Origin of the sequence: Thiomicrospira sp., from assembly GCF_036568485.1 — a bacterium.
In the GTDB taxonomy this organism is placed as follows: Bacteria; Pseudomonadota; Gammaproteobacteria; order Thiomicrospirales; family Thiomicrospiraceae; genus Thiomicrospira.
The window spans coordinates 1-57,671 of the sequence record NZ_DATCSL010000058.1; the positions used below are offsets into that span (position 1 = coordinate 1).

Annotated in this window: 59 protein-coding genes (1 of these 59 running past the window's edge); 33 read left to right on the top strand and 26 right to left on the bottom strand. The window is 45.6% G+C overall.

Annotation, left to right across the window (positions count from 1 at the left end; genetic code table 11):
* Both VIM91_RS05920 and VIM91_RS05925 read left to right on the top strand, forming a co-directional pair.
* On the top strand, window positions 1-1,681 hold a 1,681-nt coding region (locus tag VIM91_RS05920; RefSeq protein WP_331863895.1), incomplete at its 5' end, for a phospholipase D family protein.
* An 81-nt stretch (window positions 1,682-1,762) separates the two neighbouring features.
* A complete protein-coding gene (locus tag VIM91_RS05925) occupies window positions 1,763-2,797 on the top strand; it encodes a GGDEF domain-containing protein (RefSeq protein ID WP_331863896.1) in 1,035 nt (344 codons plus the stop codon).
* Here the strand turns inward: VIM91_RS05925 and VIM91_RS05930 are convergent.
* The 6 genes from VIM91_RS05930 to dprA form a co-directional block, all read right to left on the bottom strand.
* Window positions 2,794-3,459, bottom strand: coding sequence for an SPOR domain-containing protein (locus VIM91_RS05930; protein ID WP_331863897.1), 666 nt, complete (start codon window positions 3,457-3,459; stop codon window positions 2,794-2,796). The genes VIM91_RS05925 and VIM91_RS05930 overlap by 4 nt on opposite strands.
* Entirely contained in the window at window positions 3,459-5,222 is a 1,764-nt protein-coding gene (gene argS, locus VIM91_RS05935; protein WP_331863898.1) for an arginine--tRNA ligase, read from the bottom strand. Before argS ends, VIM91_RS05930 begins: the two co-directional genes overlap by 1 nt.
* An 87-nt stretch (window positions 5,223-5,309) precedes the next feature.
* Window positions 5,310-7,766 (bottom strand): type I DNA topoisomerase, encoded by a 2,457-nt coding sequence (topA, locus tag VIM91_RS05940; protein WP_331863899.1) that lies wholly within the window; start codon window positions 7,764-7,766, stop codon window positions 5,310-5,312.
* A 231-nt stretch (window positions 7,767-7,997) separates the two neighbouring features.
* Window positions 7,998-8,951, bottom strand: coding sequence for a PA2778 family cysteine peptidase (locus VIM91_RS05945; RefSeq protein ID WP_331863900.1), 954 nt, complete (start codon window positions 8,949-8,951; stop codon window positions 7,998-8,000).
* A 53-nt stretch (window positions 8,952-9,004) separates the two neighbouring features.
* Window positions 9,005-9,385 (bottom strand): DUF6627 family protein, encoded by a 381-nt coding sequence (locus tag VIM91_RS05950; RefSeq protein ID WP_331863901.1) that lies wholly within the window; start codon window positions 9,383-9,385, stop codon window positions 9,005-9,007.
* A 73-nt stretch (window positions 9,386-9,458) separates the two neighbouring features.
* A complete protein-coding gene (dprA, locus tag VIM91_RS05955) occupies window positions 9,459-10,574 on the bottom strand; it encodes a DNA-processing protein DprA (RefSeq protein WP_331863902.1) in 1,116 nt (371 codons plus the stop codon).
* A gap of 62 nt (window positions 10,575-10,636) precedes the next feature.
* Between dprA and def the strand changes: the two genes are divergently transcribed.
* Genes def through VIM91_RS06000 form a run of 9 tightly spaced genes read left to right on the top strand, consistent with a single transcriptional unit; the run spans window position 10,637 to window position 21,014 of the window.
* A complete protein-coding gene (gene def, locus VIM91_RS05960) occupies window positions 10,637-11,149 on the top strand; it encodes a peptide deformylase (RefSeq protein WP_331863903.1) in 513 nt (170 codons plus the stop codon).
* Window positions 11,150-11,176: 27 nt separating this feature from the next.
* Window positions 11,177-12,103, top strand: a complete 927-nt coding sequence (gene fmt, locus VIM91_RS05965; protein WP_331863904.1) for a methionyl-tRNA formyltransferase — start codon at window positions 11,177-11,179, stop codon at window positions 12,101-12,103.
* A gap of 13 nt (window positions 12,104-12,116) precedes the next feature.
* A complete protein-coding gene (rsmB, locus tag VIM91_RS05970; protein ID WP_331863905.1) occupies window positions 12,117-13,424 on the top strand; it encodes a 16S rRNA (cytosine(967)-C(5))-methyltransferase RsmB in 1,308 nt (435 codons plus the stop codon).
* 32 nt (window positions 13,425-13,456) lie between these two features.
* Window positions 13,457-13,990 (top strand): DUF4390 domain-containing protein, encoded by a 534-nt coding sequence (locus tag VIM91_RS05975; RefSeq protein ID WP_331863906.1) that lies wholly within the window; start codon window positions 13,457-13,459, stop codon window positions 13,988-13,990.
* Entirely contained in the window at window positions 13,987-16,185 is a 2,199-nt protein-coding gene (locus VIM91_RS05980) for a sensor histidine kinase (protein WP_331863907.1), read from the top strand. Before VIM91_RS05975 ends, VIM91_RS05980 begins: the two co-directional genes overlap by 4 nt.
* Window positions 16,185-17,567, top strand: coding sequence for a sigma-54 dependent transcriptional regulator (locus tag VIM91_RS05985; protein ID WP_331863908.1), 1,383 nt, complete (start codon window positions 16,185-16,187; stop codon window positions 17,565-17,567). Before VIM91_RS05980 ends, VIM91_RS05985 begins: the two co-directional genes overlap by 1 nt.
* A gap of 10 nt (window positions 17,568-17,577) precedes the next feature.
* A complete protein-coding gene (trkA, locus tag VIM91_RS05990) occupies window positions 17,578-18,978 on the top strand; it encodes a Trk system potassium transporter TrkA (protein WP_331863909.1) in 1,401 nt (466 codons plus the stop codon).
* 4 nt (window positions 18,979-18,982) lie between these two features.
* Complete coding sequence (locus tag VIM91_RS05995; RefSeq protein WP_331863910.1) at window positions 18,983-20,434, top strand: TrkH family potassium uptake protein; 1,452 nt, start codon at window positions 18,983-18,985, stop codon at window positions 20,432-20,434.
* Between the two features lies 1 nt (window position 20,435).
* Window positions 20,436-21,014: a class I SAM-dependent methyltransferase gene (locus tag VIM91_RS06000; protein ID WP_331863911.1), complete on the top strand. Its 579-nt coding sequence runs from the start codon at window positions 20,436-20,438 to the stop codon at window positions 21,012-21,014.
* Here VIM91_RS06000 and ccoS read toward each other — a convergent pair.
* From ccoS to ccoN, 9 genes are all read right to left on the bottom strand, one after another.
* The gene (gene ccoS, locus VIM91_RS06005) at window positions 21,011-21,232 is read right to left on the bottom strand and encodes a cbb3-type cytochrome oxidase assembly protein CcoS (RefSeq protein ID WP_331863912.1); all 222 of its coding nucleotides are present in this window, start codon (window positions 21,230-21,232) and stop codon (window positions 21,011-21,013) included. The two genes, VIM91_RS06000 and ccoS, sit on opposite strands and share 4 nt — an antisense overlap.
* 26 nt (window positions 21,233-21,258) lie before the next feature.
* Window positions 21,259-23,709: a heavy metal translocating P-type ATPase gene (locus VIM91_RS06010; RefSeq protein ID WP_331863913.1), complete on the bottom strand. Its 2,451-nt coding sequence runs from the start codon at window positions 23,707-23,709 to the stop codon at window positions 21,259-21,261.
* Window positions 23,710-23,712: 3 nt separating this feature from the next.
* Window positions 23,713-24,234 (bottom strand): FixH family protein, encoded by a 522-nt coding sequence (locus tag VIM91_RS06015; protein WP_331863914.1) that lies wholly within the window; start codon window positions 24,232-24,234, stop codon window positions 23,713-23,715.
* Window positions 24,235-24,307: 73 nt separating this feature from the next.
* A complete protein-coding gene (gene ccoG, locus VIM91_RS06020) occupies window positions 24,308-25,780 on the bottom strand; it encodes a cytochrome c oxidase accessory protein CcoG (RefSeq protein ID WP_331863915.1) in 1,473 nt (490 codons plus the stop codon).
* Window positions 25,781-25,955: 175 nt separating this feature from the next.
* Window positions 25,956-26,087 carry a hypothetical protein gene (locus tag VIM91_RS06025; protein ID WP_331863916.1) on the bottom strand — a complete coding sequence of 44 codons (132 nt, stop codon included), beginning with the start codon at window positions 26,085-26,087 and terminating at the stop codon, window positions 25,956-25,958.
* A gap of 103 nt (window positions 26,088-26,190) precedes the next feature.
* The gene (gene ccoP, locus VIM91_RS06030) at window positions 26,191-27,117 is read right to left on the bottom strand and encodes a cytochrome-c oxidase, cbb3-type subunit III (protein ID WP_331863917.1); all 927 of its coding nucleotides are present in this window, start codon (window positions 27,115-27,117) and stop codon (window positions 26,191-26,193) included.
* 20 nt (window positions 27,118-27,137) lie between these two features.
* Window positions 27,138-27,320 carry a cbb3-type cytochrome c oxidase subunit 3 gene (locus tag VIM91_RS06035; RefSeq protein ID WP_331863918.1) on the bottom strand — a complete coding sequence of 61 codons (183 nt, stop codon included), beginning with the start codon at window positions 27,318-27,320 and terminating at the stop codon, window positions 27,138-27,140.
* Window positions 27,313-28,134 carry a cytochrome-c oxidase, cbb3-type subunit II gene (gene ccoO, locus VIM91_RS06040; RefSeq protein WP_331863919.1) on the bottom strand — a complete coding sequence of 274 codons (822 nt, stop codon included), beginning with the start codon at window positions 28,132-28,134 and terminating at the stop codon, window positions 27,313-27,315. The genes VIM91_RS06035 and ccoO overlap by 8 nt, the downstream gene beginning before the upstream one ends.
* Before the next feature lie 67 nt (window positions 28,135-28,201).
* Entirely contained in the window at window positions 28,202-29,623 is a 1,422-nt protein-coding gene (gene ccoN / locus VIM91_RS06045) for a cytochrome-c oxidase, cbb3-type subunit I (RefSeq protein WP_331863920.1), read from the bottom strand.
* A 446-nt stretch (window positions 29,624-30,069) separates the two neighbouring features.
* Between ccoN and hisB the strand changes: the two genes are divergently transcribed.
* The 11 genes from hisB (at window position 30,070) to VIM91_RS06100 (ending at window position 37,782) form a co-directional block, all read left to right on the top strand.
* Window positions 30,070-30,657, top strand: coding sequence for an imidazoleglycerol-phosphate dehydratase HisB (gene hisB, locus VIM91_RS06050; RefSeq protein ID WP_331863921.1), 588 nt, complete (start codon window positions 30,070-30,072; stop codon window positions 30,655-30,657).
* Window positions 30,658-31,296: an imidazole glycerol phosphate synthase subunit HisH gene (hisH, locus tag VIM91_RS06055; RefSeq protein WP_331863922.1), complete on the top strand. Its 639-nt coding sequence runs from the start codon at window positions 30,658-30,660 to the stop codon at window positions 31,294-31,296.
* 31 nt (window positions 31,297-31,327) lie between these two features.
* Window positions 31,328-32,083, top strand: coding sequence for a 1-(5-phosphoribosyl)-5-[(5-phosphoribosylamino)methylideneamino]imidazole-4-carboxamide isomerase (gene hisA, locus VIM91_RS06060; protein WP_331863923.1), 756 nt, complete (start codon window positions 31,328-31,330; stop codon window positions 32,081-32,083).
* Entirely contained in the window at window positions 32,083-32,856 is a 774-nt protein-coding gene (gene hisF / locus VIM91_RS06065) for an imidazole glycerol phosphate synthase subunit HisF (protein WP_331863924.1), read from the top strand. Before hisA ends, hisF begins: the two co-directional genes overlap by 1 nt.
* On the top strand, window positions 32,853-33,170 hold the full coding sequence (locus tag VIM91_RS06070) for a phosphoribosyl-ATP diphosphatase (protein WP_331863925.1): 318 nt from the start codon (window positions 32,853-32,855) through the stop codon (window positions 33,168-33,170). Before hisF ends, VIM91_RS06070 begins: the two co-directional genes overlap by 4 nt.
* 24 nt (window positions 33,171-33,194) lie before the next feature.
* Window positions 33,195-33,515, top strand: a complete 321-nt coding sequence (locus tag VIM91_RS06075) for a histidine triad nucleotide-binding protein (protein WP_029933307.1) — start codon at window positions 33,195-33,197, stop codon at window positions 33,513-33,515.
* A gap of 71 nt (window positions 33,516-33,586) precedes the next feature.
* A complete protein-coding gene (locus VIM91_RS06080) occupies window positions 33,587-33,853 on the top strand; it encodes a Sec-independent protein translocase subunit TatA (RefSeq protein ID WP_349257057.1) in 267 nt (88 codons plus the stop codon).
* Window positions 33,854-33,880: 27 nt separating this feature from the next.
* Window positions 33,881-34,354 carry a Sec-independent protein translocase protein TatB gene (gene tatB, locus VIM91_RS06085; protein WP_331863926.1) on the top strand — a complete coding sequence of 158 codons (474 nt, stop codon included), beginning with the start codon at window positions 33,881-33,883 and terminating at the stop codon, window positions 34,352-34,354.
* 15 nt (window positions 34,355-34,369) lie between these two features.
* A complete protein-coding gene (gene tatC, locus VIM91_RS06090) occupies window positions 34,370-35,368 on the top strand; it encodes a twin-arginine translocase subunit TatC (RefSeq protein WP_331863927.1) in 999 nt (332 codons plus the stop codon).
* Window positions 35,322-37,076 (top strand): thioredoxin domain-containing protein, encoded by a 1,755-nt coding sequence (locus tag VIM91_RS06095; RefSeq protein WP_331863928.1) that lies wholly within the window; start codon window positions 35,322-35,324, stop codon window positions 37,074-37,076. The genes tatC and VIM91_RS06095 overlap by 47 nt, the downstream gene beginning before the upstream one ends.
* 7 nt (window positions 37,077-37,083) lie before the next feature.
* The gene (locus tag VIM91_RS06100; RefSeq protein ID WP_331863929.1) at window positions 37,084-37,782 is read left to right on the top strand and encodes a zinc metallopeptidase; all 699 of its coding nucleotides are present in this window, start codon (window positions 37,084-37,086) and stop codon (window positions 37,780-37,782) included.
* A 14-nt stretch (window positions 37,783-37,796) separates the two neighbouring features.
* Here VIM91_RS06100 and VIM91_RS06105 read toward each other — a convergent pair whose 3' ends face one another.
* Window positions 37,797-38,822: an iron ABC transporter permease gene (locus tag VIM91_RS06105; RefSeq protein WP_331863930.1), complete on the bottom strand. Its 1,026-nt coding sequence runs from the start codon at window positions 38,820-38,822 to the stop codon at window positions 37,797-37,799.
* A 191-nt stretch (window positions 38,823-39,013) separates the two neighbouring features.
* A complete protein-coding gene (locus tag VIM91_RS06110) occupies window positions 39,014-39,184 on the bottom strand; it encodes a hypothetical protein (RefSeq protein ID WP_331863931.1) in 171 nt (56 codons plus the stop codon).
* 5 nt (window positions 39,185-39,189) lie between these two features.
* Here VIM91_RS06110 and VIM91_RS06115 point away from each other — a divergent pair, with 5 nt between their 5' ends.
* From VIM91_RS06115 to VIM91_RS06130, 4 genes are all read left to right on the top strand, one after another.
* Window positions 39,190-41,094 carry a heavy metal translocating P-type ATPase gene (locus VIM91_RS06115; protein ID WP_331863932.1) on the top strand — a complete coding sequence of 635 codons (1,905 nt, stop codon included), beginning with the start codon at window positions 39,190-39,192 and terminating at the stop codon, window positions 41,092-41,094.
* Between the two features lie 8 nt (window positions 41,095-41,102).
* Window positions 41,103-41,609: a HugZ family protein gene (locus VIM91_RS06120; RefSeq protein WP_331863933.1), complete on the top strand. Its 507-nt coding sequence runs from the start codon at window positions 41,103-41,105 to the stop codon at window positions 41,607-41,609.
* 176 nt (window positions 41,610-41,785) lie between these two features.
* On the top strand, window positions 41,786-42,652 hold the full coding sequence (rpoH, locus tag VIM91_RS06125; RefSeq protein ID WP_331863934.1) for an RNA polymerase sigma factor RpoH: 867 nt from the start codon (window positions 41,786-41,788) through the stop codon (window positions 42,650-42,652).
* A 76-nt stretch (window positions 42,653-42,728) separates the two neighbouring features.
* A complete protein-coding gene (locus tag VIM91_RS06130; RefSeq protein WP_331863935.1) occupies window positions 42,729-43,403 on the top strand; it encodes a YoaK family protein in 675 nt (224 codons plus the stop codon).
* Between the two features lie 11 nt (window positions 43,404-43,414).
* On the opposite strand, the gene VIM91_RS06135 is transcribed toward VIM91_RS06130, so the two are convergent.
* Genes VIM91_RS06135 through bioH form a run of 3 tightly spaced genes read right to left on the bottom strand, consistent with a single transcriptional unit; the run spans window position 43,415 to window position 45,521 of the window.
* Complete coding sequence (locus VIM91_RS06135) at window positions 43,415-43,786, bottom strand: SirB2 family protein (RefSeq protein ID WP_331863936.1); 372 nt, start codon at window positions 43,784-43,786, stop codon at window positions 43,415-43,417.
* A gap of 3 nt (window positions 43,787-43,789) precedes the next feature.
* Complete coding sequence (bioC, locus tag VIM91_RS06140; RefSeq protein WP_331863937.1) at window positions 43,790-44,725, bottom strand: malonyl-ACP O-methyltransferase BioC; 936 nt, start codon at window positions 44,723-44,725, stop codon at window positions 43,790-43,792.
* The gene (gene bioH, locus VIM91_RS06145; protein WP_331863938.1) at window positions 44,718-45,521 is read right to left on the bottom strand and encodes a pimeloyl-ACP methyl ester esterase BioH; all 804 of its coding nucleotides are present in this window, start codon (window positions 45,519-45,521) and stop codon (window positions 44,718-44,720) included. Before bioH ends, bioC begins: the two co-directional genes overlap by 8 nt.
* A 210-nt stretch (window positions 45,522-45,731) precedes the next feature.
* On the opposite strand from bioH, the gene VIM91_RS06150 reads away from it, so the two are divergent.
* Together VIM91_RS06150 and VIM91_RS06155 are read left to right on the top strand one after the other, a co-directional pair.
* Window positions 45,732-45,941: a cold-shock protein gene (locus VIM91_RS06150; RefSeq protein WP_029933322.1), complete on the top strand. Its 210-nt coding sequence runs from the start codon at window positions 45,732-45,734 to the stop codon at window positions 45,939-45,941.
* Window positions 45,942-46,157: 216 nt separating this feature from the next.
* Complete coding sequence (locus VIM91_RS06155; protein WP_331863939.1) at window positions 46,158-46,655, top strand: DsrE family protein; 498 nt, start codon at window positions 46,158-46,160, stop codon at window positions 46,653-46,655.
* A 51-nt stretch (window positions 46,656-46,706) separates the two neighbouring features.
* On the opposite strand, the gene bioF is transcribed toward VIM91_RS06155, so the two are convergent.
* Together bioF and bioB are read right to left on the bottom strand one after the other, a co-directional pair.
* Window positions 46,707-47,876 (bottom strand): 8-amino-7-oxononanoate synthase, encoded by a 1,170-nt coding sequence (gene bioF, locus VIM91_RS06160; protein WP_331863940.1) that lies wholly within the window; start codon window positions 47,874-47,876, stop codon window positions 46,707-46,709.
* An 8-nt stretch (window positions 47,877-47,884) separates the two neighbouring features.
* The gene (gene bioB / locus VIM91_RS06165; protein WP_331863942.1) at window positions 47,885-48,877 is read right to left on the bottom strand and encodes a biotin synthase BioB; all 993 of its coding nucleotides are present in this window, start codon (window positions 48,875-48,877) and stop codon (window positions 47,885-47,887) included.
* Between the two features lie 61 nt (window positions 48,878-48,938).
* Here bioB and VIM91_RS06170 point away from each other — a divergent pair, with 61 nt between their 5' ends.
* Genes VIM91_RS06170 through VIM91_RS06185 form a run of 4 tightly spaced genes read left to right on the top strand, consistent with a single transcriptional unit; the run spans window position 48,939 to window position 52,309 of the window.
* On the top strand, window positions 48,939-49,613 hold the full coding sequence (locus VIM91_RS06170; protein ID WP_331863943.1) for a ComF family protein: 675 nt from the start codon (window positions 48,939-48,941) through the stop codon (window positions 49,611-49,613).
* 47 nt (window positions 49,614-49,660) lie between these two features.
* On the top strand, window positions 49,661-50,257 hold the full coding sequence (locus tag VIM91_RS06175) for a flavin reductase family protein (RefSeq protein ID WP_331863944.1): 597 nt from the start codon (window positions 49,661-49,663) through the stop codon (window positions 50,255-50,257).
* Between the two features lie 33 nt (window positions 50,258-50,290).
* Window positions 50,291-51,175 carry a cation diffusion facilitator family transporter gene (locus VIM91_RS06180; RefSeq protein ID WP_331863945.1) on the top strand — a complete coding sequence of 295 codons (885 nt, stop codon included), beginning with the start codon at window positions 50,291-50,293 and terminating at the stop codon, window positions 51,173-51,175.
* Window positions 51,176-51,187: 12 nt separating this feature from the next.
* A complete protein-coding gene (locus VIM91_RS06185; RefSeq protein WP_331863946.1) occupies window positions 51,188-52,309 on the top strand; it encodes a glycerate kinase in 1,122 nt (373 codons plus the stop codon).
* 27 nt (window positions 52,310-52,336) lie between these two features.
* Here VIM91_RS06185 and VIM91_RS06190 read toward each other — a convergent pair whose 3' ends face one another.
* From VIM91_RS06190 to VIM91_RS06200, 3 genes are read right to left on the bottom strand one after another with little or no spacing between them, the layout of a single operon-like run.
* Window positions 52,337-54,112 (bottom strand): sugar phosphorylase, encoded by a 1,776-nt coding sequence (locus VIM91_RS06190; protein WP_331863947.1) that lies wholly within the window; start codon window positions 54,110-54,112, stop codon window positions 52,337-52,339.
* Window positions 54,113-54,121: 9 nt separating this feature from the next.
* The gene (locus VIM91_RS06195) at window positions 54,122-55,333 is read right to left on the bottom strand and encodes a glycosyl transferase (RefSeq protein WP_331863948.1); all 1,212 of its coding nucleotides are present in this window, start codon (window positions 55,331-55,333) and stop codon (window positions 54,122-54,124) included.
* Window positions 55,330-56,115: an HAD-IIB family hydrolase gene (locus VIM91_RS06200; protein WP_331863949.1), complete on the bottom strand. Its 786-nt coding sequence runs from the start codon at window positions 56,113-56,115 to the stop codon at window positions 55,330-55,332. The genes VIM91_RS06195 and VIM91_RS06200 overlap by 4 nt, the downstream gene beginning before the upstream one ends.
* Before the next feature lie 120 nt (window positions 56,116-56,235).
* On the opposite strand from VIM91_RS06200, the gene VIM91_RS06205 reads away from it, so the two are divergent.
* A complete protein-coding gene (locus tag VIM91_RS06205) occupies window positions 56,236-57,246 on the top strand; it encodes a hypothetical protein (RefSeq protein ID WP_331863950.1) in 1,011 nt (336 codons plus the stop codon).
* A 19-nt stretch (window positions 57,247-57,265) separates the two neighbouring features.
* Here VIM91_RS06205 and uvrD read toward each other — a convergent pair whose 3' ends face one another.
* On the bottom strand, window positions 57,266-57,671 hold the end of the coding sequence (uvrD, locus tag VIM91_RS06210; protein ID WP_331863951.1) for a DNA helicase II. The gene runs 1,793 nt beyond the window's last position; the window shows 406 of its 2,199 coding nt (coding positions 1,794-2,199); the start codon falls outside the window, past its right edge; its stop codon occupies window positions 57,266-57,268.

The following is a 57,671-nucleotide window of genomic DNA, read 5'->3' on the forward strand; positions in this document are numbered from 1 at the left end:
CTTAAATGTATTGAATGATTATACGATTTTTACTTGCTTTCTAGGACAAAGCTGGCAAAACTATCGACAACCAAAGGTTTTATACATGATATTGATCACACTTTTAAGTCGGTTAGCAAGGCATCTGAGGTTGATTTTGCCAAAGCTCGTTCGTTTAATCAGTATATTCGTATTTATCAGTGTTGTTACGGGGTGCGCCTTGCCAAAACTAGACCAGTCCAATCCTTCGTATGCTTTAAGTGCTGACGAGGCGCATCAGACCTTGCTCGGCGAAACCCTTCAACCTCAAGCGCAGATCCACCCCAATTTAAGCGGCATCCGTGCACTCTCCAACCCCCACGATGCATTTGCTGCGCGCGCGCTGCTCACCCAAGTAGCCGAAAAAACCCTCGATATTCAATATTATATTTGGCGCAAAGACATCACCGGTATGCTATTGCTTGAAGCCTTACACGAAGCCGCTGACCGAGGGGTACGTGTGCGTTTATTACTCGATGATAATGGCACGCAAAAACTTGACCAAGAGCTGAGTGCGCTCGCCAATCATCCGCTGATTGAGGTGCGCTTATTTAACCCATTTATGGTTCGCACCCCAAAATGGTTAGGATTTGTTAGTGACTTTCCACGTGCGAATCGACGCATGCATAACAAAGCCTTTATTGCTGATAACCAGGTCGCCATAGTGGGTGGACGCAATATTGGCGATGAGTATTTTGGCGCAGATGCGCGTTTATTGTTTGCGGACTTAGACGTGGTAGCCGTCGGCGAGGTTGTGCCGCATGTATCGGCCGACTTTGATCGCTATTGGTCTAGTCAATCTGCCTTTCCTATTGAAAGCATTGTACCAAGTGTTAAACAGGACTTAGACCACCTCAGTGAGGCCGCGTCGAATCTGGAAGCCAATCCAGCGGCTGAAACCTATTTCAATGCGATCAGCGAGTCTGACTTAATTCAAGAACTGGTCGAGGGCGCCCTTGAGTTTGATTGGAGCCCAACCAGCATGTTGAGTGACGACCCAGCAAAAGGCTTAGGTTTAGCCAAACCCGATAGCTTGATTGGCCAGCAACTCGAACAAATTATTGGCCAGCCTAACCAACAAGTCACATTAATTTCGCCCTATTTTGTTCCGACCAAAACCGGAACTCAAGTTTTTATCGATTTAGTCAAACGTGGCATTCAAGTGCGCATTCTCACCAACTCATTAGCCGCAACCGATGTGGTCGCGGTACATGCTGGGTATGCAAAGCAACGTCGCAACCTAATCGCCGGCGGCGTTGAGCTATTTGAAATGCGCCGAGGTCAGCAGTCCAAAACCCACCTAAAAAAACTCGGCCCCTTTGCCAGTTCAGCCACCAGTTTACATGCTAAAACCTTTGCGGTGGATAGCCAAAGAGTGTTTGTCGGCTCTTTTAATTTTGATCCACGTTCCACCCATCTTAATACCGAGCTGGGGTTTGTGATTGACAGCCCCGACCTTGCGAAAACAATTGAACAATCCTTCAAGCAAGATATTCCGACCCATGCCTATCAGGTCAAACTCAATGATCAAAACCAACTGATTTGGATTGAGCACCAAACCGATCAAGCGCCGATGATTCATCAGCGTGAACCTTCCGCCAGTGTTTGGCGTCGCATGCGTTCAAAACTCTGGTCGGTTTTGCCGATCGAATGGTTACTGTAATCTTACAGGCGATCAACATTTAAGACTTAATTCGAATTTAAGTGATAATATTTACCCAACGACTTATATGGAGTACGGAAAGTGTCTGACGATCAAGAAAGCTTAATCAAAGCGCGGAAAATTTTTGAGCGTATCAGCCAAGTTTTCAAGGAACAAGAGATTACCCCCAGTCCGCTTAACTACCAGGTCTGGTATGAATACTTTAAAGGCGATAAACCCAAGTTTCGCCAAGAAATGGATGCCATCTTAAATGACCCATTTGGTTATAACGACCGTACCGGACGGCGTTTATTTGATGAGCACTTAAAAGACGAGCCGCCCAGTCATCATCTAGACCGCGTGTTTAAGCGTTTATTAGATGCCATGGTAAAAAAATTAAGCAGCTGGACAGATAAACTTGCGAGCCAAAATCAGCAACTCGATGATTATGCATTACGCTTATCCGAACCAAATATCGATCCAGAAAAACTCAAAATTTTAACCGACTCGATTTTGCATACCACACAAGATTTACGTCATAACAGTGAAGGTGTTCAGCAAGACCTGGTGCAGGCCAGCATTGAAATTCAAAGTTTACGCGAACAATTAATCGAAGCGCGCGCCGAGAGTTTAAAAGATGAATTGACTGAATTAGGCAACCGCAAAGCGTTTAATTTACGTTTGGAAGAGCTCACCGAAGACTTTGCTGACCAACCCGACCAGTTGCATTTGATTCTGATTGATATTGATCATTTCAAAAGCTTTAATGATCGATACGGCCATTTAGTCGGCGACAGTGTTTTGCGTTATTTTGCAAACCTGTTGCGTAAAAAGCAAAGACCGCAAAATACCCTCTGTCGATATGGCGGTGAAGAGTTTGCGATTATTATGAACGACACCAATTTAGAGCAAGCTAAAGATTGCGCGGAAAAGTTACGCACCGCTCTAAAAAAGGCTAAATTAAAGCGCCGTGGCACAAATGAAGCTTTACCTGAAATTACCGCTTCTTTTGGGATCGCGCAATACCGCGCAACTGAACCCTTAGACGACTTTGTAGCGCGCGCGGATGAAATGCTCTACAACGCCAAACAAACCGGGCGCGACCAAGTTGTCACTGAGTTTGACAACCCAATCTAATCAGGCTGGATTCGCACCACCCGAGTATCCGCGCCTAAACGGCGTAATTCATTACGCTGTTGATTCATCACTAAACGATCAGTAAACGGCCCTAACATAATGCGGTAATATCGCCCTCGCTGGGTATCAATCGGTGCGATATCAACTTCACGATGACCTTGTGACAAACGTACTTGTTCGCGCTGAGCTTGTTCGAGTTCGGCAAACGAACCGGCTTGAATCCACATGGGTTCCGGCAGTTCTATAGGTAAAGGTTCCGCCTCAACTACGACCTCTGTATTAGGCAGATCTTCGTAAAAAGTGTATTGCGTTTTCACCACCGGCTCAGCCAGGTCTTCTGATGCCGATGCGACCGGCGACTCAATCGGCTCTTCCAACTCAATGGTTTGAGTTTCTGTTTCCACTGACTCAACCGATTGTGCCTGGTAAATTTGGCTAGTCCGTGCGTCCGAAGCTTTGACACCCTGCGAAGCAAAATGTTTGACCACAAAAAACGCCATTACCAACAAGGCACTTAATAATAGCCCTGCTAACCAGAGCATTTGCGTCGAACTAAATGAACCACCAGGCCTGGTGCTATCAAAACCAGCATCGGCCTCTATCTGAGATTTGCGCTGGTAGGTTTTGCGACGCACCGGCGCATGCCGAAAATCCTGAGCCATTACATTTTCTCAGGCGCGGTAACACCAATAATCGCCAAGCCATTTTGCAACACTTGCTGCACAGCCAAAATCAATACCATGCGGGCATTACGTAGTTCGGCTTGCTCCACAATAAACTGCTGTGAATTGTAATAGCTGTGTAAACCGTGCGCCAATTCTTTAAGGTAATAGGCAATTTGATGCGGCTCATAAGCCAAGGCGGCCCGTGCAATTAAATCTGGGAATTGAGCTAGCTTGGTAGCCAAGTCGATTTCATGTTCAGTGGTTAGTTGATCTAAATTCGCCAAGCCCATCGCTTCGTCTAATCCATAGCCTTTTTCAGCCAACTGGCCGAGTACACTGCAAATACGTGCATGCGCATATTGAATGTAATAAACCGGGTTATCGTTCGACTGAGATTTAGCTAAATCTAGGTCGAAATCCATATGCTGTTCGGATTTGCGTGCGACATAGAAAAAACGCGCCGCATCGGTACCCACTTCTTCGCGTAACTCTCGCAAGGTCACAAATTGACCGCTACGTGTCGACATCTGGGCACGTTCACCGCCACGATATAAAATCGCAAACTGCACTAATAAAACTTGCAAGGCATCCGGGTTGGTTTCCATCGCTTCCATTGCCGCTTTTACGCGCGGAATATAGCCATGGTGATCCGATCCCCAAATATCAATAATAGTTTCGTAGCCACGCTCAAGTTTATTAAAGTGATAGGCAATGTCCGACGCAAAATAGGTTTTTAGACCGTTGTCGCGCACAACCACACGGTCTTTTTCATCGCCATACTGGGTTGAACGGAACCAAAGTGCACCGTTTTTTTCGTATATTTTATCGGCTTGCTGTAATTTTTCGAGGGCGGCATCCACCACACCCGTGTGCATTAATGAACGCTCAGAAAACCAGTTATTAAACTTAACGCCAAATTCAGCCAAGTCTTCTTCTATGTCGGTCAGAATGTCTTTTAGCGCTAAGCTAAATACATGTTCAAAATCCACTCCACCCAATAAAGCTTTAGCACGTTCAATTAAATCATCAATATGTTTTTCTTTATCGCCGCCGTCTTGAACTTCATCGGGGAAAGCGCCAGCAAAGACTTCAAAGGCCGGTTTGCGCAATCCATCACCATGTTGATCAAACAATTGGCGTGCAATGGCATAAATGTAGTCACCTTTATAACCATTGCTCGGGAACTGGAATTCTTCGCCACAAATCTCTAAATAACGTAACCAAACCGAGGTCGCCAAAATATCCATCTGACGACCGGCATCGTTCACATAATATTCTGCGGTGACATCAAAACCAGCAAAGCCTAATAAGTTCACTAAACTCGCGCCATAAGCCGCGCCGCGTCCGTGACCAACATGTAATGGGCCAGTCGGATTAGCTGACACATATTCAACCAAGACAGAACGACCTTGACCTGCACCCGTCTGTCCGAATTGTGTCTTTTGCTGCAGAACTTGTTGCACCACCGCAAACTTAGCTTGATCGTCTACAAAAAAGTTAATAAAACCTGGGCCAGCCATTTCAACCTTGGTGATCACTGACTGCGCAGGTAATAACGCAATGATTTTGGCGGCCAACTCACGCGGTGGCAAACTGGCGGGTTTCGCGAGTGTCATCGCCAAGTTAGTGGCAAAGTCACCATGCGCTTTATCGCGGGTCGGATCAACTTGAACCTTGACCTCATGATCGGCTGGGATAATGCCCTGCTGTTTAAGTTGATCGGCTACTTCAATCAAAATTTGGCTTAACTTTGTTTTCATGCTTGTCTCGTTTGCGTAAATAGATGGCGCGGAAACGGGCTATTTTATCCGAAACCGCTTGGCCTTGACGAACCTTTTAAACCGGAACTATTTGCTGGCTTTTGTGGCCGGCTTCTTTGCCGCCGGTTTTTTAGTTGGGGCTTTCTTAGCCGGCGCTTTTTTGGCGGCGGGTTTTTTAGCCGCGGCTCGACCCCGTTTTTTGGGTGGTGGTGCTTCGGCTAAACGTTTTTGACATTCTTCTAAGGTCAAATCGTTCGGATCTTCTGTTTTGGCAATTTTCGCGTTTACTTTAGTCGAAGTATCGGTAATGTATGGCCCCCAGCGCCCATTAAGTATTTTGACATCCGTACCCGCGAAGCTACGGACAATTTTGTCTGCATCGGCTTGAATTTTGGCTTCCACCAATAAAACCGCTTCTTCTAAGGTAATGCTTAATGGATCGTAGCCCTTAATCGGCGCAAACATCTTTTCGCCGTATTCCAAATAAGGCCCAAACGGCCCTTGCTTGGCGATCAAGGTTTGACCTTTTTCGATGCTAAATTCGGTGCCATCTGCGGCGGTCGCTGAAAAGGACTCCGGCATTTCGCCTAGGGTACGTGGCAACTTAAACAGCTCCATCGCGTCATCTAACTTCAGCGTATCCATTTTTTGGCCGGGTCTTAAACTGGCGAAGGTCGGTTTTTCGTCATCTTCACCTTCACCCAGCTGAACATAGGGGCCAAAACGTCCGATTTTGACAAACACCGGTTTACCGGTTTTGGGGTCATTACCTAATGAACGCGCTTGGCCAGCTTCTTCTCTGGAAAGCGTTTCAGCCACTTCGACTTTAGGGTGAAACTTGGTGTAAAAACTTTCCAGCATATCCTGCCAGGCCTGGTCGCCAATTGCGATTTCATCAAATTCGGCTTCCACCTTAGCGGTGAACTTATAATCCAACACTTCACCGAAGTTTTTCACCAAAAAGTCGTTGACGATGCCCGCAATATCGGTTGGGAAAAGTTTGTTTTTTTCCGCCCCCGCCATTTCAGACAAGGTTTCACCTTCGACTTTTCCACCACTTAATGTAAGCTGACGAATTTCGCGTGGCGTGCCTTCACGATCTTCTTTTACCACATAACCACGCTGTTGAATCGTATCAATTGTGGGGGCATAAGTAGAGGGTCGGCCAATTCCCATTTCTTCGAGTGTACGAACTAAACTGGCTTCGTTGTAACGGGCTGGTGCGCGGCTAAAGCTTTGTTTAGCAACCATCTCAACTAGGTTAAGTGCTTGGCCAACTTGCATCGCCGGTAACAAGACATCATCGTCTTTTGAGCCGTCTAGGTTATAAACCTTCAAGAAACCATCAAAGGTGACCATTTCGCCTTTGGCTTGTAAACTTTCTTGCGGTAGTTCACTCACGCTGATATCAACCGTAGTGCGTAGCAATTCGGCCTCCGCCATTTGCGAAGCCATGGTGCGCCGCCAAATCAGTTGATATAAACGTTGCTCGTTACGTTCGCCATTCACGTCGCGCACCGAAAAATCGGTAGGACGGATCGCTTCGTGCGCCTCTTGCGCATCCGCTTGTTTGGTTTTAAATCGACGTGAATGGCTGTATTTGGCACCAAAGTCGGATTCGATCACTTGTTTTGCTTGCGCAATCGCAGTTTCCGACAAATTGACCGAGTCGGTACGCATATAGGTGATTTTACCGGACTCATATAAACGCTGCGCAATCACCATGGTTTGCTTAACTGAAAAGCCCAGTTTTTGCGAGGCTTCCTGTTGCAAAGTCGACGTGGTAAAAGGCGCTTTAGGTGCACGTTTAGCCGGCTTTTGCTCTAGGTTTTCAACTTTTAACGTTGAGAGGGCGAGTGCTTCTAAATATTGTTGTGCTTGTTGTTCAGTTTCAAAGCTGGCGACCCGTTTCACATTAAAGGCTTCGCCTAACTCACCCTGCTCACCAATCGGTTGCAGCTGACCTTGTACCTTATAAGACACTTGTGGGTTAAAGGCTTCCACTTCACGCTCACGTTCGACAATCAAACGCACCGCCACCGATTGCACACGACCAGCAGAAAGTCCGGTACGGATTTTTTTCCACAGAATGGGCGATAACTCAAACCCGACCACCCGATCTAAAATTCGACGCGCTTGCTGTGCATTTACGAGGTTAAGGTCCACTGTGCGCGGATGCGCAACCGCTTTAGTAATCGCATCTTTGGTAATTTCGTGAAACACAATACGTTTGGTATCGCTAACATTCAGTTTTAGGGCTTCCGCTAGGTGCCATGCAATGGCTTCCCCTTCGCGGTCCTCATCCGTTGCCAACCAAACCGCATCGGCCTCCTTGGCGAGTTTGCGTAGCTCAGTGACGGTTTTCTTTTTATCGGGTGATATTTCATAGCTCGGCTCAAATCTATTCGCCAGATCAATCCCCATGCCTTTTTTTGACAAGTCACGAATGTGCCCGTAACTGGAGCGCACAGTGAAATCTTTGCCCAGGTATTGTTCAATGGTCTTGGCCTTGGCCGGCGACTCTACTATCACCAAATTCTTCATGGATAAACCTTAAATATAATGTTTGTGTTCTAGGGCTTGTTTTCCGCTCTATTTTAAAGACTGCAAAAATTTTACACATAATGCAAACATTAAAACCAAAAACGCGATCGCCGTAAAAATGGCGCGATTGTAACCACTGTGACGCAAAAACCCAACTATATTGATAGCAAATGCTTGGTTTTACAAGCATTAAGCTCTATTTAACACCACCAGGCCTGGTGATATTAAGTATTAATCACAGTTTATAACAGGGCAATCAATCGCTTGATTTTGATCAGCCAAGGCTTGCATTTCTGACCAAGTGGATTGAATATTATTTTTGTCTGGTTGTCGTTTTATTGCGCAAGCTGCGGCTTGCTTTGCCTGTTTGTAGCAAGACTGGGCTTTTAAATTATAGGCCCAGTTATTCCACAAGATCGCATTGGATCCATGCTGCGAAACCATCGACTCGAATATTGAATCTGCTTGTGCAAAATTTTGTTGGGTGTAATGCAGATTGGTTAAAGCCAACCCAATTTCAAATGAGTCCGGCCATTGATTTAAGCCTGTTTGATAAGCTTGGATGGCGGCGTGAGTTTGGCCGACTTGCTCGAGTTCGAAGGCGGTTTTAAGCCACACAGCTGGTTCAGCGGTTGCGGGCAATTGATCCGGCGTGTCCACGACTAATGCCCAATAATTGCTACGTTGCCAAGTACGTTCAAACGTTGATAAATCACTGATCCAACGTTTGGTTTCAGCCGAACGTAATATCAAATGTCGTTCGGTCAAGTCATACCCGACTACGACCGCATAATGCCAAACCGGATACCAATCTAAACCCAAGTTTTGCATCACCAATACCGGATTACCCGCATCAACCTCACTGAGTAAGGCCGACAGTTCGGGTTTCAGTGGATAAGGCATTAAACCTTGTTTACGTGTGGCGGCCACCATTTCAATTTGCAGGCTGCCTTGTTTTTCTGGGATATAAACCTGACTCACCAATTCATCTGGCAACACATCACGCCCACGGTATTGCATGACAGTCGCCAAGGCCGCCGGACCGCATTGATATCGAGTTTGTGGATAAAAAGGCACGTCCGCCAGTTCGGTTGCGTTAAATGTCGAAGCCGACTGTGCTAATAACGTCTGTGTTTGTGGGCTGGTGGCACAACCCGTCAGTACCGATAAGCCAAACAGCCCCATAAACAAAACACCCAGCCGAAGCTGGGTGCAAAACTGAAAAACGCTGTTTAACATTAACGAACAGGTCTAATAAACGGGAAAATATCGGTGGCGCCAATCACATCGGTTACCACAAAAACAATAAACAACAATACCAATAAACTCACCACATCTGCACCAGCAGGCAAATCCGCTATTTGTTGATTTAACTGCGCCACTTCCGCATCCGTCATCATCGCGATACGTTGTTCAACCTCGTCCAATGAGACCCCCATTGTCACTAGTTTTTGCTGCACATCCGCGCGATCCAATACGGCCGCTAAGTCCTGCCGATCCATAGCCGCTTGCTGAGTTGATACTAATTCATCGGTTGACACCATCGCCGCTTGCAATGGCATAACTGATAAACCTAAAAAGGCAAAAGCCAATAACATACTGATCGATTTTTTTAACATCTCGCACTCCTCTTTATAAAAACCAATTACACAAAATATAATTCAATTTCACGCAGGCTGCAAACGCCTAGAATTAGATACGACGCCAACGCCCAGCGGAAAGTGACTCCACCTCACCGCTCAATTCAAGCATCATCATTTGCGCCTGGATATCCGAGGCCGCCATTTTTGTCATCACCACTAACTCATCTAAGCTTATCGGCTCATATTCCACTACCTCCAATAGTGGATGTTTGGCTTGATCCGGCACCAGGCCTGGTGCTGATGTTTCAGGTTTAGCAATATCATTATCCCAACTGAATGCGACCAAAGGCGCCAATTCTTCCAACACGTCTTGCGCCGATTCGACCAATTTAGCACCTTGTTTGATCAATTGGTGACAACCTTTCGCCAAGGAGTTATTAATCGAACCTGGTATCGCAAATACCTCGCGTCCTTGTTCCATCGCTTGGCGGGCCGTAATCAACGAGCCGCTTTTTAAAGCGGCCTCCACGACCAAACACCCCGTCGCCATACCGCTGATCAGTCGATTACGCTTGGGAAAGTTTTGCGCCAAGGGGCGTGTGCCAAGCGGATATTCCGACACAATCGCGCCCTGTTCAGCAATTTGGCGGGCGAGATTTTGATTGGCTGCTGGATAAATTCGATCTAATCCCGTACCCACCACCGCTAAAGTTTGACCTTGACCTTTTAAACCGCCACGATGCGCCGCGGCATCAATACCATGCGCCAGACCACTGGTAATACACAAACCGACTCGTGATAGTTGCTCACCAAAATCTTCCGCAATTTGTAACCCTTGACGTGATGCATGTCGACTGCCAACCACCGCCAATTGCGGGCTTTTCAATAGGCTCAAATCACCGCGAACGTACAATAATATTGGTGGATCAGGGATTTCGCGTAACAACTCTGGAAAAGCGTCATCTTCTAACGTAATAATATGGTGATTCGGTTGCTGCGCCCAGTCTAAAGCTTGTTGAATAAATACTTCATCGACCTGAAAAAAGGCATCGACCTGTTTCTGCGTCAGTTTAGGCACTTGCAACCAATCAGAATGCTGGGCATGTGCTAATTGCGAGAAATCACCCAAGTGATCTACCGCACGTCGAACCTGCTTAGCGCTTAAATAGGCCAAGTGAAGCCGCAGCCAAAGTGAGCGCTCGGTATTGTCGGCATTTTTATTCATAAATTCGCTATAATGCTTCGATTCCGTAAAGTTTCAAGTATAAACCTAAAAGTAACGATTCCATGCAAAAACTCGACCTTGTTTTATTCCCTGATGAAGGCTTGCGCGAAGTCTGCGCGCCTGTACCAGAAATGACGGACGACTTAGATCGTCTGATTGATGATATGTTTTACACCATGTACGAGGCCCCTGGGATTGGCTTAGCCGCGCCTCAGATTGCGGTGCAACAGCGTGTGATTGTGGTAGATGTATCCGAAGACAAAAATCAACCACTCGCGCTGATTAATCCAGAGATTGTGCGCAGCGCAGGACAAATTACTTGGGAGGAAGGCTGTCTCTCTTTACCCGGGATTTATGCCCATGTAGACCGCCCAAGCGATATTTTAGTGCGCGCGATGAACCGGGATGGTCAAATGATTGAAATGGAAGCGTCCGATTTAATGGCGATCTGCATTCAACATGAAATTGATCACTTAAATGGTAAACTGTTCGTTGACCATTTATCTGGCTTAAAACGCACCCGTATTTTACAAAAATACAAAAAACTGCAAGCCGAAGCCAATGCGCAGCATTAAACTCGGCATGGCTTAAAAGGAGGGCGCATGAGTTACCGAATCATCTTTGCTGGCACACCGGAGTTTTCGGTCGCGCCCTTGCAAGCTTTATTAGATTCAGAGCATCAAGTAGTCGGTGTTTATACTCAACCCGACCGCCCTGCAGGTCGTGGCCGAAAACTCACGCCCAGCCCGGTCAAACAACTCGCTCTCAGCCATAACTTACCTGTATTTCAACCTGAAAGCCTTAAAACACCTGAAGCGCAAGCCGAATTGGCCGCATTAAATGCCGATATTATGGTGGTGGTCGCCTATGGTCTCATTTTGCCTCAGGCGGTGCTGGATACGCCAAAGCTGGGTTGTTTAAATATTCATGCCTCCTTGCTGCCTCGCTGGCGCGGCGCGGCACCCATTCAACGTGCCATTGAAATGGGCGACCCTAAAACCGGTATTACCATTATGCAAATGGATGCCGGTCTCGATACCGGCGCCATGCTGTATAAACTCGAAACCGACATTCAAGCCCATGATACCGCGCAAACCCTACATGACCGCTTAGCCCCGATGGGCGCACAAGCCTTGCTCGATACGCTAGCCAACTTGAACCAGCTTCAGCCGCAAAGCCAAGACGAGCACCAGGCCTGCTATGCCAGCAAACTCACCAAAGCTGAGGCCGAGATTAACTGGACTTTATCGGCGCAACAAATCGTGCGCCGCATACAGGCTTTTAACCCTTGGCCAATGGCCTTTACCCATTTTGACAGCCAGCCTTTACGTATTTTACAAGCCCAAGCCCTTGATGGCCCCAAGCACGATCAACCCGGCGAAATGATTTTATTAGAAAAGCTCGGCGTAGATGTAATGGCAGGTGAAGGCTTGGTGCGTATTACTCAACTGCAACCGGCCGGTAAAAAACCCATGTCAGCCTATGATTTTTGCCAAGCGCGCAATGTCATCGGCAAAACGCTTACTTAAATTTTAGGCTTTTATGAATCCACGTCGTGCTGCACTGAACGCCTTGTTAAATGTGACCCAACAAGGTCAATCTCTTAGTCAAGCGTTACCGAATGCCTTGCAAGCTATTGTAGATCGGCGTGACCGCGCCTTTACACAAAACCTAGTGTTTGGTTGTCTGCGCTGGTATGACCGCCTGGTCGCGGTTCGAAACCAGCTCCTGGCGAAGCCGCTTAAAGCCAAAGACGAAGACATTAATAGCTTAATCCTGCTCGCGCTTTATCAGCTTTTGTATCTGGATACGCCGGATCACGCAGCCGTTTCTGAAACCGTGAACTTAACTCAAAAACTCAAAAAGCCTTGGGCGCGCGGATTATTAAATGGCGTATTACGCACCTTTATACGAGATAAAGAGGCCATTTTAGCCAAATTGCCCAGCGACATTGGAGTACAAACAGCTCACCCGAGTTGGTTGGTGAAGGCGTTAAAACAAGCTTATCCCGAGCAATACGAACAAATCTTGCAACAAAATAATCAAACCGCGCCACTCACCTTGCGCGTCAACCAACGGGTGCAAACGCGTGACAGTTTTCTGAATGTTTTAAACAAAGCTGGCATTTCGGCACAAGCTCACCCGCTCAGCCCGGTTGGTATTTCGCTAAGCAGTCCGGTGGATATCAGCCAACTCCCAAGTTTTGAACAAGGTGGATTCAGCGTACAGGATATCGCCGCCCAACAAGCTGCGCTGATTTTACAGCCTCAGCCCGGCATGCGCTTATTGGATGCCTGCGCGGCCCCCGGCGGTAAAACTGGGCATTTACTTGAATATAGCGACAACCAGGCCTGGTTGTTGGCACTCGAAAAACAAGCTGATCGCATGCCTCGCTTACAAGAGAATTTAGCAAGATTACAACTGAGCGCCCATACCCAAGTCGCCGATGCCGCCGAGCTCCAGGCCTGGTGGGATGGCGCGCCTTTTGATCAGATCCTGTTGGACGCTCCTTGCTCAGCAACCGGCATTATTCGACGCCACCCAGATATCAAACACCACCGTCGACCAGAAGACATTAGTGCCTTAGTCGAGATTCAGGCACAATTATTGGATCAACTGTGGCAAACCTTAAAGCCCGGTGGCTTATTGCTATACGCAACCTGCTCGATTTTACCTGCAGAAAATACTGAGCAAATTGAGGCCTTTTTACAACGTCAAGCTGACGCCGAATTGCAACCCATTATGGGCGACTGGGGACATGGAAGCTTTGGCAAACAAATTTTACCCGGTGAACAGGGTATGGATGGGTTCTATTATGCCCTGCTCCGTAAGACGGAGCGCAACATATGAGCAGGTGGGCTAGAAGCATAAGTCTACTTCTTATGTTTGCTTGCCAAACAGCTTGGTCGCAAGTCACCTTGTTAGAGCTGGTGGATAAACAACTGAATGACACCCTCTATTTGGATGCAAGAGCACATATAGACTTACCTCAAAAAGTGGTGAGCGCGATTCAACATGAGATCCCGATCCAATTTGTCACCGAAATTGAATTAACCCGCCGTGACCAAATTTTTATTTTCCCTTACAACAGCCTACAAAGACATATCCGCTATAGCACCGAACTTTCTTATTCGCATTTTGAACGACGTTATAAACTTCATAACCTGCGCAATCAAAATGTACGTTACTTTAACCAGTTGGAACCAGCTTTAACGACGCTCAGCGAATTACAGAATTTCCCAATAACCAGTTTAAATCAATTGCATTCTGGCTTGCGTTATAGGTTAAAACTACAGTTTCGATTGAACTATTGGGCTTTGCCCGCGCCCATGTTAACCCAGGCATTATTTGACCCAGACTGGCGTTTCAAAAGTGAATGGTTTGAACTACCTATTCAAGCAGGTCGGCGCCGATGAACGTCAAAACCCGCCTATTTCTAAAACAATACGGTTGGCTCGTAATTGTGACGGGATTATTATTGATTTCGTTGCTGATCATGCATCAGATTTTACAAAATGCTCCTGAACTAGTTGAATACTATATTGGGTTGCTGGCCTTTAGCCTAATCGGCACCTTGATTCTCATAAGTCTACTGATACGCACACTGGTTAAACTTTATCGCCAATATAAACAAAATATATCGGGGATTCGCACTACCATAAAAATTACCAGCACCCTCACTCTATTATTGGCCTTTCCTATTCTGACTTTATTTTATTTTTCGGTGAGTTTAGTACACCAAAGTATTGACCAGTGGTTTGATACACGTACTGAACAAGCTTTGAGTGATGCCAGCGCTTTGGTGCGTGCCAACCTAGATAACTTAACACGCGATAGCTTAAATACCACCCAGCGCGCAGAAGAATCCTTGCGGCCCTTTTTGGCGCAGCGTCCGGCCTATTCCGTCAGTCAGTTACGCAACCAACTTGGTGCGCAAGAAGTCGCTCTCTACCAATCAAATGGTCAACTCATAGCTTATAGCAACAGTTTTGGTGACCAGAGTTTACCCAGTCAACCCGGAGACAATTTATTTCAACAACTTCGCCAGCGTCATAGCTATGCGGCCGTCGAAACCCTGAGTGACGCAAATCGACAAATTGTGCGCGTGTTAATCCCGGTCTTTAATCCGTTTTCGAACCAGGTTCACCCATTGCAGGTTATCTTTGATATTCCTGAGAATATTACACGCTATGCTCAATCGGTGCGCCTGGCCGAAAGCCAGTATCATGAATTAAATTACTTACGCTCACCACTCAAAACCAGCTTCACCCTCATCTTATCAATGGTGTTATTGTTAACCTTGGTGAGTGCTTTATTGTTTATGGTACAGGCCGCTCAAAACCTCACTCGCCCAATACGTTACCTGGCGCAAGGTACTCAACGCGTCGCACAGGGTGATTACAGCACCAAAATGCAGGTAGATCGAGACGATGAGTTTGGCACTTTAATTCAGTCGTTTAACGACATGATAGGCCAAGTAGCCAAGGCTCGAAACGATATTAAGATCAACCACCAACAAACCGAAGTGCAACGTTTATATTTCCAAGCGGTCATCCGTAACCTAACCAACGGCGTAGTGACCCTCGACATGAACCGTCGCTTGCGCACAATTAACGATAAAGCCAGTCAAATCTTGGGGATTAATTTACAACCCTTAGTCGGTGAACGGTTTTGCGACATTATGGACCAGGCCGATACCCCGCACTTAAAGCCTTTCTTTGACGCCATGATGCCGCGTTTTGAAAACCAAAACCTGGTTCAAATGGATGCGCGCCCTTGGAGTGAGCAAATTACCATCCAGTACCATAACCAACAGCGTATTATTTTGATGCATGGTTCAACCTTACCCAGCATTGATCAAAAGATTGGCGGTTTCGTTATTGTTATGGATGATATTACGGATTTAGTACAAGCTCAGTTGCATGCGGCTTGGAGTGATGTCGCTCGCCGTTTGGCGCACGAAATCAAAAATCCGCTCACCCCAATCCAGCTCAGTGCGGAGCGTTTAGAGTTTAAACTCGCTAGCAAACTAGAAGCGGATGATGCCGCCCTGCTTCAGCGGATGACTCGCACCATCGTGGATCAAGTCGATACCATGCAGACGTTGGTTCAAGCCTTTATCGATTATGCACATACGCCCGAAATGCAATTACAAATGTTGGATTTAAATGAGTTAATTTTGGATATTGTGTCTTTATATCAAGCTCCGAATGACAACAATATCATCCAACTCAAACTGGACCCAGAATGCCCGGCCATTTTGGCGGACGCGTCACGCTTGCGTCAGTTGTTTCATAATCTTATAAAAAATGCCTTGGAAGCGACCGAAGACAGTGATGAAGCTCAAGTTGAAATTATCACCGATTGTGACGCTCAGCCTGATAAGATTACCATCCAAATCGTTGACAATGGGCCAGGCATTCCAGAACAAGCCGTAAACTGGATTTTCGAACCCTATGCGACCGACAAACCTAAAGGCACCGGACTCGGGCTCGCAATCGTTAAAAAGATTGTAGAAGAACATAATGGCCACATTGAACTAAAAGACACCGGAACCCAAGGTACTTGTTTTGTGATCACGCTTTCAAAGCTTAACGCGGATAGACACTAATGCAAAAACCGGCTACCTCAACCACTCATTCAGGCAAATTGCTGATTGTTGATGACGAAAAAGATATTCGCAATTTAATGCAAGAAATTTTTGCGGAAGAAGGTTATCAAGTCATGACCGCCGCCAATGGTGTGCAGGCGCGTTCGGCTTGGCGAGATAACGTGCCCGATGTTATTTTTCTCGATATCTGGATGCCGGATGTTGATGGCCTATCTTTGCTTAAAGAAATGCAAGCTGAAAAACTATTAGACCACACAACGGTCATTATGATGTCAGGGCATGGCACGATTGAAACCGCGGTCGAAGCAACACGCTTTGGTGCTTACGATTTCATGGAAAAACCGCTGTCTTTAGCCAAATTAATTGTGATGGCAGAACGTGCGCTAGAACACAATCGGCTCGCCCATGAGAATCGACGCCTAAAAGGCAATCAACCAGGCCTGGTAATGCCCGTCGGCAAAAGCAAACTCATGCGTGAACAACGCAGTACGATCGAACGCTTGGCTAAATACACCATGCCTATTCTGTTAACGGGGGAAGCCGGTACCGGTAAACATTTCTTTGCTAACGCCTTGCATCAAGCCAGCCCTCGCAAAGAAGCGCCGATTTACAACGTGCATGCCAAAGACTTTTCCGACAACCTTGAGACTTGGCTCGGCACGGTGGAAGAACGTCACACCCAAGTGGGACAAATCGAACAAGTGAAAACCGGCACCTTGGTGTTATCCAATGTTGAACAACTGACAGAAGAAGCACAAAGTCGCTTAGCAGATTTAATTTTTCATCAATCCTACCGTCGCCAGGGGAGCGACAAACTTTTGCCGATTGATATCCGCTTAGTTTGCACCAGCCGTATCGACCTGGAACAAGCGGTCGGAAACGGTGAGTTTCGTGAAGACGTCTTTAAACGCCTCAATGTGATGCCAATTATCGTGCCGGCTCTAAGGCAACACAACGAAGACATTCCCGAACTGGTGAACCACTTCGTCGAACACTTTACCTTCCAAGAAGGCCTGCCAAATCGAACCTTTTCAGAGCCCGTGTTTAATTTATTACGCCAATATGCCTGGCCGGGCAACTTGCGTGAATTACAAAACTTGGTACAACGCCTATTAATTTTAGGCACTACGCCAGAGGTCTCTGAGGAGGAGGTTCGCCACAGCTTGACCCAATCTTCACAGCAATACTACAATAGCGCATCGATTGATACCTCCATGAACTTAAAGGCGGCCAAAGAAAATTTTGAAGCGGCTTATTTAAAGCAGTTATTACGCGAAACCAGCGGGAGTGTATCGGAAACGGCAAAACGCTCTGGTATCGAACGCACCCATCTCTATCGCAAACTCAAAGCCTTAGAGATAGATCCAAAAGATCCCATATAAGGAACCCTATATGAACATCGTGATTCTCGGAGCCGGCCAGGTAGGTTCTTCATTAGCCGAGTTATTAGCCAATGATGATAACGACGTCACCGTGGTGGATTTAGATAACGCGAGTTTGCAACGATTGCAAGATCGGTTAGACATACGCACGGTACAAGGCCATGTTTCTCACCCCAATGTTTTGGTGCAAGCTGGTTTAGAGTATGCGGACTTGCTGATTGCCACCGCTCAAAATGATGAAACCAACATCTGCGCCTGCCAAATGGCGCACATCATGTTCAAGACTACCACTAAAATCGCACGGGTTCGCAGTAACGACTACCTCAAGCATCCTGAGTTATTTGACCGTAACCAAAACTCAGACGCGATTCCGATTGATTTATTAATCAGCCCAGAAAATTTGGTGACCGATTACATCCTGCAGTTAATCGCTTATCCTGGCTCGCTTCAGGTAGTCGACTTTGCCGATGGTTTGGTACGTTTAGTCGCCATGCGCGCTCACAATGGTGGCCCACTGGTTGGCAAAAAAATTCGAGAACTAAAACAACACCTGCCTGCCAAAGTAAAAACGCGTATTGTGGCTATTTACCGTCAAGACGAAGTCGTGATGCCAACCGGCGATGAGCCAATTCGTGTAGGCGATGAAGTCTTCTTTATTGCTGAACCGCATGATATTTCGATCATCGTAGAAGAATTCCGCCGCGAAAAACAGAAAAAAGCGCGCAACATTATGATTGCTGGTGGTGGACATATTGGCTTCAGCTTGGCTAAACAGTTAGAAGATACCCATCAGGTCAAAATTATCGACCACAATATCGTGCGTGCACGAGAAATATCTGAGGTGTTAGATCAAGCGATTATTATTCATGGCGACGTGGCAGATAAGGACTTATTGATCGAAGAGAACATCGATGAAATTGATCTGTTTGTCGCGGTCACTAACAAAGACGAAGCCAATATTATTTCGTCGATGTTAGCCAAAAAACTGGGTGTACGACGCGTGATTGCCTTGGTTAACAACCAGTCCTATATTGAACTGATCCACCTTAACTCAATTGATATCGCTATTTCAGCTGACCGAATTACCACCAACAACCTCCTCCACTACATGCGCCAAGGTGATACGGTGAAGGCTTCCACTCTTAGACGGGGAGCCGCCGAAGCCATGGAGGTGATTGTGCATGGGAGTGAAAACTCATCCAAGATTATCGGCAAACGTTTAATTGAAGTGGATTGGCCAAAAGATATTACGATTGGCTGTATTGTGCGCGAAGGTAAAGTGTTGTTTGCCCATCGTGACTTGGTCATTGAAGCAGAGGATCACGTGATTCTGTTTTTAACTGATCGTTCTCGCATCACAGAAATTCATGACCTGTTCGCGCCTGAAGAACGTCGATCCTGGCTAGGATAGCAACATGCAATTTCAGATTATTATAAAAATTCTCGGCCTTTTGCTCATGGTCTACAGTTTAAGCCTGTTGCCACCGATTGCGATCGCTCTCATTTATCAAGACGGCGCACTGATTGCTTTTCTTACCGCGATGGTATTAACCCAGGTTACTGGCCTGTCATTATGGCTGCCTAATCGCAAACATAAGCGCGAACTCAAAATTCGGGATGGCTTTATCATTGTCGTCATGTTCTGGACAGCACTAGGCATGGTTGGTGCGTTACCTTTTTTACTCGAAGAAGATGTCCCGATTTCGATCAGCGATGCGATTTTTGAATCCTTCTCTGGCTTAACCACAACCGGTGCAACCATCCTAAGTGGTTTGGATAGCATGCCCCATGCGATTTTGTGGTATCGCCAGCAACTACAATGGTTAGGCGGCATGGGGATCATTGTATTAGCGGTGGCTATTTTGCCTTTATTAGGTATTGGTGGTATGCAGTTATACCGCGCTGAAATGCCCGGCCCGGCCAAGGATAATAAATTGGCTCCGCGTATTTCCGAAACCGCCAAAACTCTGTGGCTAATTTATGTCGCTCTTACCATCGCGTGCGCCACGGCCTATTGGGCCGCTGGCATGAGTTGGTTTGATGCCATTGGACACAGTTTTTCCACTGTCGCAATTGGCGGGTTTTCAACCCATGATGCCAGCATCGGATATTTTGATAGCCAGTTGATTGAATCCATTGCGGTCTTTTTTATGTTTCTGGCGGGTGCAAACTTTGCCTTACACTTTCGTGCTTTTCGCTCACTTGAAGTCAAGCCCTACTTGTATGATCCAGAGTTCCGTACTTATGTAATGGTACTGCTGATTGGTATCGCGATTAGTACTAGCTATTTATATTTTCAAGACGTATACAGTAGTTTTGCCGACGCGTTCCGTTATGGTTTATTTATGACGGTATCGATCGCCACCACTGCCGGTTTTGGTAACGCGGATTTTGCAATGTGGCCAGGTTTTTTACCTGTCATGTTGATTTTTATGAGCTTTATTGGTGGCAGTGCTGGCTCGACTGGCGGCGGTATGAAAGTGATACGTTTCTTGCTGTTATTTAAACAAGGGATTCGTGAAATTCAACGTTTAATGCATCCCAATGCCCTAATGCCAGTCAAACTAAGTGGCCGCGCCATTCCAGAACGCGTAATGTCCTCAGTTTGGGGTTTCTTTGCATTATATGTCGCGACCTTTGCCATCATTTTATTAGCATTAATGGCTTTAGGCATGGACCAGGTCACGGCTTTTTCAGCGACCGCCGCCACCCTCAACAATCTAGGGCCAGGCTTAGGTGAAGTAGCGGCTAACTTTGGCAGCATTAATGATCCACAGAAATGGATTTTAACTTTTTCGATGTTGTTAGGGCGTTTAGAAATTTTCACCTTATTAGTGATTTTAACCCGCACCTTCTGGCGAGCTTAAAATGACTCAATCCAGCGCACAAAAATGGAATCAGAAGTACGCCGAAGCCGAGTTATCTACCCCAGCTGAAGCATGTTGGTTATTAAAACAGCATATTCGACGTTTACCTTTGCGTGGGCAAGCCTTAGATGTCGCAAGTGGTTTAGCTGGAAACGCACGTTTTTTAGCACGTTGTGGACTGAATACACAAGCTTGGGATATATCAGAAACGGCAACCGATTTAGTCACACGCTGGGCAAGACTACAAGGCTTGTCGAACTTACAGGCTTTATCTAAAGACATTAGCTCGCCAGATTTTGAGCCTAATCAATTTGATGTGATCGTGGTGAGTCATTATTTAGATCGAACTATTTTGCCGGCTTTAGCGAACGCTTTAAAACCGCAAGGTTTACTGTTTTATCAAACATTTTTAGCGCCAGTTCAGCTGAATGGACCGAGCAATGCCGACTTTTACATTCAACCCAATGAGTACCAGGCCTGGTGGCCATCTTTAATTTGCGAAGTTTATGGTGAAGGTGGGGTTCAAAATCAAAATGGCCAAACCCATCGAGAGGCTTGGTATATCGGGCGCAAACCTTAGCTTTCTTTTTGTGGCTGAGACGAATCAGATTCGGCGTGCTTGTCGGATTTTGTTGGTTTGAGATCGGTTTTTTGCTCATCTTCATCATCTAATAAAATGCGATGCGCCGCGCCATCTAAATCATCAAACTGACCTTTTTTCGCCATCCAAATAAACATGGCAACCACCAATCCACCCACGATCAATACCAATGGAATGGTAATAAAAATAATCTCCACAACTTATCCTCTAGTAACTGGGCGCTTCATCGATTTTTGAAAAAACGACGAATCCGCATGGCGTTTAAAATGACGGCTAAACTGCTAAGTGGCATGGTGATGGAAGCAATTAAAGGAGTCAACATCGCCGCCATCGCCAGCGGCACCATCACAATATTATAGGCGATGGACAATCCAATATTTTGTTTAACTGTTTTAAGCGTACGTTCTGATAACGCTAGGGATGTATCAATCGCCAGTAATTCATTATTTAACAAAATAATATCCGCTGAATCCATCGATACATCGGTTCCACCACCCAATGCATAACCCACATTAGCACGACTTAAAGCTGGGGCATCATTAATACCATCGCCCACCATCGCGACTTTCTGACCTTGTTTTTGCAGGTCGGCGATTACCTGACTTTTATCCTCTGGCAGAACCTCGGCGATCACATTCATCCCACCCAGTTGATCAGCTACTGCATTCGCTACTTGCTGGCGATCACCGCTCAACAAGGTGACTTGTTTACCTCGTGATTGTAAACGTTGTATCAAATCCTTGGCATCAGGGCGTAGGCTATCTTCGATAAACAACACACCAATTACGTCTTGATTATTCGCTACCCACACACTACTGCGCCCTAATTGAGCCTGTTTTTTTTCACTAGCGAGCATATCATCAGGTAACTTAATATCAAATTGCTGCAGCCAAATTGCCGTGCCGATTCGCACCTGATCTTGATTGATTATTGCGCTAACACCGCGTCCTGCTTCAGCTTTAAATTCATCAACGCACAAAGGATTTATCTGCCAATCGGGTTGACGAGTCTGCATACTTTTAACAATGGCGCGTGCCAAACTATGTTCGGATTTTTGTTCGACTTTGGCAATTTTAATAAGCCATTCGTCAACCACCAGGCCTGGTGTCCAACATTCATCGACCCAACTCATCTGTCCTTTTGTCAGAGTGCCAGTTTTATCAAATACAAAATGATCAACGTCATTAAGCATCTCCAACACCACACTGTTTTTGACTAGTATGCCGTTACGGGCTGATACACCAGCGGCCACGGCCATCGCCATAGGAGTAGCAAGCCCTAGCGCACATGGACAGGTAATAATCAGCACGGCTGTTCCCGCCATAATGGCGGTTTCGATATCCGATTGCCACCACCAAAACACAAAGGCCAAAGTCGCCAAACTTATCGTAGCGCTCACAAACCAAGGCATAATTTTTTCAGCGGTACATTGAATACTGGCTTTTGATCCTTGCGCATCTTCAACCAGGTGAATAATACGAGCTAAGCGTGTCGCGTCGAGCGTCGCTTCGACTGAAATGCTCAAAGTTCCGTCTAAATTAATCGTGCCGGCCGACACTTTGTGACCTGGCTGCTTAAATACTTCACGCGATTCGCCGCTCAACATCGATTCATTTACTTGGCTTTCGCCTTCTAGCACTTGGCCATCTACTGGAATTTTATCGCCAGGTTTAACCCAAACTCGATCCCCAACCTTGAGCAGGCGAACGGGTACAATTTTTTCATTGCCCTCAATATATTGGCGTGCCATTTTGGGTTGTAATTCCATTAAACGTCGGGTGGAATCTAATGCTTTATTTTTGGAAATGGCTTCTAGATAACGCCCAATTAAGAGTAGAAAAGTCAGGTCAATGACCGTTGCAAAAAAGGCCTGTCCAACCTGATCCGGTTGCAGCATTACCCAGGTTGAATAAGCATAGGTAATCAGCAAGCCTAGACTGATCGAAACATCCATGCCAACCGTTTTAGCTTTTAGGCTTTGCAACGCCCCTTTTAAAAAAGGTTGGGCGGAATAAGCGAGTGTTGCACTGGCCAATAAAAAAAGTACAAAATAAAAGTAAGAGCGGTATTCAGCGTCTTGATTGGCGCCGGTATAGAGTGCTACTGAAAACCACATGGCATTCATTACCGCGAACCCAGCAAACCCTAAGCGGTAAAGTAGGTCACGGTTCGCTTTGCGATAGGCTTGTTCACTTTCTTCGGCATCATAAGGGCGCGCATCGTACCCTATTTGATTAAGGCGTTGCAATATTTCAGAAAGTTGAATTTTTGTGTTATCCCAACGGACTTTGATTTGTTTATTGGTGAAATTGACGTTGGCATACAGAATGCCTTCAACCTTAGCTAGACTGTGTTCGATTAACCAAATACAAGCGGCGCAGTGAATCGCATCCGACATCAGGGTAATTTGACGCACCTGACCTAGACTTTTAACAAATTGAGACTGAACCTCATCAAAATCAAAAAAGTCGGCCGTCTGACTAAGTTGTTTAGGCGCAACCGGACGCTGAGTGTCTGGTGATAACTTGTAAAAGCTTTCTAAGCCTGAATTATGAATGACTTCACAAACCGACGCGCAACCATGACAACAAAACGAACGCTCTTGGCCTTTAATGACTTTGTCGATACGTTCGTTCGGTGTAATTGGTTGGCCACAATGGTAGCACTGGCTCATTGGTTACTCAGGATCTTTAACCATAAATGATTGGCCAATACTGTATTTCTTATCGCCTTGAACAACTTCAATGATAAAGTCCCACTTGCCTTTCAAGGGGAGAGTAAACTCAGACGCATAATGTCCTTGTTTTTCCAATTTTGCCAATGCGACCGAACCATCAAGATTACGGTCGGACGGGCGATAGTAATAAAGCGTCGCTGAATCCACATCAAATGCGTTATTGTCTTTATCCAGCACTTGCAGCGTGATTTGACCGGACTTACCTTCAACAAGCTCAGGCATATCGACTTTTAGTTGCCAACCAAGTTTGTCCATTTGTTGACGCTCAGCCAAAACCGCAGCATGATTTTTACCCCGTTCATAAAAATCATCAATTACCAGGCCTGGATTCGTGACCACAGCCATGCTCACCATAAAAAAGTTAACCATTAATACGGTTAACAGAATCACCACCCAAAAAATAACCAATGGATTTTTCCATGCGACACTCCAGTCACGCGTGTCTTGTTTTTGTTCTTGCATTGTGTTTCTCCTTAGGATTAGTAATCTAATCCCAGCTCAAACTTAAGAGCTTATCTAATAAACTGGGCACGAGTTAATAACTTGGCCCATGAAATACACTGCGATAACGGTCTTGAATTTCCTGGTTGTTTAGGTCTTTCACGACGATATCAATTGGCATACTAGCTTCCGATAACTTGTCACGAGGTATACGAACAAACAGGCGGATTGTCGACACACTACCAGGCGCAACTTCTGCAACTCGGTCAGCAATGTAAATTAAATCGTCATGACCAAATACTTCAACTTCAGCTTGCATGATTTCGTTGGTTTTATTTACCACCTTAACTTCATACTTGTTCTGAATGCTGCCATCACTCATTTGGACGTAAAGCGGCGCGCGCTCTTTAAGTACCGTTACATCCATCGGTGCCATATTGGTCATCCCCCAAACTAAGGCTGCCGCAGCAAAAGCCATAATAGAAGAATATACGATGACTCGTGGACGTCGCCAAATAGGCGGTAACGCTTTACCTGCAAATTCATTAATCGCGGCATAGCGAATCAAACCTTTCGGCTTATTCACTTTCGTCATGATTTCATCACACGCATCAATACATAAACCACAGGTAATACAACCAAATTGCTGACCCAGTCTAATATCAACCCCAGTCGGACAAACATCTACACACATGCGACAATCAATACAGTCACCTAAAACAGGGGCTTCTTCACCCGGCTTTAGGCGTCGTTGACGACCACGCGGCTCGCCTCTATCTCGGTCATAAGTGGGCATCACCGTTTCTGTATCGGTCATGGCACCTTGAATACGCGAATAAGGACAAAAACCCATACAAACCTGTTCACGCATAAAACCTGCTGTTAAATAAGTTAACCCCGCTAGAACGAGAATCGTAATAAACTCAAAATAACCTAGTTGGAAGTTAATCAAGCGTGCCCAAAGTTGAAAGGCATCGGTAAAATACGCGACAAAGCTAAAGCCCGTCATAAAGGCAATCAATAGCCAAACCAGATGCTTAGGTAGCTTGATTTTAAATTTGGAAAAGCTCATGGGCTCGGCATCTAATTTGATGCGTTTACCCGGTTTTCCTTCAAACTTCTCTTCTAACCAGGTAAAGACATCAACCCAAACTGTATGAAAACAGAAGTAACCACACCAAACTCGCCCGGCTATTGCGGTTGAAGCGGCTAACAATAAAGCAAAAAATATCAAGATCATAGCGAGCATCCAAATATCTTGCGGCAGAACCGTTAGTCCAAAAATGTGGAATTGTCGATTGGCCAAATCCCACAAAACTGCTTGACTACCATCCCAACGAATATATGGACCTACAAATAATAATAGCCAGAAAGACGCGACCATCCATTTGAAGGTTCTGAACTTGCCCCCGATACGTTTTGCATGCACCGTACCACCCGTGTGCAAAGGCAGAATTTCTACCCCAATGTCATCTAAGGTTTTGGATTGAACATGTACATCGTCCAGTACCGAGCCGGTATGTGTCTTTGGACGGTAAGCTTCTTTTTTTGAATCTGAGTTTGACATGGGCCTTCTCTTCATTTAAGGATGGAGTCATCACATTTGGTTGTGAATACACAAATTAGTGCGCTATTTTAACCGCTTTGGGTTCAGCCAACTCTCGAAAAATTTTATCATTCGTTATAAATAAAAATAGGCCTATTAAAGAGGCCTATTTTTATTTATATCAAGTTTTTAATGATTAAGACTTATCGTCTTCACCACCTTCCATGCTTTTAAAAATCTTCCAGCCGAATGCCACCAATGCAACAATACTGAAAAGCAGGGCTAAAAGGGAAACCCATAAAACCCAGTCACTGTTTAATTCATTCATGAACTTTCTCCTCAATTCTGAAGATCCACGACTATTGATTACACTAGCCGTGGATAAAAAAACATTTTTATTTCAGATATCTAACAAGATATCTTGAACAGTGTTATTGACCACCACCTAGTTCATGAACATAGATTGCTAAGCGTTTAATATTAACGTCAGCATCAGGTAAACGTTCTTTGAAAGATGGCATTTCAGCACGACGAGTTTCCGGCAAGTAGTTACCGTCTTTCTTCACATTTACACCATAAGTGATGGTATGAATCACTGATTCACGACGATCAGCTTGCAAGTTTCCTGGAACCCCTGTGAAACGCTGGATGCTACCAGTCAAGTTAGACGCACCATTTGGTGCAACAGGTTTACCTTGCGGTCCATGACACGCCATACATAGGCCTTTACCGTTATAAACCGCTTTACCTGCAGCATACTGTTCGTTATCACCCTCGCCTTCAGCCAAAGCAATGACATAGTCCGCCACTTGCGCGATTTCTTCTTCGTTCAAGTTACCCATCATACCTTTCGCTGGCATGTTACCGATGCGACCTTTAACTAAAGACGCTTCGATTTGCTTAACTGAACCACCCCATAACCAATCATCATCGGCTAAAACTGGAAAGTTTGGGTTACCTGAACCATTTGCACCGTGGCAAGCCATACAATAATCACCAAACAATACTTTAGATGTTGCAACGGCATAAGCACGTAATTCATCATCTTTCATAATGTCGGCCACATCCATACTGGCTAACTTTTCTTCTTCAGCAGCAAATGTGCGTTCGCGCCAATTATTTAGCACCTCGAAATCATCTTTGTACTCTTCAATCTGAGTCCAGCCCGCCACACCTTTAGTGTGTGAGTCTACTAACGGAACAGTTGGGTAATAAACCGCATAAAAAACGATCATGATCAAACCCGCGTAAAACGCGAGTATCCACCACAATGGAGGTGGATTATCCAGCTCGCGCAGGTCTTCATCCCAAATGTGGCCAGTATTACCTTCATCAGGCCATGGATTATGTTGTGCCATACTTATTCTCCTCAGAATAATCAATCATCATCAAGTACTTTGTATTTTTGCTCTTCAAGCTCTTTGCGTTTACTGGGTCTCAAAGCCCACCAAAACGCAACCGCTAAACCGACAAAAACCAGCACTGTTACGATTAGTCCAGCCCAGTCGTGCCCCGTCATGGAGGCCCAATCTGTACTGAAGTATTGTTGAATTTTACTCACGATAAACCTTGCTGTCGTCGAGCTCTACCATGGTGCCTAGTACCTGCATATAAGCTACGATCGCATCCATTTCAGTTTTGCCTTCAATGTGCTCTTGAGCTAACTCGATCTCTTCATCCGTGTATGGAACACCAACACGACGCAATGCAGTCATACGAGCTTTCATATCACGCGTTGTGCCAAAGTAGCTTTTACTTACTGGATTTTCAGCTAGCCACGGATAAGCTGGCATAACTGATTCTGGCACTAGGTTCTGAGGTCTAAGTAAATGCATAACATGCCATTCATCAGAGTATTTACCACCTACACGTGCAAGGTCAGGACCTGTACGTTTTGAACCCCACTGGAATGGGCGATCATACATTGACTCGGTTGCCAATGAAAAGTGACCATAACGTTCACGTTCATCACGGAAAGGACGAATCATTTGAGAGTGACAAATATAACAACCTTCACGGATGTAGATGTCACGTCCTGCAAATTCTAAAGGTGTGTGTGGACGAACACCGTCACCTGCTTTCCAGTCAGAACCCCAAGTACCATCAGCCTTTTTAAAGTAAAGACGTTTATCTGAGACAACTTTGCCATCTTCTTCTGTAAACGTACGTTCCCACACTAACTCAGGGAATTTTTCATTTTTTACGTTACCGTATTTATCTGTTTTTTCAGTGTAATCCACTGAAGATTTCAGATAAAACAAAGGTACGATTTCAACAATACCCGCGATTGATACTACAAAAGCGGTAGCCAAGATCATTGCAAAGATATTACGCTCTACACGATCCTGGAAATTTTTTGGAGTTTGATCTGCCATGAGTTTCTGCTCCTCAACTCATTAATTTAGACTGGTGGCTCCATCATTGAAGCCACCCTTTTTCTAACTAGGCATTCGCTGCCACAGTACTGGTTTGCTTTGCTTTAGCCATCTTAATCGTCATGACGATGTTATATAACATCACCACAGCGCCAGAGGTAAACAGTACCCCACCCACAGCACGCATTACATAATATGGATGCATTGCAGCTACCGACTCAGCGAAGGTGTAAGCCAACATGCCGTACTCATCATAAGCACGCCACATCAAGCCCTGCATAATGCCTGATACCCACATTGCAACGATATAAAGTACTGTACCGATGGTTGCTAACCAGAAGTGGAAGTTAATCAAACGCATTGAATACATTTCTGTGTTCCATAGCTTCATTACCATATGGTAAATCGCACCAATCGACACCATAGCTACCCAGCCTAATGCACCAGAATGCACGTGACCAATGGTCCAGTCAGTGTAATGCGACAAAGCATTTACTGTTTTAGCCGCCATTACTGGGCCTTCAAACGTTGACATAGCGTAGAAAGCTAACGCCATGATGAGGAAACGCAAGATATAGTCTGTACGTAAACGATCCCAAGCACCAGATAGGGTCAACATACCGTTCAATGCACCACCCCATGAAGGAATGATCATAGCTAACGAAATAACCGCACCTAGTGAACCAGTCCAGTCAGGTAAGGCTGTGTATTGAAGGTGGTGAGCACCTAACCATACATAACCGAACATTAACGCCCAGAAGTGGATAACCGATAAACGATATGAATAAACAGGACGTTGCGCTTGCTTAGGAACGAAATAATACATAATCCCAAGGAAACCGGCTGTTAAGAAGAAACCTACCGCATTATGTCCCCACCACCATTGGATCATGGCATCTTGAACACCACTGAAAATAGAGTAGGAAGTAAACAAAGACACGGGAATCGCTAAACCGTTCACAACATATAGGTAGGTGATCATAATCATCATACCTAGGAAGAACCAGTTAGAAACGTATACGTGCGAGTGCGTTTCTTTGTTACGTGATGCAATCGTCATAACGAAGTTAAAGGTATATAAAACCCACACAATCGCGACCGCGATATCTAATGGCCAGATTAGCTCATGATATTCTTTACCTTGTGTCATCCCTAAGGATAAGGTGATCACAGCCAGCAACAAGCCGATGGTAAATAAGATCGCTGTAATCCAAGCAATTTTATTACTAAACAGCTTGATACCATTAGTTCTCTGAACCGTATAAAACGCCGTTGCCATCAATGTCATGCCACCAAACGCGAAAATAACGGTATTGGTATGCATTACACGTAGACGAGCAAAGGTGATTTCAGCAATATCAAAATTTAAAGCCGGCCATGCTAACTGAGAAGCGGCAAACGTTCCCATAAGCGTACCCAGCACCAAAAACACGACGGCAAGAACAGTCAAATACTTGACCACTCCATCATCATATTGTGGTTTTGTCATTGTAGTATCCACGTTGGATTCCCCTTTTAGTCTTAATGTTTCGTCCCTGTCTGCCATTGTTTTTAAATCTCAAACAGTACAAGAACTCCTCAACCGCCAATTATAGGGAGTTTGGAGATAGATTGCTGTTTAAAATCGCCAGAAAACTTAATTTAGGTCAAGATTTGCAAGCACTTTGGTTAGTGGCAGCCTAGGAACCGCTATAAAAATCAACTGAATTATCTAATAAACCACCAAGTCGACACAACTAAAAAATATTTATGACCAAGCTACATTGCACCTAAAGTTGCGAATAAAAATTAAGACTGATCTGCCACTTTTTAACCTTTGACGCATCAACCATGCTTTATTTAACCTAAAAACCTTAGCAAGACAAAACGCTTTTAAGTGCAAATTTAGACAAATTTCAGTATCATAGCTTCCTTTTAAACTTGGTGGGACACGCAATGCGCACAGCTCAAGTTGAACGTAATACGTTAGAAACGCAAATAAAACTCAGCGTTAACCTAGACGGTACCGGTGAAGCCAAACTTAATACTGGCGTGCCTTTTTTTGAGCATATGCTGGATCAAATTGCGCGTCATGGTTTGATTGATATCGACATTCAAGCCAATGGCGATACACATATTGATGATCACCACACGGTTGAAGACATTGGGATCGCGTTAGGCCAGGCGATTCGTCAAGCCGTGGGCGACAAAAAAGGGATCACTCGTTATGGCCATGCTTATGTGCCTTTAGATGAGTCATTGTCTCGTGTCGTGATTGATTTATCCGGACGACCAGGCCTGGTGTTTAACGCTAACTTTACACGTGCTCAAATTGGTCAATTTGAAACCGAGCTGGTTGCAGAATTTTTTCAAGGCTTTGTTAACCATGCGCAAGCCACCTTGCACATAGATAACATCCGTGGCCAAAATGCGCACCACCAAGCTGAAACCATTTTCAAAGCTTTTGGGCGCGCCTTACGCATGGCTTTAAGTGACGACTCAAGAATGGGAGGCCAGTTGCCTTCGACCAAGGGGAGCTTGTAAGTGTCACTAAAGCAGGTCGTTGTTATTGATTATGGCATGGGCAACTTACGTTCAGTCGCCAAAGCGGCTGAACATGTTGCCAACAGCCAAACCAAAATTCTTGTCACCCAAAATCCACAAGATGTGATGGATGCTGACGCGGTCATCTTTCCGGGCCAAGGCGCCGCTAAAGCCTGTATGCAAGCTTTGCAAAACACGGGCATGATTGAACCTATTAAACAAGCCGCTAAAACCAAGCCTTTTCTTGGTATTTGCATGGGCTTACAGGTCTTAATGTCACACTCCGAAGAAAATAACGGCATTGACTGTCTAGACATTATTCCGGGCAAGGTGGTTCGATTTGACGAACAAGCCAACCCGGGTTTAAAAATCCCCCACATGGGTTGGAATCAAATCCAACAAACTCAATCTCATCCTTTATGGCACAAGATTGAAGATCAAACCCGATTTTACTTCGTGCATAGCTATTACATTCAACCCCAGTTAAAAACTGAGGTAACCGGTATGACCCACTATGCGACTGACTTTGCCTCGGCTGTGGCTCAAGAACAATTATTTGCAATCCAGGCGCACCCTGAAAAAAGTGCAGAAGCTGGACTTCAACTATTCAAAAACTTCTTAAACTGGAATGGCGCATAACTCAGTTGCGTTTCAATCTAAGGACCTAAATATGCTACTTATTCCTGCAATTGACTTAAAAGACGGCCAATGTGTTCGCCTCCGACAAGGTGTTATGGAGGATGCCACCGTATTCTCATCCGACATTGTCGCAATGGCTGAACGCTGGGTAACCCAAGGTGCTCGTCGTTTACACATGGTGGATCTCAATGGTGCATTCGAAGGTACCCCGGTCAATGGCGAAGCCGTCCTACAAGTTAGCCAGGCTTACCCAGACTTACCGATTCAAATCGGTGGCGGTATTCGTGACTTAAAAACCATCGAAGCTTATTTAAATGCCGGTGTTACCTATTGCATTATCGGCACCCAAGCGGTTCATACACCTGAGTTTGTCGCTCAAGCCTGTCAAGCTTTCCCTGGTCACATTATGGTTGGCCTAGATGCTAAAGATGGTTTTGTCGCGATTAACGGCTGGGCAGAAGTCACCGAACATCAAGTTATTGACCTTGGTAAGCGCTTTGAAAATGATGGCGTTGAAGCCATTATTTATACCGACATCGGCCGCGATGGTATGATGCAAGGGGTTAACATTGAAGCAACTCAAGCGCTTGCTCAAGCCCTTAGTATTCCCGTGATTGCATCCGGAGGCATCACCAATTTAGATGACATTCATGCGCTGTCTAAAATTGAAAAAGATGGTGTTACAGGAGCCATTACCGGACGCGCAATTTACGAAGGTAGCTTGGACTTTGCTGAAGGCCAAGCACTAGCCGATAAGCTTTCACAAAAAATCGCAGGATCACCTTAATGGGACTCGCTAAACGCATTATCCCCTGTCTAGATGTTAAAGATGGACGTGTCGTAAAAGGCGTGCAATTTTTAGATATTCGCGATGCCGGTGATCCTGTAGAAGTGGCAAAACGCTACGATCTACAAGGCGCGGATGAAATTACGTTTCTAGATATAACGGCCAGCTCGGATGATCGTGACACCATGGTACATGTAGTAGAAGATGTCGCTAGCCAAGTATTTATCCCATTAACGGTTGGCGGTGGTATTCGCACGGTTGAAGACGTGCGTCGCATGTTAAACGCCGGAGCAGACAAAGTTTCGATTAACACCGCCGCCATTACCAACCCAGAGTTTGTTAAGCAAGCCAGTGATTTATTTGGCTCACAATGTATCGTGGTGGCAATTGACGCTAAAAAAGTCAGTGTCGAAGGTGAACCTAATCGCTGGGAAATCTTTACCCATGGCGGACGAAACCCAACTGGCATTGATGCCATTGAATGGGCGCAAAAAATGCAAAATTTTGGCGCAGGCGAACTACTGGTCACCAGCATGGATCGTGATGGTACTAAAATTGGCTTTGACAACGACTTAACCAGTCACATTGCCGATGCGGTAAACATCCCAGTCATCGCTTCAGGTGGCGTTGGCAAGTTACAAGATCTGGTTGATGGCATTCAACAAGGTCATGCCCAAGCCGTATTAGCCGCCAGCATTTTTCATTTTGGCGAGCATACCATTCAAGAAGCTAAACAAGTCATGCAAGAACAAGGAATTGAGGTGCGATTATGAGCGAAATTTTAACGCAACTTGATCAGTTGCTTGAGTCCCGTAAAAATGAATCCGCCGACAGTTCTTATGTCGCCAGCTTGTATGCTAAAGGGCTAGATCAAATATTAAAAAAGTTGGGTGAAGAAGCGATTGAAACCGTGATGGCGGCCAAAGATGGTGAAGCCGAACACCTAATTTACGAAGTCACCGACCTATGGTTTCACAGCCTCGTGTTGTTGGCACATCAAAACTTATCGAGCGCTGATGTTCTAAAAGAACTGGAGCGCCGATTTGGACTGTCTGGATTAGTCGAAAAGGCCCAGAGAGAACAATAAAATTCACACAAGAGAGATCCTCCAATGATTACCGAACCAACTTTATTCACTCGTATTATCAACAAAGAGTTACCGGCTGAGTTTGTCTATGAAGACGACAAGTGTGTCGTCATTAAAGACATCAATCCAAAAGCTCGCGTGCATTTATTGATTATTCCCAAAAAGCCTATCCCCACTTTGTTTGATTTAAAGCCTGAAGATAAAGACTTAATGGGACATATGATGCTACTTTTGCCTCAAATCGCACAGTCACAAAACTTAGATGGCTTCAAAACTCAAATTCATACTGGTGAAACAGGTGGTCAAGAAGTATTTCACGTACATATACATTTACTTGGTAACTAATCACTTATTTTGCTATTATTTAGCGCTTGCAAATTAGCAGACAATTAACCCTGTTTTAAATGGAGCACATTATGGGCATCAGCATCTGGCAACTATTAATTATCCTAGCCATCGTTTTGGTTATTTTTGGTGCAAAACGTTTGAAAAACGTCGGCAGCGATTTAGGCGGCGCAATCAAAGGCTTCAAAAAAGCGGTGAGTGATGAAGACGAGAAAAAAGCTAAAGACGCGGAAGAACTTAAGTTGGAAGATACCGCTGACAAAAAAGGCAACGTCTACGACACTGAAGCGACTGAAAAGAAAACAGCGGATTCTGACGAAACCAAGCCTAAGGTTTAATGCGCCCTAGCGCCTGAGGTTTAGATCATGTTTGATATCGGTTTTCTCGAAATCATTGTAATCCTTATCATCACACTCATGGTGATAGGACCTGAACGCATGCCTGAAGTGGCTAGAAAAGCGGGTGAATTTGTGCGTAAAATGCGCAATTTTATCAGCTCGGTCAAAGACGATTCTAACCTCCGAGAAACCGTTCGCGAACTGCAAGAAGCGGTTGATGTTCAAGAACACAAACGTGAATTTGATCATATTAAACAAGACCTCTATAAAGGTTTTGAAGATGTGCAAGATCAAATTAACTTTGATGAACTTCAACGGCCTTTTGCCAACCCCGAACCAACTCAAGCCGATATTGAGCAGGCTCAACGTCAACTAGACTCGACTAATGACGTCGCGCAAGATCTGCCCGAACCCAAATCGAGCGATAAGACTGCGAAAAGCCAAACTGATACCATTCAGAAAGCTAATCCAAGTCCATCCGCTTCTAAAACTAACGTATAACAACATTGGCCCTGCATGAGCAATAGCGCACTTCCACCTCACGATCAAGAAATGACGCTGGTTCAACACCTGTTGGATCTTCGCAATGCGGTCGCCAAAGCTGTTATCGCGGTCTTAGTGCTATTTTTAGCACTTTTTCCGTTTGCAAATGACTTATACGTTTACATCGCCGAACCTTTAACCCGTTTTATGCCGGTCGGGTCGAGCATGATTGCGGTTGGGGTGGCTTCACCTTTCTTAACTCCGTTTAAATTAAGTTTAATCTTAGCCATTTATCTGGCGATGCCTTACTTGCTTTATCAGTTCTGGACATTCATTGCGCCCGCACTCTATAAACATGAACGCCAACTGATCGCCCCCATCTTATTCTTTAGCTCCTTTTTATTCTATGCTGGTGGCGCCTTTGCCTATTATGTGGTGTTCCCCTTAGTATTTGGCTTTCTATCGCAAACCGCGCCGGAAGGCGTCACCATCGCGACCGACATTTCTCTTTACCTAGACTTCGTCATCAAAATGTTCTTTGCGTTTGGCCTGTCTTTTGAAGTGCCGGTCATTGTGGTTTTGTTGATTTTAACGGGCATGGTGAAACCCGAAGCTATGTCTCATGCACGCCCCTATGTGATTGTGGGCGCATTTGTATTGGGTATGTTGCTAACCCCTCCAGATATCATTTCGCAAACTCTATTAGCCGTTCCGGTTTGGTTGCTTTATGAACTGGGCGTTTTGGTCGGAACATTCATTGTAAAACGTAAAGGCTTGGACAAAGACGAATCAGAAAACGATGCTGAGGCTAACTCAAACCCATCTTCTAGTCGTTCAAAAATGGACGAAGAAGGCTTTGATGATCGTTATGCCGATCAAGTGGATGATGATTTCGATTATGATGCTGAATTTGATAAGATCGATGCTGAAATGTCCTCTTTAAATAAAGAGCAATCGAAGCCAAAACAAAATGACGAAAACCAGGATGACAAACCAGACACAGATAAGCCCAAGGATTCTGATAAACCTTAAAGCTTATTTAGAACGCTTAGCCAGTTTAAACAACAAGCTAAGCGCATGGGTCAGCCTGTCACTTTTTACGTTCACTTGTTCAGTTTTTGCGAGCCCGCTAACCAATCACCCGTCCGCGTATTTGGCCATGCATGCCGATGATCCAGTTAATTGGCAGCTTTGGCAACGCGCCACACTTAACCAAGCCAAACAGCAGAATAAACTCATCCTCATTTCGTCCGGTTACTTTGCTTGTCATTGGTGTCATGTGATGCAGCAAGAAAACTATCAAGACCCGCAGGTCTCGGCGTTGCTTAACCAACATTTTGTTTCAATAAAAATCGATCGTGAACTTTCACCTGATCTAGACGATCACCTGCTTTCTTTCGCGCGCCGAGCAACCGGGCAAGCTGGATGGCCTTTACATGTGATTCTAACGCCCGATGGTTATGCATTCAGTAGTTTCGTGTATTTACCCAAACAAGATTTGATGACACGCCTTAACCGAGTACACCAGCTTTGGCAAACCGATGCCGACAGCATTATCCGACTTAGCCAAAACGCTCAGCAAAACTTGTCGTTTGAATCTTTAAACACTGATCAACTCAAACAACGCATACTGAACAAACTGCCTAGCCAAATTGATGAGTTCGCAGGTGGCTTAAATGCCACCCAGAAATTCCCCAACAGCCCACTACTCAAAGCGCTACTACTAGAAAACAATCTAACTACACCACTTTTGAATTGGTTAGAAACGACGCTTGAAGCCATTCAATCTGAGCATCTTTACGACCACGTGCATCACGGATTTTTTCGCTATACCGTTGACCCAAACTGGCAAGAGCCGCATTTCGAAAAAATGCTCTACGATAATGCGCAACTAAGCGAAATCTATTTTCTTGCCGCCGATCGGTTTAAACGCAAAGACTTTTTGCAGACCGCACAAAACACCCTAAATTATATTGAGACTGAATTAATGAGCCCTCTAACGGGTTTAGCAAAATCCAGTCAATCGGCCGTCGATCAAAATGGACTAGACGGCGGTCGTTACCTATGGACCCGCCAACAACTAAAACAAAGTCTCAACACTGATCACTATCAGCAAGTTCACCAGGCCTGGTCACTGGATCAAGCCCCACCCTTACTGAATTATGGCTGGTTACCTAAACCCATTACCAACCACCAGGCCTGGTTGGCGATTCAATTTCAGTTAAACACCAGGCCTGGTATAACAGACGATAAACAGCTTATCGGTTGGAACGCTTTATTACTCAGCGCTTATGCACAGGCCTTTAAAACAACTCAAAACCCGCACTATCTAAGAACGGGCCATGCTCTTGCCCAACGTTTAAGTCAGCTACTCTTACTCAAAGAGGCACCGCGTGCGGTCAATGACCAAGGCCAGTTTTCCGACTCTGCCAGCTTAGAAGACTTTGCATACACCTTAGCAGGATTAGAAAACTGGCAAAGCGCAAGTCAACTTGATTTAAAAGCTCCTATCGAGCAATTACGTTCAAAAGTGACGCAACATTTTAAAGGCCGCTCTGGCTGGGCTACCAATCAAACAAATCTGTTGCCAACCCAGCAAATACAGTTGGATTATGCCGACACAGCAACCCCATCTAGCACGGCTTTATTAAGCTGCCTAACAACCCAATCCCATATTCAAGTAGAATCCGGCCGACCACTTTGGCAATATGCCAGTTATTTAATTCAGAAGGACTGTTGAACCAAATATGGCATTTTTAATTATTGGCCTGGTTTTGTTGGCGATTATCAGCTTTGTTCCCCAATGGTGGACTCGCTCCATTCTTAAAAAACACAGCCAACCCCATCCAAGTTTACCGGGCAATGCCCACGCATTTGCCGAACACCTAATTAATAAGTTTCAACTGAATGATGTTCGAATCGAAGAACTACCAGCTGATTCTGTTCATGGCGACCACTACGACCCGATCGACAAGATGGTGCGTTTAAGCTATCAAAATTATCACAGTAACTCCTTAACTGCGATTGTAACCACAGCGCACGAAATCGGCCATGCTTTACAGCACCAAGCCAATTACGAACCACTATTAACCCGCACCGAAATGGTCGAGCGTTCGCAATGGTTACAAAAATTCAGTGGGATTGCGTTAATGGCGACACCCGTTTTAATCCCACTAATGCACACGCCGATTATTGGTATGGTGACCTTTGCCGCCGGTTTTATTGCGATGGGGATTCCGGTGTTAATTCATTTATCGACCCTACCGGTCGAGTTTGATGCCAGTTACAAAAGAGCCTTACCATTATTAGAAGAAGGCGAATATCTAGATAAAAAAGATATGAAACGTGCACGCCACATTTTAACCGCCTGTGCCATGACCTATGTCAGCAGTAGCTTGGCGAGTTTATTTAATCTGTGGAAATGGTTCAGCGGCTTTAGACGTTAGCCGCTCGAATAGATTTAAACATGTAACCGATGACGTTGTTTTAACAACAGCCATAAAAAGAACGGACCGCCCAACGCGGCGATCAATAAACCGATCGGCAGTTCACTCGGCGCGATTAAACTGCGCGCCAAACTGTCGGCGGCCACCACTAACAGCGCGCCCATTAAACCGCTTAACACCAGCAACCAACGATGATCTGGCCCAACTAACAAGCGCGCTAAATGTGGTGCAATCAAACCAACAAACCCTACTACGCCCGCTACCGCGACACTCGCACCTACTGCGAGTGCGACTAAGGTGACAATCACAAACTTTAAGCGTTTCACATGCACCCCAAGATGGCGCGCACTGGCCTCCCCCATTAAATGACGATTTAGATCTGTCGCCCATAATGGCAAAATCAGCCAGACAAATAACATCGGCCACCAAATCATTAACACTTCACGCCAACTTGAATGCGCCAACGAACCGAACGCCCAGAAGGTTAAGCTGCGTAGCGCTTCATCACTTGCCCAATAAGCCAGTAAACCCGTCGCCGCGCCCGCCATGGCATTAATTGCAATACCCGCCAATAACATCAACGCCACATCGGTTGTACCGCGATAACTGGCTAATCGATAAATCAACCAAGTCACCGCAAGGCCACCCAAAAAGGCTGCCAGCGGAATCGCCAAACCTAAACCCACCCAATCCAACCACCAAGCCGGGCCAAATACAATGACTAATACCGCCGCCAAAGCCGCGCCACTGGATACACCCACCAGGCCTGGATCCGCTAACGGATTACGAAACAATCCTTGCATTGCCGCCCCCGCCATACCCAAACCAGCACCCACCGCAATCGCGACCAGTAAACGCGGCAAGCGGATTTCCCATACGACCCAGTGCGCCTCTGACTCGCTTGAAACCAAAGCATGCAAAACCTCCAACCAGCGCCATTCAATCGCACCGACTTGTAGCGACAACACACTCAGTGCTGCCAGCAAACTAACCAGGCCAATCAAGGCCAAACTAGGAGAATTTAATAAACGGTTTTGCATTTAATTACGCCAATTAACAAATGCAAACATTGTACCCACTCTTCGCTAACAAGGCATTAATTCAGTTCGGCAAACGAATTTAACCCAATACATTCGGTGCTATTAAGCCTATAAAAATCAACTAGAAATCAAATACCTGTCATTTTGACTTTTGTAACCTAGGTGATTAAGATGAAATAAACATTCGCGATTTAACGTCTTGCACAAAGGGGAAAGTTTAATGGCTCACTCCACTCATCATGAACACGACCAGCATTCAAAACACGCGTCACACTCACATGCTCATCACGGTCATAGCCATGGTCACGACAAACATGCGGGCCATAGTCCTGAAATGTTTCGCGCCCGATTTTGGCTTTCACTATTAATGACCCTGCCTATCGTATTTTGGTCAGGTCATATTCAATCATTAGTTGGTTACGATGCACCTCAGTTCATAGGCTCCAACTGGATCGCTCCGCTATTAGGTACCGCTATTTTCCTGTATGGCGGTCTCGTATTTTTAAAAGGGGCATGGCACGAAATAAGTGATCGCTTGCCCGGCATGATGACCTTGATTTCCCTCGCCATCATGGTGGCGTTTGTGTTTTCTTGGGTAGTGCAACTGGGTTGGATTGATGCGCAAGCCCTTTGGTGGGAATTGGCGACCTTAATCACCATTATGCTGCTCGGTCACTGGATTGAAATGCGCTCAATCAACCAAGCGCAAGGTGCGTTACAAGAACTTGCCAAATTATTACCCGATCAAGCCACACGTATAAATGGTGACCAAGAAGAACAAGTGGCCGTGAGCGAATTAAAGACGGGGGATATGTTATTAGTCAGGCCTGGTGCCAGTATTCCGGCCGATGGCGTACTAAAAAAAGGCCAGAGTGATGTTAACGAATCCATGATTACCGGCGAATCAAAACCGGTGGGTAAAAAACCAGGCGACAACTTAATTGCCGGTACGATTAATGGTAGTGGCTCACTGAGGTTGGAAGTCACCCAAAGCGGCGATGACACCAAGTTATCCGGCATTATGCGCTTGGTTAAAGATGCCCAACAATCTAAATCTGGCGCACAACACCTGGCTGACCGAGCGGCACGTGCTTTAACTGCGGTCGCGATTAGCGCCGGTGTGATTACCCTGATTGCATGGCAATTTGTGGGCGCGGACATCGAGTTCTCCATTGTACGTGTGGTCACGGTTTTAGTTATCGCTTGTCCGCACGCGTTAGGTTTAGCCGTGCCTTTAGTCATTGCAATCTCCACCAGCTTAGGCGCAAAAAACGGCCTATTAGTTCGTGACCAACGCGGGCTCGAACAAGCACGAAACCTCGACACGATAGTATTTGATAAAACCGGCACGCTCACTCTGGGCGAATTTAGAGTCGTTAGCCAAACCACACAATCCTTATCTGACGACCAGGCGCTTGAGATTGCTGCCAGTATTGAATCCGAATCCGAACATCCGATTGCCCAAGGCATTGTTCGCACCGCTAAAGATCGCGAACTTAGCCTTACCTCCGCGCAAAACTTTGAATCCTTAACCGGTAAAGGCGTTTCGGCTCAAGTCAACGGTGAAACCTATTTAATGGGCGGGGCCAATCTACTGGAATTAGAAAAAGCCGAGCTTGGCGAAGATTTAAAACAAGCCGCCCAAAAAGCCGAACAGCAAGGTCATTCGGTTATTTATCTATTACACAAACAACAGGCCATCGCCTTATTTGCGGTCGCCGATGCGGTGCGTGATGAAAGCAAAGCGGCGATTAAAACCCTGCATGATCTCGGCATTCAAGTCGCGATGTTGACCGGCGATGCCAAAAATGTCGCCGAGGCGGTGGCGAAAGAGCTAGGAATTGACCAAGTATTTGCCGAAGTGCTACCAGAAGATAAAGCCTCCAAAATTAAAGAACTGCAAAAAGGCGGTCGTAAAGTAGCCATGGTCGGTGATGGTGTAAACGATGCACCTGCTTTAGCGACGGCCGATATCGGCATTGCGATAGGTGCCGGTACCGATGTCGCGGTCGAAGCGGGCCATATCGTATTAGTGCGCTCCGACCCGCGTGACATTCCGCGCATCATTACCTTATCCAAAGCGACCTATCGTAAAATGTTGCAAAACTTATGGTGGGCGGCTGGTTACAATATTGCTGCGATTCCGCTAGCGGCTGGGGCATTGGCGGCCTGGGGTATTTTATTATCGCCTGCGGTGGGCGCGGTACTCATGTCGGCCAGCACTATTATTGTCGCGATGAATGCGCAACTTTTACGGCGCGTCAAACTTTAGGTAACACAATGAATAAACATGACCCTCAAACCATCTGGCATCAATTTCAGCAGTTTATCGCCAGCTTTCAAACCGCTGTGATTGGTAGCCTTTCCAACGATGGTGAACCTGAGGTCAGTTATGCGCCAGTTATTCAGCACCAGGCCTGCTTTTATATTTATATTTCGGAATTGGCGAGTCACACCCAAAACCTTAAAAATCACCCGCAAGCTGAACTGTTGTTTATTGAAGATGAATCCAAAACCAACAACCTATTTGCGCGCGAACGCGTCCGGCTTAAAGTAATCGCTGAAATCATCCCGCGCGATACCGAAGCTTGGACAGAGATCATTGGACTATTTAGCCAGCAACATCCGCAAATGATGGCTTTACTCACTAATATGCAAGATTTTCAGCTATTCAAACTCACGCCTCAGCAAGCGCATTATGTCGCTGGGTTTGCCCAAACTTACTCCTTAACAGGGGAGCAACTTTCCGAAGTTCGGCAAGTCATGGAATCCCGCTTAAAGCCATAAATCAAAGCCCTCTCTCAAACCTAAATATCACATTAACTATTAGGCATAAGCCACTGTAATAATTCGATATTAACCACAATAGACCTCTTATCTTTTCAACAAAATTCACTTGCTTTTTTTATGCAAAAGTGTTATTTTAAATAGATCGAAAAAAACAACCTAAGAGGTCGTGAAACATGACAACTACTGCGCTTACAATTCAACAGCTAACGCCAGGCAAAAACCTGGATAGCTACTTGCGCACAGTTCGTACGCTTCCTCAATTAAACGCTGAGGAAGAACGTGCATTAGCTGAGCGCTTGTATTATCAACAAGACTTAGAAGCGGCTCGTCAACTGATCTTGTCTTCTTTACGTTATGTCGTACCGGTGGCGCGTAGCTATAAAGGCTACGGCTTACCATTAAGCGACTTAATCCAAGAAGGTAACATTGGTTTAATGAAAGCCGTTAAACGTTTTAACCCTGAAGAAAAAGTACGTTTAATGACCTTTGCCGTGCATTGGATTCGCGCCGAAATTAACGAGTTTGTGATTAAAAACTGGCGTATCGTTAAAACTGCGACCACCAAAGCTCAGCGTAAATTGTTCTTTAAATTACGCGGTGCAAAACATGCCTTAGAGTGGTTTAGTGACAAAGATGCAGACCGTGTCGCGGAAGATTTGGGCGTTACACGCGCAGACGTACTTGAAATGGACAGTCGCTTATACGGCAAAGACATTCAAGTTGATATGAGTTCGGATGAGGAAGAAGAACGCGGTTATACCGCACCTGTATTAATCAGCCATGAACTTGACCCAGAAACCCACTGGGTACGTGAAACCGAAGAAACTCGTCAAACCGAGCTTATGCAAGCGGCGCTAAAACAATTAGACGCGCGTAGCTTAGACATTATCCAATCACGTTGGTTAGGCGAAAATAAACTTGGCTTAAAAGAGCTTTCAGAAAAATATGGCGTTTCGATGGAGCGCATCCGCCAAATCGAACAGCAAGCCATGAAAAAGATGAAAGCCATCCTTAATCAAGACATTGCATTATCAGCTTAATAGGCCTGATTAAAATCAATCAATATGCGCCCATAATGGGCGCATACTTTTTCACCCCATACAAATTATCAGGCTAATGAATCCCAATCCTTTTTCTATCCGAAACTTTATGCTGCTGGGCGGATTTATGGCCTTGCAAGCCGGCTACATCAATACCATTTTATTTTTAGAGTTTGGCTTTCCTGTCAGCCAAATGACCGGCATCATGTCTCGCTTAAGCGAGAGCTTGTACCACAATACTTGGTCTATAACTTTTAAAGCCAGTTTAGTTTTTGTCGGATTTGTATTAGGCGCGCTTATATCAGGCCTGGTGATTGGCGACAGAGAAAGCCCTCAAGACCGTCGCTTCGCAATTGGAATGATTCTACTGTCGGCGAGCTTGTTTGCAAGCGCTTGGTTAGCAAGCTTGATGCATTTGGCTACACTTTTTACCACCGCTTTTGCTTGCGGCTTACAAAATGCCTTAACCGCAAAATATCGTGGGCTACAAATGCGCACCACCCATGTCACTGGCATCGTCACAGATCTTGGCGTTTATTTAGCTCGAATGATAAAAGGCCAAGGCTGGCCTTGGCAGGCCTGGTTGCTCATTTTACTGATTGTCAGCTTTCTGGTTGGCGGCGTACTTGGCATACTCATGTTTGCAATCTGGTATGGTGCAAGCCTACTCATTCCAGCTTTAGCTTGCATCCCGATTGCACTGGCGTGGTTAAGACTCGCCCACAAAAGTAAAAGTCCGTTCCGCCAATAAAGCCAGTTTGGTTAAAACGGCCAAACTACCTTATGCACCGCAACGGCCACGATATAAAACAGCACCACTAACGCAACTAACCAGTAGATGGCTTTTTGGGCGCGAGTTTTAGCGAAGCGGAAGGCCATCAAACCTAAACCAATATAAGCAACTAAACCTAAGATTTTGGCGACAATCCAAGGGTCGGTGAAACTAAAGTCGGTGACCATCACAATCCCGATGGCGGAGACTAATAACAAGGTATCCACAATATGCGGCAGAATTTTAACTGGCTTTTTGCTTACCCAGCCTTGGTTAAAAATATGACCAATACCGCGGCCAAAAAATCCAACAATGCTTAACAACACCGCTACCTTGTGCAATAAAACTAATCCGAAATACATACATTAACTCCCTGGTTTTAATTGATTTTGAAACTGATCTAACGTGATTTCATAAACACCGGATTTATTACGCCCCGGCCCTTTCATAACTTCTTTGGCTGCCCAAGCATGGCCGTGCACAATTTCATAACTGGCGGGAATTTTGCCTTGTTTGCGTGCAAGCTCATACGCATCCAACATGGCTTTAAACCGTGCTTTGCCAGTTAAACCTTGTGAGCGTTCGCCTTGCGCATTGGTCGCACCAATCGCTTTTAAATCGCGTATTACGCCGATTGGCTCATCATAGGTTAAAGTGTAATGTTCCACATCCATAACCGGTTGACCAAAACCGGCGCGAATTAACGCATCACCCAAGTCATGCATATCGATAAAGTGATTCATACGTTGATGTCCAGCCTCACCTTCTACCGACACCCAGGCCTGGCGGAGTTCTTTTAAGGTATCCGGCCCTAAGCTGGTGAGCATTAACAAGCCCTCTGGCCGTAATACTCGGCGAAACTCACTTAACACGGCGTCTAAGTCATCACACCATTGCAGCATAAAATTAGTGACAATCAAATCTTGGCTCGCATCGGCTACTGGCAAGGCATAAGCATCGGCTTGAATTAAATTCACCGGACAACGTAACCAATCTAAGCGCGCCGACCAGCTTGCTGGTAACCATTTAAAAACTGGACGCAGTAAACGCAACTTAGCCTGTTGTAACATAGTATCCGATAAATCCAACGCACTAATCTGTGCATTGGGGTAGCGCGCCAGCAGTTTCTCGGTTAAAAACCCCGTGCCCGCGCCCACATCTAATACACGTTTTACATCTAACGTCATTAAGTCTAAACGTTCGTCTAGGTTTTGCGCAGACAGTTTTTGCAGCACGGCGGCTTCATCATAACGTGCGGCGGCTTTAGAAAAATGTTGGCGTAGGTGCTGTCGATTAACCATGCACCTCACCCAATAAAAATGTGTTTATTTGATGAGCCGTTTGTTCGGGGTGAGAGAAAAACGGAATGTGTGCCGCCCCCTGAACCATTTCAATTTTTGCTTTAGGTTGTAACACCGGTAACTGCTTGATAATCTCAGGCGGCACTAACGGATCTTTTTCACCCAACAACCATAAAGTAGGAGCCTGAATTAAGACCAACTTTTGACGCATATCAATATCACGCAACAACTCCAACCCTTGTAATAAACCTGCAAAACTCGGTAAATTACGTGTTTTCATCTGACTCGTATAATGTTTAATCAATTGGCGCGCACCATCCGACCCTTGCAACTGCAGCTTCCAAAAGCGACTCAATAAACCCCAGCTATCCAGGCCAAGTGCTTTAATAAAGTTACTCATTAACTCCGGTGAAACTGCCCATTTCCAATTACCTGCCTGCACAAAACACGGAGTTGAAGCCAAGCAAATCAATCGATTGATGCGTTCTGGATAGGCTTGCGCCAATTGCTGAGCAATCAATCCACCCAATGACCAACCTAATAAATGTGTTTTACTTGGTAATACATCGGCTACAGAGTCTAACCAGGCCTGGTTGAGATCGCTACCATCTTGTAACTCCAGTTTCGGGCTGGCACCAAATCCCGGCAACTCAATTAAAGTCACCTCAAAATGAGGGGCAAGATAAGTTTCGGCCCAGTCTCGCCAAACCGCATTTTGCGCACCCCAACCATGAATCAAACAGAGCGATTCACCCTGTCCAAAAGTTTCGGTATGTAATTTGATGCTCGATTTCATGATTTAGCTCAAAAAAATAGTTGTAAGGATTGTAACGATTGCGTGACGCCAACGCCATAAAAAAGCCGCTTTTTTGCAGTTACCGCCTCAACTGCATGAACTTCTTAGTAAATAATTCATATATAACGATACTTTTTTAAAAACTTGGTGATACAATGACTGAGCGTCATTAAGTTTGATGACGTTTTATTTGTTTTTTTTGAGGTAGTTATGTCAGATTTAGTAACAGGCACCGTTAAATGGTTTAACGATGAAAAAGGTTTCGGTTTTTTAGCACAAGAAAATGGTCCAGATGTATTCGTACATTTCCGTGCCATCAATGGCAACGGCCGTAGAACCCTAGCTGAAGGTCAAGCAGTGACTTTCAACATTACTGAAGGTGAAAAGGGCTTACAAGCGGAAAACGTTACAGCACTTTAATCCTAATTTGTTGCTCTAACACTTGTGTTTAAGCAGCCGGAACCGTGAGATTGTTTTCAGCCTCGCGGTTTTTTTATATCTAAAATTTCTAGCGCGTTGCCATTTACCAATCGTGTAAGCAATGCGAATTATTCTGATTCAAGCCAACAAGCCAGCAGACTTTTCTTTATACTTATACCCATAACTATTTTGTGTATTCGTTTAAGGAGTTTTGTCATGCGCTTTCTACAAATATTTGCGATCAGCTTGATCACCACGCTCGGCTTCAGTGCGCCGACCATTGCAGCCGACACACTAAAATCAGTTCCCGAAATTAAAGGCCCCAGCCAAGATCGCTTTCCAGGTGATCCCGCTAACCACAAAGTGGTATATATGTTTAACCAAGCCGATGAGGCATATCAAACCAGCATTCTCAACTCGATTCAGGCAATGATTCGCCAGTATGGAGATGACGTTGAAATCGCAGTGGTCGTCATCGGCCCAGGCATTCATGTTTTAGCTAAAGAGCCTAAACGCGAAGTTGATTCCTTGATTTATGACCGAGTTGAAAGCTTTGCAAAAGACTACAATGTTCGCTGGATTGCATGCGGTAACACGATGCACACGATTGGCTGGGAAGATAAAGATATGCGCCCATTTGCGGAATATGCCGAAGTAGGGGCCTCGGCTTTAATGGAGCTACAAGCAGCGGGCTTCACCTATATTGCTTGGTAAGGGTTAGTCATACCAGGCCTGGTGGTTGGTGTATAGAATATAAAAACGAGCTTAAGGCTCGTTTTTTTGTAACTGGACTAACGCCTCCAACAAGCTCGAAATTTGGTTCTCTTGGTGGGACGCGCTTAAAGTCACTCGCAAGCGTGCTTGATTTTGCGGCACCGTCGGCGGACGAATCGCGGCGACCCATAAACCCGCTTTCTTAAGTGCGTCGCTCCACGCAACCGCTTGTGCACTATCACCCAATAAAATCGGCTGAATTGCGCTGGCCGATGGCATTAACTTTAACCCTAACGCGTCCGCCCCCGCTCTAAATTGCGCAATATTTTTGTGTAGTTGCTCGCGTAAATCATCGCCTTCACGCAACAACTTTAAAGCCGTACGTGTGGCTAAGGCATTCATGGGGGACATAGCGGTCGTATAAATAAAGGGTCGCGCAAACTGAATCAAACTTTCGATTAATAAATTTGAACCGGCGACAAAAGCGCCCGATGTGCCAAACGCCTTACCAAAAGTGCCAACAAGTACGGTATCGACATCGATCGGCAAGTTAAAGTGATCAAAACTACCTTTGCCCTGCTTACCCAAAACACCTAAGCCATGCGCATCGTCAATCAACAACCAGGCCTGGTGCTTGTTGGCTAAAGCCTGCAGCTGGCAAATATCGGCCAAATCACCATCCATGCTGAACACGCTATCGCTCACAATTAAGCTGGGCGAATCCGACTGTTGCAGCCGTGAGTCGAGCGCAGAATAGTCAAGATGAGGATAACGTTTAAAGTCCGCTCCACTAGCAAGCGCGCCATCAATCAAAGACGCATGATTAAGTTTATCGCCGACAATCAAGTCGCCCTTTTGCATCAAAGTTTGTTGTACCGCTAAATTCGCCATATAACCGGTGGAAAATAACAATACGCGCTCCACGCCTAACCAGTCAGCCAATTCATCTTCTAATAAATGATGATGCAAATGGTGGCCAGTTACTAAATGCGCGGCGCCGGATCCCCAACCCGCTGTATCGTCATCGCACACCGCCTGTTTAATGCGAGGATCGGCGGCGAGACCTAGATAATCATTCGAGCAAAAGTTGATCATCTGCAAACCATTAATTTGCATTTGCGGACGCTGAGGAGAAAGCGCCAACGGACGTTGGCGATAAAGGGATTGCGCTTGTCGTTCGTCTAACCTAGGTTGAAAACGATCCGCGATACTGAGTTTCATGGCAAAACTTAAGCCGACTCTTCTTCAAGATGAGCTTTGGCTTGGGTTTGCATATTTAAACCCAACTTTTTAAATAACTGCACATCACTATCGGCTTCTGGGTTATCTGTGGTTAACAACTTATCACCATAGAAAATTGAGTTGGCACCGGCAAAGAAGCACCAGGCCTGGGCTTGCTCATTTAATTCCATGCGACCCGCCGATAAGCGCACATAGGACTGCGGCATCAAAATACGCGCGGTCGCAATCACACGGATAAACTCAAATGCATCGGTTTTGCCCTTCATTTCAGCCAAAGGCGTACCTTCAACCGGCACCAATAAATTAATCGGCACACTGCCAGGATGATTTTCCATATTGGCAAAGGTGCGCAATAATTCAGCGCGATCTTTGTGCTGCTCGCCCATGCCGATAATGCCGCCTGAACACACGTTAATGCCGGATTTTTGTACCTTTTCAATCGTATCTAAACGATCCTGAAAAGAGCGTGTGGTGATGACTTTGGAATAATAAGCTTCTGAGGTGTCTAGGTTATGATTGTAATAATCTAAACCGGCTTCTTTTAACGCCGCGACCTGGTCATCGTCCAACATACCTAGTGTCATGCAGGTTTCCATGCCCAAATCACGCACCACTTTGACCATTTCCAGCACCACCGGAAAGTCTTTTTTGTTCGGGTTACGCCAAGCCGCGCCCATGCATAAACGGGTCGCACCCTTGGCTTTGGCTTGCATGGCTTTATCCAGCACTTCTTGCACCGCCATCATTTTTTGTTTTTCTAAACCCGTGTCGTAGCGTGAACTTTGCGAACAATAGGAACAGTCTTCCGCACAACCGCCTGACTTAATATTGACCAAAGTGCTGATTTGCACTTCATTGGGTTCAAAATTCATACGGTGAACCGTATGCGCTTGAAACATCAAGTCGTTAAAAGGTTGATTCATAATGGCGTGAATTTCGGCCAACGTCCAATCATGACGAATTTGTCCTAAAGATTTCATTTCGAGACTCGCGTTTAAAATAAGCGGTTATTATAACGATAATTCAACCTGGATTTGGAAAATGCATTGGCTTGAAAAATGGCTGTTTCCGCCCACCTGCGTTATCACGGGCGTCACATGCGAAAAAAAAGACTTAGACCCAAGTTTTGTCAGCAAATGGCAAATTGGCTCTGAAGTCTGTCCGCGCTGCGCCGAACCGAGCCCACAAGGATTACTCTGTGGCCAATGTCTGGCAAAGCCGCCGAGAGTGAATCGAACTCAGGCTGCATTTAGATTTGAAGATGAACTGCGCGACTTAATGTATCAATATAAATATCATCAGCAATTGCATTTAAGCCGATTGTTTGCAGAATTGTTAGCCGAAAAAGTAGAGTTTCAAGGGGTTCAGGGCATTATTCCGATTCCGCTTCATCCTTCGCGCTTGCGAGAACGTGGTTATAATCAAGCATTTGAATTGGCACGCATGTTAAGCCCGATTTTGAATATACCAATCATTTCCGCGCTAACCCGGCCACTTGCTACGCCAAGTCAAACACATCTCAAAGCCAAACAACGTCACCAAAATTTAAATCAAGCTTTTGTCGCCGACCCCCAACTTCTAGACAACCTGGATCAGGTGGCTTTGCTCGATGATGTCATCACCACTGGAGCCACCATGCAAGCCGCCGCGAAACAACTTCAAACCGCGCGACCAGGCCTGGTCGTTGAGGCTTGGGCTGTCGCTAAAACACACTGATCGCAGTTGTTGTAAAATGAAGGCTCATTATCAAGGAGTGCCTGAGCATGTTTAAGTCCGTATCCGAATTAACCCCGCAGGAAATTTACCGTTATTTAGTCGGCGGCATCGTGCCACGCCCGATCGCTTGGATCAGCACTCAAAACTCGGATGGTGTACAAAACCTAGCGCCTTATTCCTTTTTTACGGTCGCCAGTGTAAACCCGCCGGTGTTGGCAATTACGCATATTCCATCGCGCGCTCAAGCCGAAAAAGATACCTTAAAAAATCTACGTTCCAACCTGCAATGCGTCATCAACATTGTGAGTGCCGCACAAACTCAATCCGCTAATGCCAGCAGCCAACCACTGGCCAATCATGAAAGTGAGTTTAAAACCTTCGATATTGCATCCACCCCTAGTCAACAAGTATCCCCCGACAGTGTCGCCGACTCAAAAGTTCGTTATGAATGTCAGTTACGCGATATTGTTGAAGTAAGCACTGGTGGCCAGCTCATTTTAGTGGAATTGATTGGCATCTTTGTGGATGACGATTTAATCCAAGACGGTGTGATTAACTCCGCTAAACTCGATGCCGTTGGTAAAATGGGCGGTGATGAATATAGTTTGACTCGTGAACTCATAAAAGCCAAACGTCCAGACTAACCCAACACAAACTTTATACTTTGAGAGCTTAATATGCATTCACACCCATCTCCTCACCATAGCCATACGGCGAAACCCAACCAAAAAAACCAGCGTAAAATTATTATCGCTGCGATTTTAACCTTTACCTATATGACGGTAGAGGTCGTAGGTGGAATTTGGGTTAACTCAGTTGCCCTGATTGCCGATGGCATGCACATGCTTACTGATTCGATTGCGCTCGTAATCGCTTGGTGGGGTTTTCATATCGCACAAAAACCGGCGACTGAACGCATGACATTTGGCTATATGCGCGCTCAAATTTTGACGGCTTTTGTGAATGGCGCGGCGTTACTTTTAATTTCGGCTGGTATTGTGGCGATGGCGATCGAACGCATGTTTAACCCTCACGAAGTCATGGGGGCCGAAATGTTTATAATCGCCATTATTGGGTTAGGCATTAATTTAACCGTGTTTATCATGTTACATAGTGGTGATCAGCAAAACCTCAATATGCGAGGCGCGACCCTGCACTTTATGGGTGATACCTTAGCCTCGATTGCGGTCATTACCGCCGCCATCATTATTTATTTTTCCGGCTGGAATATCGTCGATCCAATCCTATCGATTTTAGTCGCCTGTATTATCGCGTTTAATGCCTTCAAGCTCACACGTTCGGCCGCCACCATATTATTGGAAGGTGTACCGGCAGGCTATGAAATTCAGGCTATTAAAGACGACTTAGCCGAACGCTTTCCTTATCTTGAACAAATTCATCATATTCACCTGTGGGCGATTGCCGAACAACAAGTGATGATGACGCTGCACGCTAAAACCGATCTTTCACATATAAATGATGAGACGCTGTTCGAAATTAAAACTTACCTCAATGATCATCACGCCGTGCATCACGTCACGCTGCAACTCGAAACCTTATAAAAGGCGGAAACCATGCGCAGAATTCTACTCGCCCCCGACAGCTTTAAAGGTTCGATCACGGCGCGTGAGTTTTGTCGCATTGGCGCGCAGGTTATCCAGCGTCATTGGCCAGATATTCAAGTCATTCAACGTCCTTTATCAGATGGTGGCGAAGGCTTTGTAGAGGCGATGCTAGAGTCTGGCCAAGCCACATGCCATGTTGTTAACAGCTTAGACCCACTTGGGCGTCCAATAAAAGCGGCCTTTGCTTGGCAAGCCGACAACCATACGGCGATTATCGAGATGGCGCAAGCCTCCGGTCTGCCCCTGCTCAGCAAACATGAACGCGATCCGATGCAAGCCGGAACTTTAGGAACCGGTCTGGTAATTAAAGCCGCCATCGAACTTGGAGCGAGACGCATTATTTTGGGGCTTGGCGGCAGCGCGACCAATGATGGCGGTGCCGGTGCTTTGCAGGCACTGGGAATCCAACTTCTGGATCAGCAAAACCAACCGATTAAACCAGGCGCGCAAGGCCTAATGCAATTGGCCAGGATTGGTGAAATTCCGCAAAATTTGTTAGATATCGAATGGCAGCTGGCTTGCGATGTCAGCAATCCTTTATTGGGCGAAAACGGAGCGACCGCCATTTATGGCCCACAAAAAGGAGTCACGGCTCAAACGCATCCTAAACTAGAACAAGCTTTAGCTCAGTTTGCCCACTTGATTGACCAAAAAACCGGCCACAACATCACTACCAGGCCTGGTGCTGGTGCCGCTGGTGGCATGGCGGGTGGCTTTATGGGCTTGTTAAATGCGCAAACTCACAGTGGCTTTGCATTGCTGGCTAACAGCATCGGGTTAAATCAGACCTTTGAACAGGGTGTGGATTTGGTGATTACTGGTGAAGGCCGTATGGATGCTCAAACTCGTCAGGGCAAACTGCCGATGAAGCTTGCCGAACTGGCGCAAACCTACCAAGTGCCGATTCTGGGCATTTGCGGCCAACTCGATATTCGCGCCGAACAAGCACCCGAGTTTATTGGCTTGTTCAGCCTAGTAAATCGTTTAACCGATGAAGCCGATGCGATGCAACAAACCGAAACTTGGCTAGCCGATACAATCTATAGTGCTTTAAATCTTTACTTACATTAATGCAAAGTTAAGCACCAGGCCTGGTACTCAATTGGTACTCATCGCCCAAAGTGGGCTCACATTGTCCACGCTATCTGGCATCAGCCACACAACTTGATAAGGCTGTAAAACTAACGGTTTTTGCTTGGGTTGATAATGTTGATGATCCAATATATCCACCCAGCCAACCGCTAGATCTAAACCCGCTTCGTGTTGCATATCCAATTCTTTTACCTCACTGGTTAGGTTAAAGATCGCCAATAACGGAAAATCCAACTCGTTAAGACCTCGCCAAATGGCGAAAAAACTGGAACCTACATCCAGCACCTTCTGCGAGGTGTCGGGATGAAAAGCTTTGTGTTTTTTGCGCCGTTTTAACACATGAATCAAACGATTTAAAACTTGCGAGTTGGCGGTATTTTGAGCATCCAACAAGGCTTTTAAATAACTTTTTTCCCACTTTTTGCGGTTAATACTGCGCGTACGGCCCGTGCGCTCGACACCTGTTTGATCATTTTCGGTCGCCAATAAACTGTGGATGTAGATGGCAGGAATGCCCTGTAAACTCAGCATGATCAGTTGCGAACAAATAAAGCGATCTATCTGCCATTGATCTGGCCCCTGACTATTACAGGTTTCGCGAAATGCGCTAAACAAGGCAATGTTAATTTCATAGGGTGACTCCGAGCCATCCGGCCGAGTGCGCATAGAAATGTAACCGCCTTGGCGGTGCATGCCAGTGATCAAATCCTCAATTTCACGCTGCGGTAAAATGCCTTCGACCGGCCGCAAACCTATACCATCATGCGAAGCGGTAAAGTTTAAAAAATTACAACCTTCGGCGGGCGGTTTAAGTTGTTGCGCCCATTGGGTTAAATAGTAACCATCAGCACGATACAAGGCGTGCAATACTAACGGTGCCAAACTAAACTGATAGACCAGATGAGCTTCGTCTTGTTGACCAAAATAAGACAGGTTTTCGTTATGCGGCACGTTGGTTTCGGTCAGAATTAAACCTTTTGGGTTCACCAAGTCGAAAACGTCTCGAATCAGCTTCACTACTTCATGTGTTTCAGGTAAGTGAATGCAGTTAGTGCCCAGTTTTTTCCATAAAAATGCAATCGCGTCTAAACGCAAAATATGGGTTTTTTGTTTAACGTAAAACAAGAGCACTTCGATCATCTTCACCAATACAGCTGGATTTTCGAAGTTTAAATCAATCTGATCAGCACTAAAGGTCGCCCACACCATTTTGCGTCCACGGTGAGTATAAGCGGGCACCAACAAAGGCGAGTTTCGAGGTCGCACCACCATCGACACATCCTCATTGCCATCCACTTCTATAAAAAACTGATTAAATGGCGCAACATCCGCTTTGTAATCGGTAAACCATAAACTCTCGCGCGAGATATGATTAATCACCAAATCCACCATGAGCTGATAGTCGGCACTGATGGCCTGAATATCCGGCCAATCGCCAAAATCTGGCTCAACCTTGACATAATCAATCACCGAAAAGCCATCATCCGAACTGAACGGAAAGAACGGCAACAGGTGAATGGTATTGACTGCATCTTTAACATAGTCTTGCAAAAATTCACGCAAAACTTGCAAAGGGGGTTGCGTTTGTTCTGTATCAATCAAGCTATCCGCATAACTAATTAACACCACGTCTTCTTGGTTCCAGTGCTCATCCTCCTGCGTCGATTCAACGCCACAAATTTGAATCAGGCGATTCAGTTCTTGATACGCGTCTTTCGCCTGCTCGAGTGGATAGAGTTTTTCTAAACGATGTTTAATGCGTTCAAATATCGCTTGGCTCATGTTTAACTCCTAGGCATTATCCTGTTCTACCGCATGTTTGAGCTCGTCTAATATATCGGGAAAAGCACTAATCACTCGGTTCCAGTTCGCCACAAACGGCCGCTCATCGTGCATTTCCATAAACGCCTCGCCTGCCACCAATAAATTGTCTGCAAACAATTCCACTACACGCTCTTCTTCGTGACGGTCTAACGATAACCCATTCATCTCGGCATCAAACGCATAAGATTCCAACTGATCCAAAGCGGTACGATGATAAACAGCACGAATCGTACGAATCGTTTGTCGTGAAAACTGATGTCCACTGGTGGCTAATTTGCGATACAGGGATTTGGCAATATCCTGGCTCATGCGTGATAAACCGGCATTAACATCATCAAACGATACTTTTTGATGTTTGTGATCGTAACGGTCGGCCACCTCTACTTGGCAGACACGACGGTTAGAATAGTTACGTCGTATTTCAGCCAAAATCCCAATTTCTAGTCCCCAGTCGCTGGGAATTCGGACATCTTTTAGCGCACTCACTTCAAGCGCAAACTCCCCCGCTAATGGATAACGAAACGAATCTAAATAAGTAATTAAATCATCTTGGCCTAATACCGTTTCTAAACTTCGTAATAGTGGCGTTACCAACAAACGTGCAACACGGCCATTCATATGACCATCCGAATAACGCGCATAATAACCTTTTGAAAATACAAAGTTGAAAGTTGGGTGAGCCACCGGATAAAGCAGACGGGCTAACATCTCACGCTCATAAGTCAGCACATCACAGTCATGTAACCCAACTACCGAGGTTTTACCCGAAGCCAACATATACCCAAAGCAGCCCCACACATTTTTGCCCTTACCCGGTTCGGTCGGTGCTAAATTCAATTTTTTCAGTGGTTGCATGACTTTTTGCAATCTTGGACCATCATTCCAAAGAATTTTATGCGGCTGCGGTAAGCGTGCAAAGAATTGCTTGGCATGTTCAAACTGAGTTTGATTGGCCTGATCCAAGCCAATCACAATTTCAGATAAGTAAGGCACGCGTTCCAATTCATCTAAAATACGCGTTAAAGCCTCACCTTCAAGCTCACTATATAAAGAAGGCAACACCAGCCCCATCGGGCGTTCGCGTGAAAAATTCACCAAATCCCACTCAATCTCCGATAGATCACGCCGCGTTAAATTGTGTAGGGTCGTTATTGTGCCGTTTTGAAAAAAATCACTCATTCCGCCTCCTTTAATACCCACCGCTTGACCGCTTCTATCCAGCCCAGGGGGGCGGATTGTTGAGCCTGATAGATTTGATTATTTGAATTCAAAGATAAATATTGGCCTTTTGCATCGGGCATCACCACCGCCACATCCGCCATTTCAAGCATCGCGCGGTCATTTTCACCATCACCCAACACCAGCAACTGCCAATCGGTCTGCTCAGGCAGCTTCTGATATTCTTGGTTGATAAGCAGGGTTTTGAGCGCACTGGCCTTGGAGTGCTGCGCCATTACATGATAAAAGCGACCGCCTTTTTGGAGCTGCAAACCTTGTTGCGCCAAGGCTTGTTCAAATAGCACCAGGCCTGGTGCTTCACCTAACCACAGAATAGGTTCGGTCACTTCGCGCTGTTGGGCATTCCGTGCATCTTGCGCATTCAGGCCGGTGTGCTGTATTACCTGTTCAACCGTCCAGTCGCCAAAGCCTTCAAACAACCATCCATGTTGATCACGCCAAAGGTTTAAAAAAGTGCGTATTTGTTTGATCGGTCGACCTGTTAAAATCGCTGGCTGTTGACCGATTTGAATAACGCCACCATTTTCAGCAATCACTGGCCAAGTCAAATCTAGACATTCTCGCCACTTACTCAGTTCTGCTCGTGTTTTACTGGAATTTAGAATCACAGGAATCGCGTGTGCTTTTAATTGCGCCAGCAATGCAACAATACCCGTGTAGTCATAAGTCTTATGATTTAATAAAGTGCCATCTAAGTCGGTCGAAATCAGCCAGCCAGCCATCAAACCTCTCCTAATATGTTGTTTTTATTAAACCATAAAGCAAACTTAAATCCCAATTAGTCAGCACAAAACTAACTTAAAGGCTAATATATAGCTTGTTGGTTTTTGTATGAATTTTCTATGCCCATCGCCCTACCTTTCAAAATTAGTTTTTGGCTAAGTTTATGCCTCTCGTTTTGGGTGCTACCTAATACGGCTAGTGCGCAAGAGCCATCTTCAAATGATCAAGCACCACTTAATAATGGCGAATACTTTAAGTTGGATTTTGAATTGGTCACCATCCAAAACAATCTGGCCTGGTTGACCAAGCATATCGATCGTTATGCCAATAGTATTGATCGATTTTTTACACCCGAATCTGAGGTGCCAGAAGGTAAGTCTTTAATCAAAACCACCCTCAGTCATCAAAGCTCGCAACACTTAAGCGCACAAAACCAATTTAAATTTAAGTTAGTTGCGCATCTACCCAAAACCCAAGAACGCTGGAATGTCTATGTCGAATCCTTTTCGGGCCCAGACGAACGTAATGCACAATCTAGCGCCCAAACACAACTTGATGCTGAACAAGAAACCCTATTAGGCTTAAGCTCTATTTATCAGTTTTCGGATATGATTGGCTTCAAAACCCGCACCGGTACCCGCTTGACTGACGGTGAATTGAGTCCTTATATTACGGCCAAACTGCGCTTAGAATATGCAATCAACCCCGATTTATATTTGGCGTTTGAACCGGAAGTGTTTTGGCGAAGAGTTGAGGGTACGGGTAAAGAAGGCACATTAAACTTGGCTTATCAGTATGATGAACAACACTATTTGCGCTCGACATCAAATGTGTTTAAGTTTGATGAGCTACCCGAATGGGAAATTTCACAGGTTTTTGAGTGGCGACATAACTGGGATAAAAATAACCGCCTAAGTTACCAGCTGGGGCGTCAGTGGGATTGGACTCGTGAATATGACTACAAACAGCTGGATACTTATGCACAACTAACCTGGCGCCACCAAATGTATGATAATTGGCTATTTTTATCCGTTACGCCGGGTGTACACGCGCCACTTGAACTGGACTATCAAACCAATCGGTTTATTGTAGTCAGTCTAGATATCTTTTCCAGAAAAGTGGGACTTTAATTCACCCTTTGTTGCTTAATTATAGCGCCTCCAAATTGGCATAAGCCTTAACCAACCACTTTGAGCCAGCATGTTTAAAATTGACTTGAATACGTGCATGATCTCCCGACCCTTCGGTCGCTAATACCGTTCCTTCACCAAATTTTTGATGAAACACACGCTGCCCCATCACAAAGCCAGCCTCGTTATGCTGAGTTTTTTGGCTGCTTGTCGATGCCCAATCGCGTGCGGTTTGCACTTGGCCGGTCATACGCACCCAGTCGAGACAATCCTCTGGCAATTCTTTTAAAAAACGCGAAGGACCGGAGTAAATTTCTGCGCCGTGTAAACGCCGGCGCAGCGCATAGGACATCACTAATTTTTGCTCCGCACGAGTAATGCCGACATAAGCTAAGCGGCGTTCCTCTTCCAGTCTAAACGGATCA

Excerpts from the sequence above, each read along its gene's own strand:
- VIM91_RS05950 (WP_331863901.1), bottom strand. The coding sequence starts at position 9,385 with ATGTTAAAAAAATCGATCAGTATGTTATTGGCTTTTGCCTTTTTAGGT.
- VIM91_RS06015 (WP_331863914.1), bottom strand. The coding sequence starts at position 24,234 with ATGCAAGAACAAAAACAAGACACGCGTGACTGGAGTGTCGCATGGAAA.
- VIM91_RS06105 (WP_331863930.1), bottom strand. The coding sequence starts at position 38,822 with ATGCAAAACCGTTTATTAAATTCTCCTAGTTTGGCCTTGATTGGCCTG.
- VIM91_RS05930 (WP_331863897.1), bottom strand. The coding sequence starts at position 3,459 with ATGGCTCAGGATTTTCGGCATGCGCCGGTGCGTCGCAAAACCTACCAG.
- def (WP_331863903.1), top strand. The coding sequence starts at position 10,637 with ATGCAAAAACTCGACCTTGTTTTATTCCCTGATGAAGGCTTGCGCGAA.
- ccoP (WP_331863917.1), bottom strand. The coding sequence starts at position 27,117 with ATGGCACAACATAATCCATGGCCTGATGAAGGTAATACTGGCCACATT.
- VIM91_RS06115 (WP_331863932.1), top strand. The coding sequence starts at position 39,190 with ATGACCCTGCCTATCGTATTTTGGTCAGGTCATATTCAATCATTAGTT.
- VIM91_RS06175 (WP_331863944.1), top strand. The coding sequence starts at position 49,661 with ATGTTTAAGTCCGTATCCGAATTAACCCCGCAGGAAATTTACCGTTAT.
- fmt (WP_331863904.1), top strand. The coding sequence starts at position 11,177 with ATGAGTTACCGAATCATCTTTGCTGGCACACCGGAGTTTTCGGTCGCG.
- hisB (WP_331863921.1), top strand. The coding sequence starts at position 30,070 with ATGCGCACAGCTCAAGTTGAACGTAATACGTTAGAAACGCAAATAAAA.
- argS (WP_331863898.1), bottom strand. The coding sequence starts at position 5,222 with ATGAAAACAAAGTTAAGCCAAATTTTGATTGAAGTAGCCGATCAACTT.
- VIM91_RS06010 (WP_331863913.1), bottom strand. The coding sequence starts at position 23,709 with ATGAGCCAGTGCTACCATTGTGGCCAACCAATTACACCGAACGAACGT.
- VIM91_RS06155 (WP_331863939.1), top strand. The coding sequence starts at position 46,158 with ATGCGCTTTCTACAAATATTTGCGATCAGCTTGATCACCACGCTCGGC.
- VIM91_RS06205 (WP_331863950.1), top strand. The coding sequence starts at position 56,236 with ATGCCCATCGCCCTACCTTTCAAAATTAGTTTTTGGCTAAGTTTATGC.
- VIM91_RS06180 (WP_331863945.1), top strand. The coding sequence starts at position 50,291 with ATGCATTCACACCCATCTCCTCACCATAGCCATACGGCGAAACCCAAC.
- VIM91_RS06025 (WP_331863916.1), bottom strand. The coding sequence starts at position 26,087 with ATGAATGAATTAAACAGTGACTGGGTTTTATGGGTTTCCCTTTTAGCC.
- VIM91_RS06070 (WP_331863925.1), top strand. The coding sequence starts at position 32,853 with ATGAGCGAAATTTTAACGCAACTTGATCAGTTGCTTGAGTCCCGTAAA.
- VIM91_RS06135 (WP_331863936.1), bottom strand. The coding sequence starts at position 43,786 with ATGTATTTCGGATTAGTTTTATTGCACAAGGTAGCGGTGTTGTTAAGC.
- VIM91_RS06080 (WP_349257057.1), top strand. The coding sequence starts at position 33,587 with ATGGGCATCAGCATCTGGCAACTATTAATTATCCTAGCCATCGTTTTG.
- VIM91_RS05945 (WP_331863900.1), bottom strand. The coding sequence starts at position 8,951 with ATGGGGCTGTTTGGCTTATCGGTACTGACGGGTTGTGCCACCAGCCCA.
- VIM91_RS06185 (WP_331863946.1), top strand. The coding sequence starts at position 51,188 with ATGCGCAGAATTCTACTCGCCCCCGACAGCTTTAAAGGTTCGATCACG.
- VIM91_RS06120 (WP_331863933.1), top strand. The coding sequence starts at position 41,103 with ATGAATAAACATGACCCTCAAACCATCTGGCATCAATTTCAGCAGTTT.
- tatC (WP_331863927.1), top strand. The coding sequence starts at position 34,370 with ATGAGCAATAGCGCACTTCCACCTCACGATCAAGAAATGACGCTGGTT.
- topA (WP_331863899.1), bottom strand. The coding sequence starts at position 7,766 with ATGAAGAATTTGGTGATAGTAGAGTCGCCGGCCAAGGCCAAGACCATT.
- bioC (WP_331863937.1), bottom strand. The coding sequence starts at position 44,725 with ATGGTTAATCGACAGCACCTACGCCAACATTTTTCTAAAGCCGCCGCA.
- rpoH (WP_331863934.1), top strand. The coding sequence starts at position 41,786 with ATGACAACTACTGCGCTTACAATTCAACAGCTAACGCCAGGCAAAAAC.
- VIM91_RS06000 (WP_331863911.1), top strand. The coding sequence starts at position 20,436 with ATGACTCAATCCAGCGCACAAAAATGGAATCAGAAGTACGCCGAAGCC.
- hisF (WP_331863924.1), top strand. The coding sequence starts at position 32,083 with ATGGGACTCGCTAAACGCATTATCCCCTGTCTAGATGTTAAAGATGGA.
- tatB (WP_331863926.1), top strand. The coding sequence starts at position 33,881 with ATGTTTGATATCGGTTTTCTCGAAATCATTGTAATCCTTATCATCACA.
- VIM91_RS06190 (WP_331863947.1), bottom strand. The coding sequence starts at position 54,112 with ATGAGCCAAGCGATATTTGAACGCATTAAACATCGTTTAGAAAAACTC.
- VIM91_RS06200 (WP_331863949.1), bottom strand. The coding sequence starts at position 56,115 with ATGGCTGGCTGGCTGATTTCGACCGACTTAGATGGCACTTTATTAAAT.
- VIM91_RS06130 (WP_331863935.1), top strand. The coding sequence starts at position 42,729 with ATGAATCCCAATCCTTTTTCTATCCGAAACTTTATGCTGCTGGGCGGA.
- VIM91_RS05980 (WP_331863907.1), top strand. The coding sequence starts at position 13,987 with ATGAACGTCAAAACCCGCCTATTTCTAAAACAATACGGTTGGCTCGTA.
- rsmB (WP_331863905.1), top strand. The coding sequence starts at position 12,117 with ATGAATCCACGTCGTGCTGCACTGAACGCCTTGTTAAATGTGACCCAA.
- VIM91_RS05985 (WP_331863908.1), top strand. The coding sequence starts at position 16,185 with ATGCAAAAACCGGCTACCTCAACCACTCATTCAGGCAAATTGCTGATT.
- VIM91_RS05975 (WP_331863906.1), top strand. The coding sequence starts at position 13,457 with ATGTTTGCTTGCCAAACAGCTTGGTCGCAAGTCACCTTGTTAGAGCTG.
- VIM91_RS05995 (WP_331863910.1), top strand. The coding sequence starts at position 18,983 with ATGCAATTTCAGATTATTATAAAAATTCTCGGCCTTTTGCTCATGGTC.
- VIM91_RS06075 (WP_029933307.1), top strand. The coding sequence starts at position 33,195 with ATGATTACCGAACCAACTTTATTCACTCGTATTATCAACAAAGAGTTA.
- bioF (WP_331863940.1), bottom strand. The coding sequence starts at position 47,876 with ATGAAACTCAGTATCGCGGATCGTTTTCAACCTAGGTTAGACGAACGA.
- VIM91_RS06100 (WP_331863929.1), top strand. The coding sequence starts at position 37,084 with ATGGCATTTTTAATTATTGGCCTGGTTTTGTTGGCGATTATCAGCTTT.
- bioB (WP_331863942.1), bottom strand. The coding sequence starts at position 48,877 with ATGAAATCTTTAGGACAAATTCGTCATGATTGGACGTTGGCCGAAATT.
- ccoN (WP_331863920.1), bottom strand. The coding sequence starts at position 29,623 with ATGACAAAACCACAATATGATGATGGAGTGGTCAAGTATTTGACTGTT.
- bioH (WP_331863938.1), bottom strand. The coding sequence starts at position 45,521 with ATGAAATCGAGCATCAAATTACATACCGAAACTTTTGGACAGGGTGAA.
- VIM91_RS06170 (WP_331863943.1), top strand. The coding sequence starts at position 48,939 with ATGCATTGGCTTGAAAAATGGCTGTTTCCGCCCACCTGCGTTATCACG.
- VIM91_RS06150 (WP_029933322.1), top strand. The coding sequence starts at position 45,732 with ATGTCAGATTTAGTAACAGGCACCGTTAAATGGTTTAACGATGAAAAA.
- trkA (WP_331863909.1), top strand. The coding sequence starts at position 17,578 with ATGAACATCGTGATTCTCGGAGCCGGCCAGGTAGGTTCTTCATTAGCC.
- ccoO (WP_331863919.1), bottom strand. The coding sequence starts at position 28,134 with ATGGCAGATCAAACTCCAAAAAATTTCCAGGATCGTGTAGAGCGTAAT.
- ccoG (WP_331863915.1), bottom strand. The coding sequence starts at position 25,780 with ATGTCAAACTCAGATTCAAAAAAAGAAGCTTACCGTCCAAAGACACAT.
- dprA (WP_331863902.1), bottom strand. The coding sequence starts at position 10,574 with ATGAATAAAAATGCCGACAATACCGAGCGCTCACTTTGGCTGCGGCTT.
- VIM91_RS06195 (WP_331863948.1), bottom strand. The coding sequence starts at position 55,333 with ATGAGTGATTTTTTTCAAAACGGCACAATAACGACCCTACACAATTTA.
- hisA (WP_331863923.1), top strand. The coding sequence starts at position 31,328 with ATGCTACTTATTCCTGCAATTGACTTAAAAGACGGCCAATGTGTTCGC.
- VIM91_RS06095 (WP_331863928.1), top strand. The coding sequence starts at position 35,322 with ATGACAAACCAGACACAGATAAGCCCAAGGATTCTGATAAACCTTAAA.